At 44.3% G+C, this 57,671-nt stretch carries 46 protein-coding genes (2 of these 46 cut by a window edge); 28 read left to right on the top strand and 18 right to left on the bottom strand.

Annotation, left to right across the window (positions count from 1 at the left end; all coding sequences use genetic code 11):
- Together rpsB and tsf are read left to right on the top strand one after the other, a co-directional pair.
- On the top strand, window positions 1-527 hold the 3' portion of the coding sequence (gene rpsB / locus NQ546_RS00715) for a 30S ribosomal protein S2 (protein ID WP_004288305.1). The gene continues 310 nt to the left of window position 1, outside the view; 527 of the gene's 837 nt are visible here — the last part of the coding sequence; the start codon falls outside the window, past its left edge; its stop codon occupies window positions 525-527.
- Between the two features lie 128 nt (window positions 528-655).
- Complete coding sequence (gene tsf / locus NQ546_RS00710) at window positions 656-1,648, top strand: translation elongation factor Ts (RefSeq protein WP_004288306.1); 993 nt, start codon at window positions 656-658, stop codon at window positions 1,646-1,648.
- Window positions 1,649-1,739: 91 nt separating this feature from the next.
- Here tsf and NQ546_RS00705 read toward each other — a convergent pair whose 3' ends face one another.
- Entirely contained in the window at window positions 1,740-2,099 is a 360-nt protein-coding gene (locus tag NQ546_RS00705) for a translation initiation factor (RefSeq protein WP_004288307.1), read from the bottom strand.
- A 169-nt stretch (window positions 2,100-2,268) separates the two neighbouring features.
- Between NQ546_RS00705 and NQ546_RS00700 the strand changes: the two genes are divergently transcribed.
- The 3 genes from NQ546_RS00700 to ispF all read left to right on the top strand — a co-directional run bounded on the left by NQ546_RS00700 (window position 2,269) and on the right by ispF (window position 4,136).
- Window positions 2,269-2,925 (top strand): redox-sensing transcriptional repressor Rex, encoded by a 657-nt coding sequence (locus NQ546_RS00700; RefSeq protein ID WP_004288308.1) that lies wholly within the window; start codon window positions 2,269-2,271, stop codon window positions 2,923-2,925.
- Window positions 2,925-3,542 (top strand): fumarylacetoacetate hydrolase family protein, encoded by a 618-nt coding sequence (locus NQ546_RS00695; RefSeq protein ID WP_004288309.1) that lies wholly within the window; start codon window positions 2,925-2,927, stop codon window positions 3,540-3,542. The genes NQ546_RS00700 and NQ546_RS00695 overlap by 1 nt, the downstream gene beginning before the upstream one ends.
- Before the next feature lie 105 nt (window positions 3,543-3,647).
- Window positions 3,648-4,136, top strand: a complete 489-nt coding sequence (gene ispF / locus NQ546_RS00690) for a 2-C-methyl-D-erythritol 2,4-cyclodiphosphate synthase (protein WP_004288310.1) — start codon at window positions 3,648-3,650, stop codon at window positions 4,134-4,136.
- 1 nt (window position 4,137) lies between these two features.
- Here ispF and NQ546_RS00685 read toward each other — a convergent pair whose 3' ends face one another.
- Both NQ546_RS00685 and NQ546_RS00680 read right to left on the bottom strand, forming a co-directional pair.
- Entirely contained in the window at window positions 4,138-4,995 is an 858-nt protein-coding gene (locus NQ546_RS00685) for an exodeoxyribonuclease X C-terminal domain-containing protein (protein WP_004288311.1), read from the bottom strand.
- A gap of 64 nt (window positions 4,996-5,059) precedes the next feature.
- Window positions 5,060-6,115 carry a porin gene (locus tag NQ546_RS00680; RefSeq protein ID WP_004288312.1) on the bottom strand — a complete coding sequence of 352 codons (1,056 nt, stop codon included), beginning with the start codon at window positions 6,113-6,115 and terminating at the stop codon, window positions 5,060-5,062.
- 368 nt (window positions 6,116-6,483) lie between these two features.
- Between NQ546_RS00680 and mnmA the strand changes: the two genes are divergently transcribed.
- From mnmA to NQ546_RS00635, 9 genes are read left to right on the top strand one after another with little or no spacing between them, the layout of a single operon-like run.
- Window positions 6,484-7,572 (top strand): tRNA 2-thiouridine(34) synthase MnmA, encoded by a 1,089-nt coding sequence (gene mnmA / locus NQ546_RS00675; protein WP_004288313.1) that lies wholly within the window; start codon window positions 6,484-6,486, stop codon window positions 7,570-7,572.
- Window positions 7,573-7,588: 16 nt separating this feature from the next.
- The gene (locus NQ546_RS00670; RefSeq protein ID WP_004288314.1) at window positions 7,589-8,977 is read left to right on the top strand and encodes a S8 family peptidase; all 1,389 of its coding nucleotides are present in this window, start codon (window positions 7,589-7,591) and stop codon (window positions 8,975-8,977) included.
- Between the two features lie 14 nt (window positions 8,978-8,991).
- Window positions 8,992-10,233, top strand: a complete 1,242-nt coding sequence (gene xseA, locus NQ546_RS00665; protein ID WP_039952980.1) for an exodeoxyribonuclease VII large subunit — start codon at window positions 8,992-8,994, stop codon at window positions 10,231-10,233.
- A gap of 4 nt (window positions 10,234-10,237) precedes the next feature.
- Window positions 10,238-10,453 carry an exodeoxyribonuclease VII small subunit gene (gene xseB, locus NQ546_RS00660; protein WP_004288316.1) on the top strand — a complete coding sequence of 72 codons (216 nt, stop codon included), beginning with the start codon at window positions 10,238-10,240 and terminating at the stop codon, window positions 10,451-10,453.
- 52 nt (window positions 10,454-10,505) lie between these two features.
- Window positions 10,506-11,525, top strand: coding sequence for a branched-chain amino acid aminotransferase (locus NQ546_RS00655; protein ID WP_004288317.1), 1,020 nt, complete (start codon window positions 10,506-10,508; stop codon window positions 11,523-11,525).
- A gap of 3 nt (window positions 11,526-11,528) precedes the next feature.
- A complete protein-coding gene (locus tag NQ546_RS00650) occupies window positions 11,529-12,335 on the top strand; it encodes an MBL fold metallo-hydrolase (protein WP_004288318.1) in 807 nt (268 codons plus the stop codon).
- Between the two features lie 9 nt (window positions 12,336-12,344).
- A complete protein-coding gene (gene trmB / locus NQ546_RS00645; protein ID WP_004288319.1) occupies window positions 12,345-13,103 on the top strand; it encodes a tRNA (guanosine(46)-N7)-methyltransferase TrmB in 759 nt (252 codons plus the stop codon).
- A gap of 59 nt (window positions 13,104-13,162) precedes the next feature.
- Complete coding sequence (locus NQ546_RS00640) at window positions 13,163-14,263, top strand: Mrp/NBP35 family ATP-binding protein (protein WP_004288320.1); 1,101 nt, start codon at window positions 13,163-13,165, stop codon at window positions 14,261-14,263.
- Window positions 14,264-14,299: 36 nt separating this feature from the next.
- On the top strand, window positions 14,300-15,835 hold the full coding sequence (locus tag NQ546_RS00635; protein WP_004288321.1) for a Gfo/Idh/MocA family protein: 1,536 nt from the start codon (window positions 14,300-14,302) through the stop codon (window positions 15,833-15,835).
- An 86-nt stretch (window positions 15,836-15,921) separates the two neighbouring features.
- Here the strand turns inward: NQ546_RS00635 and NQ546_RS00630 are convergent, their stop codons facing one another.
- The 10 genes from NQ546_RS00630 to NQ546_RS00585 all read right to left on the bottom strand — a co-directional run bounded on the left by NQ546_RS00630 (window position 15,922) and on the right by NQ546_RS00585 (window position 36,447).
- Complete coding sequence (locus NQ546_RS00630) at window positions 15,922-17,193, bottom strand: sugar MFS transporter (RefSeq protein ID WP_004288322.1); 1,272 nt, start codon at window positions 17,191-17,193, stop codon at window positions 15,922-15,924.
- 1 nt (window position 17,194) lies between these two features.
- Window positions 17,195-18,148 carry an ROK family protein gene (locus NQ546_RS00625; RefSeq protein ID WP_004288323.1) on the bottom strand — a complete coding sequence of 318 codons (954 nt, stop codon included), beginning with the start codon at window positions 18,146-18,148 and terminating at the stop codon, window positions 17,195-17,197.
- A gap of 108 nt (window positions 18,149-18,256) precedes the next feature.
- Window positions 18,257-19,885: a CehA/McbA family metallohydrolase domain-containing protein gene (locus tag NQ546_RS00620; RefSeq protein WP_004288324.1), complete on the bottom strand. Its 1,629-nt coding sequence runs from the start codon at window positions 19,883-19,885 to the stop codon at window positions 18,257-18,259.
- Between the two features lie 46 nt (window positions 19,886-19,931).
- Window positions 19,932-21,542, bottom strand: coding sequence for a sulfatase family protein (locus NQ546_RS00615; RefSeq protein WP_004288325.1), 1,611 nt, complete (start codon window positions 21,540-21,542; stop codon window positions 19,932-19,934).
- 97 nt (window positions 21,543-21,639) lie between these two features.
- Window positions 21,640-23,640 carry a heparin-sulfate lyase HepC gene (gene hepC, locus NQ546_RS00610; RefSeq protein WP_004288326.1) on the bottom strand — a complete coding sequence of 667 codons (2,001 nt, stop codon included), beginning with the start codon at window positions 23,638-23,640 and terminating at the stop codon, window positions 21,640-21,642.
- A 29-nt stretch (window positions 23,641-23,669) separates the two neighbouring features.
- Window positions 23,670-24,947: a DUF4995 domain-containing protein gene (locus NQ546_RS00605; RefSeq protein WP_004288327.1), complete on the bottom strand. Its 1,278-nt coding sequence runs from the start codon at window positions 24,945-24,947 to the stop codon at window positions 23,670-23,672.
- 213 nt (window positions 24,948-25,160) lie between these two features.
- The gene (locus NQ546_RS00600; RefSeq protein ID WP_004288329.1) at window positions 25,161-26,831 is read right to left on the bottom strand and encodes a RagB/SusD family nutrient uptake outer membrane protein; all 1,671 of its coding nucleotides are present in this window, start codon (window positions 26,829-26,831) and stop codon (window positions 25,161-25,163) included.
- 18 nt (window positions 26,832-26,849) lie between these two features.
- Window positions 26,850-29,990, bottom strand: a complete 3,141-nt coding sequence (locus tag NQ546_RS00595) for a SusC/RagA family TonB-linked outer membrane protein (protein ID WP_004288330.1) — start codon at window positions 29,988-29,990, stop codon at window positions 26,850-26,852.
- A gap of 23 nt (window positions 29,991-30,013) precedes the next feature.
- The gene (locus NQ546_RS00590) at window positions 30,014-32,212 is read right to left on the bottom strand and encodes a surface glycan-binding family protein (protein ID WP_004288331.1); all 2,199 of its coding nucleotides are present in this window, start codon (window positions 32,210-32,212) and stop codon (window positions 30,014-30,016) included.
- Window positions 32,213-32,382: 170 nt separating this feature from the next.
- On the bottom strand, window positions 32,383-36,447 hold the full coding sequence (locus NQ546_RS00585) for a hybrid sensor histidine kinase/response regulator transcription factor (RefSeq protein WP_004288333.1): 4,065 nt from the start codon (window positions 36,445-36,447) through the stop codon (window positions 32,383-32,385).
- Between the two features lie 171 nt (window positions 36,448-36,618).
- Here NQ546_RS00585 and NQ546_RS00580 point away from each other — a divergent pair, with 171 nt between their 5' ends.
- On the top strand, window positions 36,619-37,803 hold the full coding sequence (locus NQ546_RS00580) for a heparin lyase I family protein (protein WP_004288335.1): 1,185 nt from the start codon (window positions 36,619-36,621) through the stop codon (window positions 37,801-37,803).
- On the opposite strand, the gene NQ546_RS00575 is transcribed toward NQ546_RS00580, so the two are convergent.
- The 5 genes from NQ546_RS00575 to NQ546_RS00555 all read right to left on the bottom strand — a co-directional run bounded on the left by NQ546_RS00575 (window position 37,773) and on the right by NQ546_RS00555 (window position 43,885).
- Window positions 37,773-38,999: an ABC transporter permease gene (locus tag NQ546_RS00575; RefSeq protein WP_004288336.1), complete on the bottom strand. Its 1,227-nt coding sequence runs from the start codon at window positions 38,997-38,999 to the stop codon at window positions 37,773-37,775. The two genes, NQ546_RS00580 and NQ546_RS00575, sit on opposite strands and share 31 nt — an antisense overlap.
- The gene (locus NQ546_RS00570; protein WP_004294076.1) at window positions 38,999-40,177 is read right to left on the bottom strand and encodes an ABC transporter permease; all 1,179 of its coding nucleotides are present in this window, start codon (window positions 40,175-40,177) and stop codon (window positions 38,999-39,001) included. The genes NQ546_RS00575 and NQ546_RS00570 overlap by 1 nt, the downstream gene beginning before the upstream one ends.
- Before the next feature lie 44 nt (window positions 40,178-40,221).
- Window positions 40,222-41,208: an HlyD family secretion protein gene (locus NQ546_RS00565; RefSeq protein ID WP_004288338.1), complete on the bottom strand. Its 987-nt coding sequence runs from the start codon at window positions 41,206-41,208 to the stop codon at window positions 40,222-40,224.
- Between the two features lie 138 nt (window positions 41,209-41,346).
- On the bottom strand, window positions 41,347-42,834 hold the full coding sequence (locus NQ546_RS00560; protein WP_004288339.1) for a TolC family protein: 1,488 nt from the start codon (window positions 42,832-42,834) through the stop codon (window positions 41,347-41,349).
- 172 nt (window positions 42,835-43,006) lie between these two features.
- Window positions 43,007-43,885 (bottom strand): hypothetical protein, encoded by an 879-nt coding sequence (locus tag NQ546_RS00555; RefSeq protein WP_004288340.1) that lies wholly within the window; start codon window positions 43,883-43,885, stop codon window positions 43,007-43,009.
- 230 nt (window positions 43,886-44,115) lie between these two features.
- Here NQ546_RS00555 and mdh point away from each other — a divergent pair, with 230 nt between their 5' ends.
- The 13 genes from mdh to NQ546_RS00490 all read left to right on the top strand — a co-directional run.
- On the top strand, window positions 44,116-45,057 hold the full coding sequence (gene mdh / locus NQ546_RS00550) for a malate dehydrogenase (RefSeq protein WP_004288341.1): 942 nt from the start codon (window positions 44,116-44,118) through the stop codon (window positions 45,055-45,057).
- A gap of 120 nt (window positions 45,058-45,177) precedes the next feature.
- Window positions 45,178-48,438, top strand: coding sequence for a S41 family peptidase (locus tag NQ546_RS00545; protein ID WP_004288342.1), 3,261 nt, complete (start codon window positions 45,178-45,180; stop codon window positions 48,436-48,438).
- A gap of 564 nt (window positions 48,439-49,002) precedes the next feature.
- A complete protein-coding gene (locus tag NQ546_RS00540; protein WP_004292395.1) occupies window positions 49,003-49,536 on the top strand; it encodes a UpxY family transcription antiterminator in 534 nt (177 codons plus the stop codon).
- A gap of 55 nt (window positions 49,537-49,591) precedes the next feature.
- On the top strand, window positions 49,592-50,074 hold the full coding sequence (locus NQ546_RS00535) for a UpxZ family transcription anti-terminator antagonist (protein ID WP_004295516.1): 483 nt from the start codon (window positions 49,592-49,594) through the stop codon (window positions 50,072-50,074).
- 37 nt (window positions 50,075-50,111) lie between these two features.
- Window positions 50,112-50,747 (top strand): sugar transferase, encoded by a 636-nt coding sequence (locus NQ546_RS00530; RefSeq protein ID WP_115615955.1) that lies wholly within the window; start codon window positions 50,112-50,114, stop codon window positions 50,745-50,747.
- A 200-nt stretch (window positions 50,748-50,947) separates the two neighbouring features.
- Window positions 50,948-52,066 carry a polysaccharide pyruvyl transferase family protein gene (locus NQ546_RS00525; protein WP_004288345.1) on the top strand — a complete coding sequence of 373 codons (1,119 nt, stop codon included), beginning with the start codon at window positions 50,948-50,950 and terminating at the stop codon, window positions 52,064-52,066.
- Between the two features lie 46 nt (window positions 52,067-52,112).
- The gene (locus tag NQ546_RS00520) at window positions 52,113-53,516 is read left to right on the top strand and encodes a lipopolysaccharide biosynthesis protein (RefSeq protein ID WP_004288346.1); all 1,404 of its coding nucleotides are present in this window, start codon (window positions 52,113-52,115) and stop codon (window positions 53,514-53,516) included.
- Between the two features lie 7 nt (window positions 53,517-53,523).
- Window positions 53,524-54,528, top strand: coding sequence for a glycosyltransferase family 2 protein (locus NQ546_RS00515; RefSeq protein ID WP_004288347.1), 1,005 nt, complete (start codon window positions 53,524-53,526; stop codon window positions 54,526-54,528).
- Window positions 54,529-54,589: 61 nt separating this feature from the next.
- Window positions 54,590-55,420: an SDR family NAD(P)-dependent oxidoreductase gene (locus NQ546_RS00510; protein WP_004288348.1), complete on the top strand. Its 831-nt coding sequence runs from the start codon at window positions 54,590-54,592 to the stop codon at window positions 55,418-55,420.
- A gap of 83 nt (window positions 55,421-55,503) precedes the next feature.
- The gene (locus NQ546_RS00505) at window positions 55,504-56,208 is read left to right on the top strand and encodes a glycosyltransferase family 2 protein (RefSeq protein WP_244264465.1); all 705 of its coding nucleotides are present in this window, start codon (window positions 55,504-55,506) and stop codon (window positions 56,206-56,208) included.
- Window positions 56,205-56,771 carry an HAD family hydrolase gene (locus NQ546_RS00500; RefSeq protein WP_004288350.1) on the top strand — a complete coding sequence of 189 codons (567 nt, stop codon included), beginning with the start codon at window positions 56,205-56,207 and terminating at the stop codon, window positions 56,769-56,771. The genes NQ546_RS00505 and NQ546_RS00500 overlap by 4 nt, the downstream gene beginning before the upstream one ends.
- Window positions 56,772-56,778: 7 nt before the next feature.
- A complete protein-coding gene (locus tag NQ546_RS00495; RefSeq protein ID WP_004288351.1) occupies window positions 56,779-57,636 on the top strand; it encodes a phosphotransferase in 858 nt (285 codons plus the stop codon).
- Window positions 57,633-57,671, top strand: the 5' portion of a protein-coding gene (locus NQ546_RS00490; protein ID WP_004288352.1) for a glycosyltransferase family protein. Its footprint extends 663 nt past the window's final position; the window shows 39 of its 702 coding nt (coding positions 1-39); the start codon lies at window positions 57,633-57,635; its stop codon lies off the right edge, out of view. The genes NQ546_RS00495 and NQ546_RS00490 overlap by 4 nt, the downstream gene beginning before the upstream one ends.

Below are 57,671 nucleotides of genomic sequence, written 5' to 3'. Positions count from 1 at the left end.
TCCCGACTATCCGTAAGGCTGTGAAGAAGATGGCTACTATCGACAAGTTGACTAACGATGGTACTTATTCTAACCTCTCTAAGAGAGAAATTCTGCAAATCTCCCGTCAACGTGCTAAGTTGGACAAGACTTTGGGCTCTATCGCTGACCTGACTCGTCTGCCGTCTGCTTTGTTCGTTGTCGACGTAATGAAAGAGAATATTGCTGTTCGCGAAGCTAACCGTTTGGGTATTCCTGTTTTTGGTATCGTTGATACTAACTCCGATCCTACAAACATCGACTTCGTTATTCCGGCAAATGATGACGCTACTAAGTCAGTAGAAGTTATCTTGGATGCTTGCTGCGCTGCTATGCAGGAAGGTCTGGAAGAGCGTAAGGCTGAAAAGGTGGATATGGAAGCTGCCGGTGAAGCTCCTGCCAACAAAGGCAAGAAAAAAGCTGCAAAAGCAAGACTCGACAAGTCTGACGAGGAAGCAATCAACGCTGCAAAAGCTGCTGCTTTCATCAAGGAAGACGAAGAGGCTTAATTCATAGTGGAGAGTTGAGAATTGAAAGTTGAGAGTTACTTTACAGCAATTCTCAATTCTCTATTCTCAGCTCTTTTTCGCTTTATTAGAATGATATTTATTAACTAAAAATATAAAGGAAAGATATTATGGCTGTAAGTATGGCTGATATTACCAAGCTCCGTAAAATGACCGGTGCTGGTATGATGGATTGCAAGAATGCATTGAATGATGCTGAAGGCGATTTCGACAAGGCAATGGAAATTATCCGTAAGAAAGGACAGGCTGTTGCTGCCAAGCGTTCAGACCGCGAGGCTTCTGAAGGTTGCGTTTTGGCTAAGACTACCGGTGACTTTGCCGTTATCATCGCTTTGAAATGCGAAACCGACTTCGTTGCTCAGAATGCTGACTTCGTGAAACTGACTCAGGATATCCTTGATCTTGCTGTTGCCAACAAGTGCAAGACTTTGGATGAAGTGAAGGCATTGCCGATGGGCAATGGCACTGTGCAGGATGCGGTAACCGACCGTAGCGGTATCACAGGTGAAAAAATGGAACTCGACGGTTATATGACCGTAGAGGGTACAACTACCGTTGTTTACAATCACATGAACAGAAACGGCCTTTGCACAATCGTTGCTTTCAACAAGAACGTTGACGAACAGCTGGCTAAGCAAGTGGCTATGCAGATTGCTGCCATGAACCCGTTGGCTATCGATGAGGACGGCGTTTCTGAAGAAGTTAAGCAGAAAGAAATCGAAGTTGCCATTGAAAAGACGAAAGCTGAACAAGTGCAGAAAGCCGTAGAGGCTGCTTTGAAGAAAGCAGGTATCAACCCGGCTCACGTAGACAGTGAAGATCACATGGAAAGCAACATGTCTAAGGGCTGGATTACAGCTGAAGATGTGGCTAAGGCAAAAGAAATCATCGCTACTGTTTCTGCCGAAAAGGCTGCACATCTGCCTGAACAGATGATTCAGAACATCGCCAAGGGCCGTCTGGGTAAATTCCTGAAAGAAGTTTGCTTGCTGAACCAGGAAGATATCATGGATGCCAAGAAGACAGTGAGAGAAGTATTGAAGGACGCTGATCCCGAATTGAAGATCGTTGACTTCAAGCGTTTCACTTTACGCGCTGAATAATTCTATACGAATAGAAATATACGAAAGCGGTCGCATGGAAATGTCCATGGCGACCGCTTTTTTTTGTAATCTTCCCCGGAGGGAGAGGAGCTTAGCCCACAGGCTTTGTCTGTGTATATCCCTCCTTTTTCAGTAGCTCCAGCACTTTTTGTTTGAAATCTCCCTGTACGATGATTTCTCCGTCTTTGGCACTTCCGCCCACGCCGCATTTGCTTTTGAGGAATTTGCCCAGCTCTTTCAGGTCATCCTCCGTACCGGCAAATCCGGTGATGAGGGTCACGACTTTGCCGCCCCGGTTCTTGCGGTCCAATTGCACGCGAAGGCGCTGCTGGGAGGGTGGGAGAGTGGTTTGTTCTTCGTCGTCATCCACTTCGTAGTTGAAGTCGGGATTGGTGGAGTACACTACGTTCAGTCTGTCTTTCCAGTCGTTGTCTTTGGGTTTCTTAGCCATATATGCATGTTTTAATTTTCTGTGAAAAGGAGTTCAAAAGTACGTTTTTACGGGGAACTTTGCAATCATAGGTAGAAATAATGTTAACCTTTTGTCATAGATATGTTAGAGATTAGAAAAAAAGCACTACTTTTGTCAGTCATAATATTGAGAACTTAAAGGGAAGATCATGAATAATCAGCTACAAAAGAAAGACTCCATGAAGGTGCCGGAACCTACCCTGCGCCGGCTTCCTTGGTATCTTTCCAATGTAAAGTTGCTTAGAAAGAGAGGTGAACGCTTTGTTTCCTCCACTCAAATCTCCAAAGAAATCAATATTGATGCTTCTCAGATAGCAAAGGATTTGTCGTATGTCAATATTTCCGGCCGCACGCGTGTGGGGTATGATATAGATACGTTGATTGCTGTGCTGGAGGACTTCTTGGGGTTTACCAATATACACAAGGCTTTTCTTTTCGGTGTCGGAAGTCTGGGCGGTGCGTTGCTGCGCGATTCCGGTTTGAGCCATTTCGGCTTGGAGATTGTGGCGGCATTCGATGTTAATCCGGATCTGGTGGGTACGACATTGAACGGTATTCCTATTTTCCATTCCGATGATTTTGAAAAGAAGATGCGTGAGTACGATGTTAATATCGGTGTGCTGACGGTTCCCATTGAGATAGCCCAGAAGATTACGGATACTATGGTTGCGGGCGGCATCAAGGCTGTGTGGAACTTCACCCCGTTCCGTATTCGTGTGCCGGAGGATATAGTGGTTCAGAACACTTCGTTGTATGCACATCTGGCAGTTATGTTTAACCGTTTGAACTTTAACGAAATCAAGTAATGAAGATTATTGCAGTAGGGATGAACTATGCGCAGCACAACAAAGAGCTGGGGCATACTCAGGTAAATCGGGAGCCTGTTATCTTCATGAAGCCGGACTCGGCTATTCTTAAAGACGGCAAGCCGTTCTTTGTTCCCGATTTTTCTGCCGAGGTGCACTATGAAACGGAAGTTGTTGTACGCATTTGCAGGCTGGGTAAGAATATTGCTCCGAGATTTGCGCACCGTTACTATGATGCGGTGACAGTGGGGATTGACTTCACAGCGCGCGACCTGCAACGAAAGTTTCGTGAGGCGGGTAACCCTTGGGAACTGTGCAAAGGGTTTGACAACTCGGCGGCTATCGGCACGTTCATTCCTTTGGAACAGGCCGGTGGTGACTTGCAGCAACTGAATTTCCATCTCGATATAGACGGTAAAGAAGTGCAGCGTGGGAATACGTCGGATATGCTTTTCAAAGTGGATGACATCATTGCTTATGTCAGCCGTTTCATGACCTTGAAGATTGGCGACCTGTTGTTTACCGGCACTCCGGCGGGTGTAGGGCCTGTCAGCATTGGGCAACATCTGCAGGGTTATTTAGGAGAAGAGAAGTTGCTGGACTTCTATATCCGTTGATTCTTTTTTACACTCTCTCTCTTTCACAAAGGAAAAATAGCGGAATATCTTTGAGGTGATAGGAATAATACCTATTTTAGCACGTTCATTGTATAATCGAGAAATATGAAGATACGTGTAGGTTTTGGCTTTGATGTCCACCGGTTGGTGGCAGGTAGAGAACTTTGGTTGGGTGGCGTGCGTTTAGAGCATGAAAAGGGCCTGTTGGGACATTCGGATGCCGACGTACTTATACATGCTGTTTGCGATGCGTTGCTGGGTGCGGCAAATATGCGGGATATAGGCTATCATTTTCCTGATACGGCGGGAGAGTTCAAAAATATAGACAGTAAGATACTGTTGAAGAAAACGGTGGAACTGATAGCTGCCAAAGGTTATTCCATCGGTAATATTGATGCGACAATCTGTGCCGAACGTCCTAAGTTAAAGGTTCATATACCCGCCATGCAACAGACTCTCTCCACTGTGATGGGGATTGACGAGGATGATATCTCCATAAAGGCCACTACTACGGAGAAGTTGGGCTTTACCGGACGTGAGGAGGGAATATCGGCTTATGCAACCGTATTGATAGTGAAAGATAATCAGGACTGAATTATCCGGGCTGCCGGAACTTTATGTAATAGAGCCGCGTCCACTTGTTTCTGCCAATGGTATATGTGGCAGCAATGCGTGCCGAGGCTATATATACGGTTTCGTCCACCCGGTAGGCGTGTTCCATGGCAGGCAGCTGGCACGAGTACCGGCTCGCTGTGCGGGAGTTGACGCGGAAGGTCACGAGATTGCCGGAAGCGTCTTTCAGCCTTAATACCTGGCGGACATAAAAATACGGGGTGGTACCCTTGACCTGCGTCTTATAAGGATCGTCCTCCAGACGGACATTGAGAACGGTCAATGTGAGATTCTCCACTTTCTCCCCTTCCTTGCCCAGAAAACGTCCGGCAGAGGGCTGTCTGGCTTTTCGTTGCAGGATGTCGATGTATACGGAATGGTATATTCCGGCGATTTGTACGAAACGCTCCTGCTTAGGTATCCGGGGAGTGAACTTAAAAGCTATCCAAGTGAGATAACCGGGATCTATCTGGAGAATCTCGTGCAGATAATGCCCATGATATTTGCCGAAAGAGATAATGTCGTCGCCCCTGTTCTGCATCCGCTTGGCGTTGTATTCCACTAAGAGTAAGGGACGTAGGGAGTAATAGCATAGCGTACTTGCTATCCGCAAGGCTTCGTGTACATCCTCGTTCAAATCGAAGATATAAAAGATGGATTGCCTTTCGGGCAGGGGAGAGTACACCCAAAGGGAATACCGGGGATAATCCGTTCTCGGCAATACCACAAGATAAGCGCCGGCTTCTTTGAAAGAAGCTTTCTTCTGGTTGTATATACTTAGCTTTTTATACAACAAGTCTTGCTCTGCGGCACTGATGCCCGGAATAAGCGGATTGGCCATACATCGTTGCTTTGCTTATTCCAAATATACGGATTTTGCGGTAGATATGCAACTCTTCCGGCAGTTAAAATCTCACCATTAGCTCCAGTACGATTTTGTCTTGTTCGGATTCTTTGGCAATGCTGTTTTTGGCATAGAAATACTTTTCGTAGTTCAGGCGCAGGTCGGTGCGGAATGCTTTGCTGAGGCTGAAAGTGATGCCGCCCGTCAGTCGCTGGCGTTTGTAGTCGGTGGTTGCCAGTGCACCGGTTTCTTCATCGGTGGTTTTGGCATCGCTTTGGTCTGTCATCATGTCGTAGCGCAGCAGAAAAGACATTTTGTTGAACACTTTCCGCAGGGGCAGGTCGTAGTTGATGAAGGTGTTTACTGCCTGTACGTCTTTGAAAGCATTGTCGGAATATTGCTTATACAGGTATTCGCCTTCGATGTGGAAACGGTTGAACTCGTAGTAGGCGCCGATGTCGTACGATTGCACTCTCACTTCTTCCGGCTGGATGCTCTGTACGCTTAGTGTCAGGTTCAGGCCTTCGGTGAAAAGGAACCGGGCTTTGGCGGAGTAATTAACCTCTTTGTGCCATTCTTTTTGGTTGGTGAGTCCCGAACCGTTGTAAAGTCCGCCTTCCACCGTAATGGGCAGGTCGGTAGGCAGGGTGTATCCTAGCGTGACGCCTACATCGCGCACGTTGCCCACCTGTTTGGCGATGAAGGAACGGTTGGCGAAATATTGCTGGTGTGGCGAGCGGTGGGCGTCAATGGTGAACGGTACGCGCATTTGCCCGGCAGTCACCGTCAGTCCCTTTGCAGGGAATAGGCGGGCATAAGCATCCAGCATTTTGATACTTCCCTCGTCCGACAGGTCTATTTCGGCTTTGTAGGCAACAATCGGCAGGATGTTGCCGGTGAGGCTGATACGTGCATTGCGCACTTCGAAACGTCCGGCTCCCATAGTGGTCTGATGTTCGTATTTGGCGCGGATTGTTCCATGCACTTCGGGTAGGTAGTCTTTTGTCTCCAGTTTGTCTTTGTCTATCTTCTTTCCGTCTTCGTTGTTATAGGAACTTTGGGCATTTGCTGTAAGTGGCAGCAGGGTGATGAGCAGTATCAATGCGCTTTTTCTCATGATTTGTTGTTGTCGATTTGTTTACGGCGCAAAGATACGGTCATACGTGTTATGTTTTTATGTCATACATGTTTCGTTTTTGTTACAAAGAACGCGGTTCCCGTCACGCTTAGGGGGTATAGTACAAAGTCTTGCATTTGTAAGAAAAGATATATATGTTTGTAACATCTTTAAAAAGACAACTTATTCAGGAATTAAAAAGGGATAAGTAAATTTATTTAGGGTTTAAAATATATTGAGTTAACTAACTTAGGTATAACAAACGAAGTTGTCAACTTATTTAGTACACTACAATGTGAACTCATGCTAAAAAGGTATGCCTTTTCTCTGTCTTCTACTTAAAAACCTGTATTTTTGTAAACTAAACAATGGATATCCGGGATATGAACAAGGCAGAGAAGCGAGTGTTGGTTGGAATGAGCGGTGGTATTGACAGTACCGCTACATGTTTGATGCTGCGGGAGCAGGGGTACGAAATTGTCGGCCTTACGATGTGGGTGTGGGGCGACGAGCCGTCGGAGGCCCGTCAGCTTGCCCAAAGCATGGGCATTGAGCATTATGTGGCAGATGAGCGCAAGGCTTTCCGCGAAGTGATTGTCCGGAACTTTATTGACGAATACCGGCAGGGGCGGACGCCCAATCCTTGTGTGATGTGCAACCCGTTGTTTAAGTTCCGCATCCTTACGGAATGGGCGGACAGGCTGGATTGCCGGTACATCGCTACCGGACATTATACCCGTTTGGAAGAACGGAACGGGAAAATATATATAGTTGCCGGAGATGATGAAAAGAAAGACCAGTCTTATTTTCTTTGGAGACTGGGGCAGGATGTCTTGAGACGTTGCCTTTTTCCGCTGGGTACATATACAAAATTGCAGGTGCGCGATTATCTGCGTGGCAAAGGCTATGCGCTGAAGGCGGAAGAGGGCGAGAGTATGGAAGTGTGTTTCATAAAAGGGGATTACCGGGACTTTCTGCGCGAATATTCTCCTGAAATAGACAAGGAAGTCGGTCCGGGCTGGTTTGTGAATTCGGAAGGAGTGAAGCTGGGAGAGCATAAAGGTTTTCCTTACTACACCGTCGGACAGCGGAAGGGGCTGGAGATAGCATTGGGCAAGCCGGCTTATGTGTTGAAAATCAATCCGCAGAAGAATACGGTGATGCTGGGCGATGCCGAACAGCTCAAGACGGAATATATGTTGGCGGAGCAAGACAACCTGATCGACGAGGCGGAGGTATTTGGAAATGAGGAGCTGACGGTCCGCATCCGTTATCGCAGCAAGCCCATTGCCTGTTCGGTGAAACGTTTGGAGGACGGGCGGCTGCTGGTGCACTTTCAGACGGAAGCGTCTGCCATTGCTCCCGGACAGTCTGCTGTGTTCTACGTCGGAAAGAGGGTGGTAGGCGGTTCGTTCATTGCCTCGCAACGTGGAATCGGTATGTATTTGGATAATTGAAAATTAAGAGAGACCAATGGGGAAAAGATTTATTATTCTTTCGGCTTTAGCACTGCTTGCGGCAGGTGCATCGGCACAGCCACAGGATACGCTGAAGTATCGTATAAGTTTGAGGGACAAGGCTGCCACCATTTATTCGCTGGAACATCCGGAACAGTTCCTTTCACAGAAAGCCATTGACAGGCGTCGGAAGCAGAATCTGGCGGTCGATTCTACCGACCTTCCGGTCTGTCGTAAATATATTGATGAGATACGCAGGCAGGGAGTGAATGTTGTTGTCACCGGAAAATGGGAGAACTTTGTTACGGTCTCCTGCAACGACTCCGCCTTGATAGGCCGTATTGCCGCGTTGCCCTTTGTACGCGCTACGGAGAAAGTGTGGACTGCCCCTGAAATGGATGGAGAGATAGTAGCGGGCATGCGCGATTCCGTAATTAATGCACCTAAGATATATACCGACAGCATTTATGGCCCTGCCATTACTCAAATCCAACTGAGCAACGGGGACAAACTGCACGATGCCGGATTCAAGGGGCAGGGAATGACCATTGCCGTTATTGATGCCGGATTCCATAATCTGGATAAGATAACAGCGATGCAGAATATTCGTGTATTGGGGACAAAGGACTTTGTCGACCCTCAGGCGGATTTGTTTGCCGGGAGCAGTCATGGACTGAGTGTGCTTTCCTGCATCGGAATGAACCGGCCGGGCATTATGACGGGAACTGCACCCGAAGCCTCTTTCTGGTTGCTTCGCAGTGAGGATGAGGTTTCCGAACATCTGGTGGAGCAGGACTATTGGGCTGCTGCCGTAGAGTTTGCCGACAGTGTGGGGGTGGATGTGCTTAATACTTCGTTGGGATACTACTCTTTCGATGACAAATCGAAGAATTACAGATATCGCGATTTGGACGGACATCACTCCCTGATGTCCCGTCAGGCATCGCGTATAGCCGATAAGGGTATGGTGCTGGTGTGCAGTGCCGGTAATTCGGGAATGGGTTCCTGGAAGAAAATAACCCCGCCGGGAGATGCCGAGAATGTGCTGACGGTGGGAGCTGTGAACAAGCAGGCGTTGCTGGCTCCGTTCTCTTCCATCGGCAATACGGCCGATAACCGGATTAAGCCGGATGTAGTGGCCGTAGGCGAAGGAGCGAACGTGATTCGTACGGACGGAAACCAGGGCAAGGCCAACGGGACTTCTTTTTCTTCGCCGGTCATGTGTGGCATGGTGGCTTGCTTATGGCAGGCGTGCCCCGGACTGACAGCGAAAGAGCTGCTCGAATTAGTCCGCGCTTCCGGTGATCGTGCCGGATATCCGGATAATATCTATGGTTATGGCGTGCCCGATATGTGGAAAGCATATACTGATTATAAAAAAAAGGCGGGTAACCAAGGCCTTTAAGCTGAATGAAGGAAATGGATGCATTGTCGCTATATGACTTGAATGTCCTGGTGCGTCGCAGCTTGGAGCAGTGCCTGCCCGACACTTATTGGATACAGGCGGAGCTAAGCGATGTGCGCACCAACAGTACGGGGCACTGCTACTTGGAATTTGTGCAGAAAGACGCCCGCAGCAACAGCCTGATAGCTAAAGCAAGAGGGACAATCTGGTCGAATGTGTTCCGTTTGTTGAAACCCTATTTTGAGGAAGCCACCGGACAGGCATTTGTGTCGGGCATCAAAGTGCTGGTGCAGGTCACAGTCAGCTTTCACGAACTCTATGGATATAGCCTTACGGTGCAGGACATTGATCCTACCTATACGTTGGGCGACATGGCCCGCCGTCGTAAGGAGATTCTGAAGCAACTGGAAGAAGAAGGGGTGCTTCTGCTCAATAAGGAACTCGACATTCCCCGCCTGCCGCAGCGCGTTGCCGTTATTTCTTCTTCAACGGCTGCCGGGTATGGGGACTTCTGCCACCAGTTGAAGAACAATCCGGGAGGTTTCTACTTCTATACGGAGCTTTTTCCGGCATTGATGCAGGGCGATCGTGTGGAGGAGTCCGTTTTGGTAGCTTTAGACAAGATAAATTCACGTTTGGAGAGTTTTGATGTAGTGGTCATTATCCGGGGCGGCGGGGCGACTTCCGACCTTTCAGGGTTTGACACTTATCTGCTTGCGGCTGCCTGTGCGCAGTTTCCTTTGCCTGTTATAACGGGTATCGGGCATGAACGCGATGATACGGTGCTTGATTCTGTGGCCCATACCCGCGTCAAGACTCCTACTGCTGCCGCGGAATTCCTGATAGGCTGCATGAATGATGCTGCCGAAGAACTGGAGATGCTTGCCGGACGCTTATACGGAGGTGTCCGGGAGTTGTTGGCACAGGAGCACCGGAAGTTGGTGTCGTACAGGAACCGTATCCCTTCGGCCGCTTACAGGTATATATCGGATGCGAAGTTTGCTTTGCTCACAGTCAGCAAGGACATTGTGCAGGCGGCAACGTCTTCCTTGTCCCGTCATCATCACCGGCTCGAACTGCTTCAGCAACGCTTGACGGATGTGTCGCCGGAGAAGCAGCTGGCCCGCGGTTACAGCATAACGCTGAAGAACGGGAGGATTGTAAAGAACGTTTCCTCTCTGAACGAGGGAGATGAAATCACTACCCGTTTGTATCAGGGGGAGCTCATTTCAACAGTAACTAATAAAAATACATAGCCCTATGCCTACACCCAAGAAAAAGGAAACTTATTCCCAAGCAATGGAACGTCTGGAGAAGATTGTCGGCCAGATAGACAATAATGAGTTGGAAATAGACATGCTTGCCGAAAAAATTAAGGAAGCCAATGAAATAATAGCGTTTTGCAGCGACAAACTGACTAAAGCTGATAAGGAAATTGAAAAATTACTGGCAGAGAAGCGGGAATGTGAAGAATAAAAACTATTTTTGTTGCTGATTGTACATAATAGCAACTAATATTTTAAGAGATATGAAAGAACTGGATTGGGCTAATCTGCCGTTCGGCTATATGAAGACAGATTACAATGTGAGAATTTACTATCGTAATGAACAGTGGGGCGCATTGGAAGTATGCAGCGAGGAGACCATTCCTATGCACATGGCTGCCACTTGTCTGCACTATGGTCAGGAAGCTTTTGAGGGATTGAAGGCGTTTCGTGGCAAGGACGGTAAGGTTCGTATTTTCCGTCTGGAGGAGAATGCGGCTCGCTTGCAGTCCACCTGTCGCGGCATCCTGATGCCGGAGTTGCCGACGGAACGTTTTAAAGAGGCTATCCTTAAGGTGGTGAAGCTGAATGAACGTTTTATTCCGCCTTACGAATCGGGAGCTTCCCTCTATATCCGTCCCTTGCTGATAGGCACCGGGGCGCAGGTTGGGGTACACCCGGCCAAAGAATACTTGTTTGTTGTATTCGTAACGCCGGTAGGTCCTTACTTCAAGGGAGGATTCTCAACCAATCCGTACGTTATTATCCGCGAGTTCGACCGCGCCGCGCCTTTGGGCACAGGTATCTATAAGGTAGGCGGTAATTATGCCGCCAGTCTGCGTGCAAATAAGAAAGCGCACGACTTGGGCTATGCCTGCGAGTTCTATCTGGATGCCAAAGAAAAGAAATACATCGACGAGTGCGGTGCTGCCAATTTCTTCGGTATCAAAGACAATACTTACATCACTCCGAAGTCCACTTCCATCCTTCCGTCCATTACGAACAAGAGCCTGATGCAATTGGCCGAAGATATGGGTATGAAGGTAGAGCGCCGTCCGGTGCCGGAAGAAGAACTGCTGACTTTCGAGGAAGCGGGGGCTTGCGGTACGGCTGCCGTTATCAGTCCGATTGAACGCATCGACGATGTAGAGAACGGTAAGTCGTATGTAATTGCCAAAGACGGTAAGCCGGGCCCTGTCTGCACGAAGTTATACAATAAGTTGCGTGGCATTCAATACGGTGACGAGCCCGATACGCATGGTTGGGTAACAATCGTAGAATGACGCATGAGTATAAAGATTACAACCCTTGTTGAAAATTCGGTTTACGGCAAGGGATTACAGGGAGAGCATGGGCTTTCCCTGCTTGTTGATACGGGTGAACATCGCCTGCTGTTCGACACCGGGGCCTCCGACCTTTTTATACGGAATGCCGGAGCACTTGGAATTGACTTGGATGATGTGGACTTTCTGGTACTGTCGCATGGACATCGCGACCATACGGGCGGCTTGCATCACTTTCTTGCAATGAATCACAAGGCGAAGGTGATCTGCAAGAAAGAGCTCTTCTTTCCGAAGTTCAAAGAAGAGCGTGAAAACGGGGTGATGCGTCCGGATGCTTTGGATAGAACCCGTTTCCGCTTTGTGGAAGAAGTCACAGGGCTGTGTCCCGGCGTATTTGTCTTTCCGCAGTGGCCCATTGCCGATGAGGAGGACACGCATTTTGAACATTTCTTCACATTGGTGGAAGGGAAAAAGCAGGCTGACACTTTTACGGACGAATTGGCGTTAGTGCTGAAGCAAGGTGATGAGGTGTCTGTTTTGAGCGCCTGTTCGCATCGGGGAATTACAAATATAGTCCGCAGGGTACAAGAGTATTTTCCGCAGGCCTCACTGAAGCTGGTATTGGGCGGATTTCATATCCGTAATGCTGCAAAAGAGAAGTTTGAAGTGATTGCCCGTTTCTTTGAAGAACGTTTGCCGCAACGGCTGGGTGTGTGTCATTGTACGGGCACCGATAAATATGCATTGTTTCATCAATGCTTTGGCGACCGGACCTTTTATAATTATACCGGTCGGATAGAAATACTTTAAAACATACGAATGGGAAAGAATAAATTAGAGAAGTTTGCCGATATGGCGAGGTATCCGCATGTTTTTGAATATCCGTATTCGGCGGTGGATAATGTTCCGTTTGACATGAAGGGAAACTGGCATCAGCAGTTTTTCAAGAACGATAATCCGATTGTATTGGAACTGGGTTGTGGTCGTGGAGAGTATACAGTGGGGCTGGGACGTATGTTTCCCGATAAGAACTTCATCGGTGTGGATATAAAGGGCGCCCGCATGTGGACGGGGGCTACCGAGTCTTTGGAGGCGGGCATGAAGAATGTCGCTTTCTTGCGCACCAATATTGAAATCATAGACCGTTTCTTTGCGCCGGGTGAGGTGAGCGAGATATGGCTTACTTTCTCCGATCCGCAGATGAAGAAGGCCACCAAACGACTGACGTCCACTTTCTTTATGGAGCGCTACCGCAGGTTCCTGAAAGACGGAGGTACAATTCATGTAAAGACTGACAGTAACTTTATGTTTACCTATACCAAATATATGGTTGAGAAGAACGGGCTGCCGGTAGAGTTTATCACCGACGACCTCTATCACTCCGGTTGGGTGGACGACATTTTGGGTATCCGTACTTATTATGAACAACAGTGGCTGGATCGCGGGCTGACCATTAAGTACATCAAATTCTTGCTTCCGCAGTGTGGGGAATTGCAGGAGCCCGATGTGGAAATAGAGCTGGATGAGTACCGCAGTTACAACCGTAGCAAGCGCAGCGGGCTTCAAACCAGTAAATAGCAAGTAGGAGCTGTAAGTAAGATAGTAATTAGTAAATCGTAAAAAAAACAGTAAATAAAATGACTCTTTATCCTAAATTGATTCTGGATGCACTGGCAACGGTGCGCTATCCTGGCAATAAAAAGAACCTCGTTGAGGCGGAAATGGTTGCCGATAATTTGCGTATTGACGGGATGAAAGTGAGCTTTTCGCTGATTTTCGAGAAGCCGACCGATCCTTTCATGAAGTCGATGGTAAAGGCTGCCGAGACAGCGATACATACTTATGTCTCACCGGAAGTGGAAGTGACGATTACTACGGAAAGCCGTCAGGCTGCACGACCGGAAGTGGGCAAACTGTTACCGCAGGTGAAAAATATAATTGGAGTGTCTTCCGGCAAAGGCGGTGTAGGTAAATCCACTGTTTCGGCTAATCTGGCGGTCTCTTTGGCCAAGCTGGGCTATAAAGTAGGCTTGCTGGATGCCGATATCTTCGGACCTTCCATGCCTAAGATGTTCCAAGTGGAGGATGCGCGGCCGTATGCGGAGAATATTGGCGGGCGGGATTTGATTATCCCTATTGAAAAGTACGGCATCAAACTCTTGTCTATCGGTTTCTTTGTAGACCCCGATCAGGCTACTCTGTGGCGTGGCGGTATGGCAAGCAATGCCCTGAAACAACTGATTGCCGATGCCGACTGGGGTGAGCTGGACTATTTCCTGATAGACCTTCCTCCCGGCACCAGTGATATTCACCTCACCGTAGTGCAGACGCTTGCCATGACAGGGGCCATTGTTGTCAGCACACCGCAGGCGGTGGCATTGGCAGATGCCCGTAAAGGTATCAACATGTTCACAAATGATAAGGTGAATGTGCCCATTCTCGGTCTGGTAGAGAATATGGCTTGGTTCACACCTGCCGAACTTCCGGAGAATAAGTATTATATTTTTGGAAAAGAAGGTGCCAAGCAACTGGCAGAGGAAATGGATGTTCCTCTATTAGGACAGATACCTATTGTGCAAAGCATCTGCGAGAGTGGAGATAAGGGTACTCCCGTAGCTTTGGATGAAAATACGGTGACAGGACGCGCTTTCTTGCAATTGGCAGCCGCCGTTGTCCGTCAGGTAGACCGCCGGAATATGGAAATGGCGCCTACCAAGATTGTAGAAACGCATAAATAAAAAGATTCCGTATTATAAATTTAAAAATAAAGAAGCATGAAGGGCCTAAAAGTATTATTATTTGGCATGTGCATGGCATTGTGTGCATGTTCGTCACAGACATCTACGGTGCAGACAAGCGACAAGGGAACCCGGTGGCAATGGGAAAATGGAACGATTGTTGTTGAAACGCCCGAGCGTCCTGCCGGTCAGAAGAGTGTGATAGGATTGGCACTGCCGAAAATGGAAGCGGTACGTGTGGGATTTGTTGGGTTGGGCATGCGTGGACCCGGAGCGGTGGAGCGTTTTACCCATATCCCCGGCACGCAAGTTGTGGCGCTTTGCGATTATGAACAAGAGCGTGCGGAGCAATGTCAGAAATATCTCGAACAGGCATCCATGCCTAAGGCTGCTGTATATTCCGGCGAAAAGGGGTATGAGGAATTGTGCAAGCGCGATGATATAGACTTGGTTTATATCGCCACAGACTGGTTGCACCATTTCCCCGTAGCCATGTGCGCCATGGAGAATGGAAAGAATGTGGCTATTGAGGTTCCTTCTGCCATGAACCTGAAAGAGTGCTGGGATTTGATCAACATGAGCGAGAAGACCCGTAAGCACTGTATGATTTTGGAAAATTGCTGCTACGACTGGTTTGAGATGAATACGCTGAACATGGCGCAGCATGGGGTATTCGGTGAAGTGATTCGTGCACAAGGCGCCTATATCCATAACTTGAGTCCGTTCTGGAACCATTATTGGAAGAATGGCGAGAGTGACAAGTTGGGCTGGCGGTTGGACTACAACATGAGGCATCGCGGTGACGTGTACGCCACTCATGGCCTTGGCCCTGTGGCACAGGCTCTTGATATTCACCGAGGTGACCGCATGCAGACTTTAGTCGCTATGGACACTAAGTCGGTAGTGGGAAAATCTTTGGTTGAGGCGAGAACCGATTCCGCTTGTGGCAATTTCCGTAACGGTGACCATACTACCACCCTGATTCGCACTGCCAATGGCAAAGTGATTGAGATACAGCATAATGTGATGACTCCCCAACCATATAACCGTCTGTACCAGTTGACCGGTTCAAAAGGATTTGCCAATAAATATCCCGTAGAGGGTTATGCACTTGATGCCGACCAACTGACTGCATCGGGCGTAGAACCTAAAGTGGACGACTTGAACTCACATGGTTTCTTGCCGGAAGTGGAAATGGAAGCGCTTGTTGCAAAGTACCAGCATCCTATATTGAAGAAATACGGTGATATGGCAAAGGAAGTTGGTGGTCATGGCGGTATGGACTTCATCATGGATAGCCGTTTGGTTTATTGCCTGCAAAACGGCTTGCCTTTGGATATGGATGTATATGATTTGGCGGAGTGGTGTTGCCTGGCAGAATTGGGCGAGCTTTCTATGGATAACAATTGTGCTCCGGTTGCATTCCCCGATTTTACTCGTGGCGAGTGGAATGTGGTGAAAGGGTATAAACATGCTTATGCAAGTTCCGAAGATGAAGCTGCCGCAATGGAAAAGGCGAAAACGTTTACTGCCAAATTGAAAGAGCAAGGAGCCAAGGAGTGGGTGAAATAAATCCGAAAGTGTAATATTGTATAAATAGCAAGGACAATAAAAGAGGCGTAATGAATATAAATAGCCATTCATTACGCCCTTTCTTTCTACTCTTTCTTCTTAAAAAGCTCTTTCAGGCAAACTGTCTTGTTGTTGATTAACGGATGCGCCCAAAAACCGATGAAAGTGATATAACCTACAAATATAAGTATAATCAGCATACCGGTGCGCAAGGAGGTGGCATCTGCCAGCATACTGATAATCATCGGGCCACCGGCTCCGCCTACAATAGCCGAACACAGAATACCTGCGAACGAACCATGATGTTGAGATGCTGAGTTCAGTGCCAGCGAGAACACGATGGAGTACATCATGGAAATGCTGAAACCGATGGCGGGGAAAGCGATAATAGATGCTTCCTTGTTTCCAAAAAGGGCGGTTATCAATAAGACGATGGTTAATACGCCTGATATTTGGAGAAGGCGTTTACTGTCGATTAGCTTTAACAATATCATGCCTACCAAACACCCCGCCGTCATTAATCCCCAAAAGTAACTTACTGCCTGTGCACCTTCTACTTGAGGGTTTACGTCGTGATACTGCTCAAGGAATGTGCTCATAAAGATTGAAGTTCCCTGTTCCGTACTTACATAACAGAAGATGCCGAGGAAAAACAACCATACGTATTTTTGCTTGAATAGTGCCATGTAGGAGTCTTTAGAACCGCTTTTCTCATCTTCTTTCAATTCGATTTTAGGGAAACGGGAAAGGCCTACGGCAATCAGCATAACCAGCAGAAGAAGAGTGAACACCCAATAGAGAGACACCCAAGGCATATCAGCAGGCGTCATGCCGGCTAAGAGGTCGATGAAGAAATTCTTGCCTTCTTTGTATATGTCCGGATTGAGTTCGTGAATCAGATAAGTGTACACGAGCGGGCTCAGGAAGGAGGCGATACCGAACATGAACTGCGCCAATTCGGCGATAAAAGCATAATTTTCTTCACCGCCTACTGTACGCTGAAGCGGGTTCAACACCGTTTGCAACATGGCCATGCCTAAACCGATAATGAAGGAAGAAGCAAGCAGAATTGGATACGTATGTATGCAGGCAAACAGTGTGGTTCCTATGAATGGCATCAGGAAACCCAGGAATAATACCGGTTTCTCGCCAAAGCGGTCAATCATCAGTCCGGCAGGAATAGACATGATGGCATAGGCAATGAAGAATGATGTCGGGATAAATCCTGCCATCGCCAAGTCGCTCAGATTGAAGTTGTGAATAATGTCCGGAATGAGAGGTCCCAGGATATTCGTAATAAATGATATGGTAAACCAAAACGCCATGATTAGCGCCAACATTCCTAATTTCTTTTTCATATTATTTCGTGTTTAATGAGAAGACCAGTGACGCAGCGCCGATACTTCCAGCTTTATTACCTAATGATGCAGCCATGATCCGGGTGTTTACAGCACAATCGGCCATGACGTAACGATGCGCTCTCTCGCTGACTTTTTGAATATAGAAATCACCGGCCTCAGACAGACCGCCGCCTATTACGATGCGCTGCGGACTGAATATATTGATGAATCCGGCTATGCCATGTCCCAAAAAGTCGCAATGCTCGTCCAGACACTCTGTTGCCAGTTTGTCTCCTTCTTTATAAAGGCGTACGATAAGCTCTCCGTTGATTTCTTCACCTGAAAATGAACGGCCTGCTTCAGCAGCCCGTTTGCTGAAACGGCGTACCAATGCAGAAGTTGATGCGTAGTGCTCCAGACAACCTATGGAACCGCATGCACAAGGCTCACCGTTGGCAATGAGGGGTACATGTCCCAATTCGGTTCCGCGGTTGGCAAAACCGTTGAACAGTTTGCCGTCGATAACTACTGCACCGCCGATGCCTGTCCCTACGGTCAGAAATACTACATTCCTTGCACCTTGTCCGGCGCCGTACATCGTTTCTCCTAATCCCATTAGGTTGGCGTCATTACCCATTTGCACAGGCAGGTGGGTTTCCGCTTCGATACGGTCGGCAAGATTCAGATTCTCCCAACCTTTGATATTCTCAGCTCCTCCCAATACAATGCGGTTGGTTTCGTCCACAATACCGGGAGTGCCTATGCCTATGCCTTCTATTGTCACTCCAAGTTGTTGGGCTGAGGCCATTGTCTCTTTACAGGCAGTCACTAATTGGCCGATTACCGCTTCTGCGGATATATCGGCTTTTGACGGCAACTTCCCCTGAAAATGAAATACGCCTTCATTGTCAATAAGGGCGTATTTCACAGAAGTACCGCCAAGGTCAATTCCTATAGCGTATTTTTTCGTCATTATATTCTGTTTTAGTTATAAGTTAAGAGTTATGAGTGACTTGTTTATATTATCCTTACGGTATGCAAGTACAAACAAATCACTCACCACTTATCCTTATCACTGTTTTTACACTCTTTCAGCCCAAATCGGAGAGCTCCACGCCCATTGTCCGTCACGCTGACGCACACGTACATAATAATAGTCTGTATCACGTTGAGGCTCTTTGTCTTCCATATAATGCTCTACGGTGAAACAGCTTTCAGGCATAGCGCGGTTGAATAGGATAGCTTCACTCAACCAGCCAATCATGAAGTGGGAACGGGAACCTTCAAGAAGTTCACCCAATGAGTGCTCGAACTTCTTACCGTTGAAGTCGGCTGTAAGTATTCCGTCCTTCGGCATTTCCAAATCCAAAATTACAGCTTGCATAGCCGGAGTAGTAGTGTTAGGGTTCTTGCTGCTGTACAAATCCAGCTCTGTCTCTTTTTCACTGGCGGAGAGGATACGATTGACGTGTGTCTTGAATTCGTGTTCACCCTCCTGAGGAGAAGTGAAAGCCGCACCGCGGAAACAAGGAGTGACACTTACGATGCGTCCTTTGTTTACAGATAGCTTACCCTGCCAATGTACATATTTCTCTTCACGATTCCAGCCGAAGTCTACTTTTACCTTGCAATGGATTGTATCGCCTTCCGGTGCAACAGGGGTCAACGGACCGTTCATGCGCGCCAATATCTGGCCGTTTTTAACGATGTCTACGTAGTCAATACAACTTTCACCGGTTACATTTAAGTAGATGCGGCGACTGTTGCCGCGGATAACATCACCCATGAAGGCATCGTTGAGACGGAAGTCTATTGATATTTTGTCACCGGTAGCAGCGCATACATGGCGGGTGCGCATGGCTTCCCAAATGGCATCACGAGTCAGTGACGGCGCCAGAACACCGATGCGTCCATCACCGTAGCTGCCCGGATAACCGGAGTGTTGGTCGGTGGAAGCCATGATACCGAATTTGTGACCTTGCTCCAAACCATATTGTATAGTACCTTCCCACTGGCGAGGCCCCATATCATGCAAATACGGATAATCGCCCTGATCGCTTTCAGCCAGACCATGGCGGGAATACATTTCTACGAACGGGGTAATGTCTCCTTCTGTGAAACATTTCCAGTTGTAGCCGCGATAGCCGCCCTGATATCCCATATGATGCGGAGTAACGAATACTTTATGTCCTTTGGCTTTTGCTTTCCAGTCTTCGATAGAAGTACATTCCACAAGCGGGGCATCCAAGTCATAGTTCAATGCTACGTGATCGCCATGCTCCATGCTATGAGCTTCATATCCAACAAAAGTGAGGAACTCACCTTCCTTGTTGTATTCGTTGGTCATTTTTACGTATTTCTCGTAACCACCTTCGCGCAATCGTTTAAAAGCTCCTGTATGGTAGTCGATCACCCATTTCAGACGTGGATCGTTTGCGCCCGGAATATCCGGCCACATAGCATGGGGAGTTACACTGACAAAGTCAAGTTGGCCTTTGGCGGCTTCAAAAGCATCGCGCATGTCGCCATGTCCGTAGGTGATGTTGCAGTGGTTGTGCAAGTCACCCCAGAACATCTTGAGATTGCTTGCTGACGGCATAATTTTTTTTGCTTCTTTGCTTCCTGCTACACAAGAACCGAGCAGGCTTCCTGAAGCTGCCAATCCAAGAAAAGACCAGCCGGTGTTCTTTAGAAAACTTCTTCTATCCATGGTATAATAGTTAATATGTTAATATATGAATATGCTTAAATAATTGTCATCTGTTTTTCATTAATCTTCTGTCACCTTTGAAAAGTACGTTTATTTTTTCGTCAGGATCGTCATCTTTATATTGTTTTTGAGTTTCTCGCAATAATTGCATTAGTTCTTTCTGCTTCTCGGCATATTCCGGCTTACCGAATACGTTGTTCATTTCACGCGGGTCAGCTTTCATGTCATACATTTCCCATTCATCAATGTCATTATAGAAATGAATCAGTTTGAAGTTCTGGGTGCGAATACCATAGTGGCGTTTTACCGAATGCTCTGCGGGGTATTCATAATAATGATAGTAAGCGGCCTTGCGCCAATCGGCGGGAGTCTTGCCTTCGTTTTCCAATATAGGCTTCATGGAAGCTCCCTGGATATCCGACGGGATCTCTACTCCGGCAAAGTCGAGGAAAGTAGGGGCAAAGTCTACGTTCATACAGATTGCATTACTTGTACTGCCGGCTTTAATGGCTTGGGGATAACGGATGATGAGCGGCATGCGCTGGCATTCTTCATACATAAAGCGCTTGTCGAACCAGCCATGTTCGCCGAGGAAGAAACCTTGGTCGGAGGTGTAGACAATGATTGTATTGTCCAGTTCACCAATCTCTTCAAGATAATTCAGCAAACGGCCGATGTTTTCGTCTACGGATAACACAGTGGCCAGATAGTCGCGCATATACTGCTGGTATTTCCAGCTGATCAATGATTTTCCTTTCAAGTTGCCTTTGCGGTATTCGGTAATGCGTTGAGCATACACTGAATCCCATTTGTCCTGTACGTCGGCAGGCATACGTTTGTACACGCTGTAAAGCCTGTTGGTTGTATCTTTCAGCATCTCTTCGCGAGTCAGTAGTTTTAAGTCCCAGTCATTGGTCAGGGTGTGCTCAATAGACATATCTTGTTCGCGGGCAGCTTTTCCGCGTCCTTCGTAATCGTCGAATAAATTGGCTGGTTCCGGGAATGTGGTGTTGTTGAATATGCCCAAATGGCGTGGAGCCGGCATCCAGTTGCGGTGCGGAGCTTTCTGATGGTACATCATGCAGAATGGTTTGTTTTTATCTCTGTTTTCCAGAAATTTGATAGCCTTGTCTGTTATGATGTCCGTAGCGTAGCCTTTCTCTACGATATGCTTGCCATCCTCCCAAAAATCAGGATCATAGTAGTCTCCTTGCTCATGCTGACCGCTGAGAATACTCCAGTGATCGAAACCTTGCGGTTCACTGATGAGGTGCCATTTACCAATTATGGCTGTTTGGTAGCCGGCTTGTTGGAGCAATTTTGGGAAGGTCTGTTGATCGCCATTGAATGTGCTTGCATTATCCGTAAAGCCGTTTTCATGGCTGAACTTGCCGGTAAGGATACATGCACGTGAAGGACCGGAAAGAGCGTTGACGGCATAACAGTTGTCCATGCGGATGCCTTCGTTGGCTATACGGTCCATGTTGGGAGTTTGCAAGAGGCTGCCACCGTAGCAGGACATGGCTTGCGTGGTGTGATCGTCCGTCATCATAAAGATGATATTAGGACGCTTGGGCTCTTCTTTTTTCTGACTGGCACAAGAAGCCAGACTCAATGTCGCTAACGGGAGAAGGAGGTTAGAGAGATTGTTTTTCATAACTAGATTGATACGCTTTTTGTGAAGAATGAGGAAAGTGTGCTAAAATGAAGTATGTATAACTGCTTTAGCACACTCTCGTCATAATCTTCGTATATTATAATTTATAATTTAAAGACTGTTTCTTGCCATTGACTTTCACTTCGACTTCCAATCCGTTTTCGTTGAAAGTTTTATTTTTGAATTTGGCAGATAATTCGGGGGCATCTGCACTGTTTTTTATCGGACAGATGACGGTAATGTAACGTATGGCATCTTCACCATCTTTTTTTACATTGAATGAAACGTTCATGCGTTTGTACCGTTTACGGTAGGCAGTTGAACACCAGCCCGGCTCTTTCTTCATTGTCATGCCTTCCGGACCGAAGCATTGCAATTTCATGTTGCTTCCTTCTTCAAACTGAGTGACGAACGTCATGTCTTCGCGGCTATTGGCAATTTCGCCTTTCGGCATCTGATAATGCAGATTGACAGTGCCCTTCTGGCTTCCCACCATTTCGTCTACGATTACGAAGTAGCTATTGTCTACAAAGAATACGGACCGACGGTGTTTCAGATTTTTGTAGCTGGGATTTTCAGTAACCAGTATTTGTACATTACCTTCCGGTTTCCATAATTTGGTTACAGACTCAGTCTGATCCAAATTTTTGTCATTCAGAGTTACAGTGTTATGTACGCAGGTTTGGCGATGCCAGTTACGTTGTTCCATAACTTCTCCTTCGCCGGCATATACATAGGAGCCGGAGTCCGGGAATAAGTTCTTGCCGTTGAACCAAAGTTCGAAAGTTCCGTTGTCCGGTTGACAATGCCAGAAAGCTTTCGGACCGGCTTTTACGACCATTTGTGTCGCATCCATGCCCCAAGAGTTACGGAATACGAAGAAACCGGATTTCAAGAAACCTTTAGAAAGGTAATCGGGCAATGCACCTTCTTTGCCGTCAGTAGCCAGATACTTGATGAACTGGTTTTTCGGAAACATTTTGCTCCAATTACGGTAGTCTTTCAGCATCGCGGATTTAGAAGTCAGCTTCGCGTCGCTGAAGCATGGATTTGTGTAATCGGGGAAAGACACATTTGCATAGAATACAATCATCTTCTCGATTGTATCAAGGTAGGATTGAGGGAATTCATCACGGAATCCGTTCAAATCTGCTATATTCAATGCCTTGCAGAAGATGTTGATAGCGGCGAGGTGATAGTGAGGGTCAAGCTCAAACTGGCCGCCGTCATTGTATACTTGTACATTAATCTCACGATTCATGATGTCTATGCCGCTCTTTCTCCAAGCTGCCGCTTCTTTGAACTCCGGAAAGAACGCACCGGCATAAATCATGCGTTGCGCTTCAAACAACAGGTGATTGCCTTGTGCAGAGTAATTACCCAATATGTGTATGGCATGCTTGTGATAATTCACTAAAAATTCCGTAAGAAACTCCGGAGTGAAAGAAGGCGACGGAAGGAATAACTGGAATTGTGAAGTTTGGTCTTGCAGACGGTTACTTACCTCCAAGGGGCGCCATGCAAAGCGTGCATTCTCTACATCGTCCTGCAATTGATTGTTACCGGTCATTTCATATTCTTTCTTGTCAACTTTTACCAGTGGGTTTTTCTTAATCCAGTCAATGTATTGTTTTGTCCATTCAACTGCATATTTTTCGTCGCCGCTTAGACGGTAAGCCTTGCCCATAGGAGTGAACCATTTGTGGCGGTGCAACTGCCAACGCAATTCATTGTCTTTTACCGGCCAATACTTCCAGTCAATGTCTTCACCGTAGTTGAATGACGGCTGATATCCTTTATGGGAGAAGAAAGTGTGTGATAAAGCATCATCCGCCCACTGTTGCTCTTCTTTGCTGATTGTAATCTTCTTCAAATTGATATCGGGAGTTTTCACATTGGTGCGTGCACGATAGTAGTCGAGCAATGCTTTGGCCGCATCTGCATCCTTTTCTTCTTGGTGCAAAGCCTTTACCTTTTCCAAACCGGGATAATCCAGGTTAAGAAGTGAGAAAACTTCATTTTTTAATTCTTGGGCATTTACTTTTCCTATGAAACACGCAAGTGTCAGCAGGAGTATATATTTAAAATTTTTATTCATAATACTTAATGTATGTCTTATTCGGATTATTAGAGATTGTTATAACTGATGCCTTTCAGGTCCATAAAACGCTTTAAAGCCTCCAGATAATAATAATCTGCATAGTTCAGGGGAGTGTCTATTTCCGAACCGTTGGGCAGGGAACCGGTGGAGTGCATCAGGATGAATCCCTGGTTCTCACCTATTTTGGCCAGATAAGCATCGCTTGATAAACTCTTTAGAATTTGTTCTGCATAATCCAAGTATTTATTTCCGTCGGGTACCATTGTACTCAGCTCTATCAATGCAGAAGCGGTTACGGAAGCGGCAGATGCATCACGCGGAGTTTCGTCAGTGACGGGAGCGTCATAGTCCCAGTAGGGAATTGCATCGTCTGTTTTAACACGTTCCATAATCATATCAGCCACTTTTACAGCGAAATTCAGGAAAGTGGTATCTTTTGTTTCACGATAACAGGCAGTGTAGCCGTATACAGCCCATGCTTGACCGCGTGCCCATGAAGAATCATCATTCTTTCCCTGAAATGTTTGTTTCTTTTCTACCGTACCGTCGTTGTTGTAGCTTACTACATGCCAGCAAGTATAATCCGGACGGAAATGGTTGTGCATAGTAGTCATTGCATGTTTAACGGCAATATCTTTATAAATATTGTTTCCTGTTTCTTTGGCAACATTAAACAAGAGATCCAGGTTCATCATATTATCGATGATAACAGGGAAATTCCAAGTTCCGAAGTCCCAGGAGCGGATAGCTGCAATGGAATCGTTGAAGCGCCCGCATAAGTTGTCAGCTGTTTCTTTCATTACTGCTGCAATAGTGTCGTTGGGAGACAGGCGCTCTGCATTTCCGTAGCTGCAGTTGACCATGAATCCTAAGTCGTGAGTACCAGTATAATAACGTACAGGATTCAGTAAGTTAGTATATTGGATAGCCCATGTTTTAAGGGTGTCATTGCCTGTCAGTTCGTAAGCATACCATAAAGAACCCGGATAGAAACCGCTGGTCCAATCGTAAACGCTGCACAAACGGCGTTTTCCCATTTGGTCGGCTGTCGGGTAGGCGCGAAGAGAGTCTTTAAAGGTCAGTGAGTCTCTTTCTAACTGTCTGCACAGAAAATTCATATCATAACCTGTACGAATGGAACGCGGCAACATATTAGTGGATGAAATTTCTTCTGCAGTTAATTCTAATTGGGCAGAAGCTACATCCAGTCCTTTCTTAATCCAACTGTAGTCTTCTTTAGGTTGTGTCTGGCACGATGCTAAAGTCAGTGTCCCCAAAGCTAAGAGAACAAGTTTCTTTTTCATGTTATTTGTTGTTTAAATGTGATTGATATTAGTTGGTTCCGTAACGGAAACAAAATTAAGAGTTCCTTTGTAAACCCCGTAGTAAGAATGTTGAAAAGGAAGTCAATCTATATCTTCGGAATGTCACTTTTGTTGAAAAGTGTTTAGATAATCTCCAATATGCTTCTGTAAGAGGCATATTGGAGATTTATTAGGAAATAATCAGTAGGCTGATTACCATTTAGGGTTTTGCTTGAATTGGGGGCATAAGTCCATCTCGCGTTGCGGAATAGGCATCAATTCATGCTTGCCTTCTTCGGTATATTGGGCAACGACATAGTTGGCTGATGAATACCAGTTCGACAGTTTGTTGGAGGTTTCTTGAATTGTTTTGTAGTAGATTCCCCAGCGTACCAAGTCTAAACGGCGGTGTCCTTCAAAAGCTAATTCGTATGCGCGCTCTTTTCGAACAGCTTCGCGGAAAGCGGCTTCATCCAGCCCTGCAGGCAGATCACAGATAGAAGTATCGTCCGGATTACCGAAACCGCGACGGCGAACTTTGTTGATTGCATCATAAGCCTCGGTAGTCGGGCCATGCTTCCATTCATTCAATGCTTCTGCATAAAGCAGTAATACATCTGCATAACGCAACACATACCAGTTCACATTGGACTTGTCATTGTTGATAAAGCTGACAGTCTTAACATATTTATCTATATCCCATTTTGCCGGGGTATAATTTTGTTTTTCTTTTTGTGACTTTTCCGGATCTTGGTCTTTATCCAATGCGGTGGCTTCGTCATCGGTTACTTTGGCTGCCCAATAGAAACGGCCTATGGTTTCCTTATCTCCATATCTGTAGTTGGCAACGGACAAATCACGACGTAAATCACCGGCATTTTTACTTTCTCTCCAATCCAATACGAAAGTGTGGACTACTTTTACATTTCCGGCACAGCTACCGCTTTTACCCATCTTTACGGTGGTTTTTACACCGTTCCATTTACCGATACGGCCCACAGGATCACTGTTGTTTGAGTAGGTAGGCGAGTAGAAAGAGATCTCAATTAAACTTTCGGCCGGGTCCCAAACACTGTTGCATGTATTTTCCCATAACTTCTCATAGTCCGGCAATAAATCATGTTTTCCTGATTCTACGAGGACTTGTGCAGTTTTGGCGGCATACTCCCATTTGCTTGCATCTTTCGAGGCCCAAGTGGCATACACTTTAGTCAGCAAACCCAATGCAGCACCTTTGGAAAAGCGAAAACTATTATCTTCCCGTTCGGTATCATCCGTTGCGTAAGGCAATACTTCGCTGGCATAAATCAAATCATCTTCAATAAATTTATATACATCTGCCGGGTCTGCCTGTACAAATGTGCTTGGGCTCTGATTGGACATCTGGGTACTGGTCATCAGCGGTATGTTTTCATAACGGCGCACCAATTCAAAGTAGTACATGGCTCTTAATGCCCTGGCTTCTCCCATATAGATAGTCGCTAATGCTTTATCTTTTTCCGAATAGGTATTTATCTTGGCAGAGATACCTTCCAAAAAGTCATTGGCCCTGTATATACCTGTGTAGAGTGCTTCCCAAGTCTGTTGTACTTCGGCTTGTGTAGTAGGATATGCATTGGTGGGCAGGATGCGGAAATTCTCCGTTGTACTGCCTTCTACTTGCGAAATATCAGTTCCCATTGAGAAGTAAATGGACATATTATATCCATACATGGCATCTCTTACGTTAGTGAGATAAATACCGAGTAAAACGTTTTGCGCTTCACTCGCGTCGTTCAAGTAGTTTTCTTTTTCTACTTCAGTGCTGATTTCTTCTTCCAAAGAACAAGAAACAGGAAGCAGACACATCACTGAAAGCGCTATATAATATATTAATTTTTTCATATTATCTGTTTTTATGAATTAGAATTGAAGATCTATACCGAATGTAAACACTCTACTCTTAGGATAGGCACCCCAATCAAGTCCTGGTCTCATCGGATCGTTCAAACTGTTTACTTCAGGGTCATATCCGCTATAATTGTTCCAGCAGAACAGATTCTGACCGGTAGCATAAACACGCAGTTTGGATACATAGAACTTGCTTGTCCATTTCTGAGGCAATGTATAACCTAAGGTGATATTCTTGAGACGCAGGAATGAACCGTCTTCCACGAAGCGGGAATATACATCGTTGGTAATATAACCGTCGTATGAAGGCACGAGGTTGGAGGCATTGGTAGGACTCCAACGATCTGCTACTTCTGCAAGCATATTTCTACGTGAACTTCTGGATTGGGTGGCATAGAGACGCGTAGCGTTATAGATGTCATTACCGTAATTGAATTGGAACATGAAGCTGAAATCAATACCTTTGTATTCCAACGTATTGGTGATACCACCAAACCATTTGGGCATAGCATTGCCGATTACTGTACGGTCGGCAGTTGTAATTTTGCCGTCACCATCTTGGTCTTTGTATTTCACCACACCGGGTTTCACGCCGCCAGAGTAGCGCGTATTATCGGTAATTCCTTCTTTTAGCACCAATTGTCCGTTTGTATTGGTGTAGAAATCATCGGCTTGATAGATGCCGTCGAACTCATAACCATAAATCAGACCTAAAGATTCGCCTACTTTAGCAATATAGTCATCACCGGTAAAGTTTGAGTCGAAACCTGAGCGGGCAAGTCTATACTGCTCACCGGAAGAGAGTGCTTCCAGAGTATTCTTGATGAATGAGATATTGAAATTTGTCTGCCAATTGAAGTCCTTGGTTTGGATGTTGGTGGAGCTTAAGCTGAGTTCAATACCCTTGTTCTGGATTTTTCCGATATTTTGCCATTGTGAACTGAATCCGGTGGCATGCGCCAATGACTGTGCCAATAATAAGTCTTTGGTGTTTTTGATAAAGAAGTCTGCTGTCAGATTCAGACGGTTATCAAAGAAGCCTAAGTCAAGACCTAAGTTTACTGTGCTTGAGCCTTCCCATTTCAAATCAGAGTTCTTGAGTTGTTTGGGAGTCAATACAGTTACCGTATTGTTTCCTATGCCATATTTGTTGTCTGTGTACAAATCCATAGACAGATAGTTGGTGATGCGGTCGTTACCTACAACACCCCAACCGAAGCGCACTTTGAAGTTGGACATCCAGTCGAGATCTTTCATGAATTCTTCTTCGGACACACGCCAAGCTGCGGAGAAAGAGGGGAAAAAGCCCCATTTGTTTTTTTGTGAGAACACAGTGGAACCGTCGGCACGTACAGTGGCAGTCAGTAAGTATCGGTTGTTGTAGCTATAGTTGGCGCGGGCAAAGAATGAAAGTAGCATTTTTTCGCTGTAACCGCTTTCCACTTTGCTTGGAACAGCTCCTAATCCAAGATTATTATTACCCAGATTGTCAAACGGGAAATCCATGGCTTCACCCAATAAGTGTTCGCTGTTTCTATAAGATACCTCATGACCCAACATGATGTCGTAATTGTGCTTCTGGATTTTTTGCTTCCAGGTCAAAGTATTATTGTTGCTCCAGCGTACATCACGTCCCATTTGGGTACGGCCGTACGGTTTCTGACCGTTACGGTAGGCTTCTTTTGAACCGTCTTTATAGAATATGTCTATGCGGTTATTGGTAGTGTTGTAAGTTCCTGCTGTTTTGAAGGTCAGACCTTTGATGATTTCCCAAGTGAGGGCACCATTGGCCGACCACATCTCAGCGCGTTTATTGTTGGTGACAGATTCTGTCTGCTTCACAGGGTTTACCTGTGCCAAGCTTTCACCGGTTTCCAGCATTTCAGGGTCGATGGCTGATTCCAGCAATGCTTCATCGGTAAGTTTTAAACCGCCGGTAGGACGGGCACTCAATATTTGTGCTAACATATTGAAACGTCCGGAATCACCGGAAGTACCTGTACCTTTACGATTGGTCTGTGCATAGTTTACTGTTACGTTGAATGAAACCTTTTTGTTGATTTTCTGGTCGAGACGGAATTTTGCTGTTGTCTTGTCGAAACCACTGTTCTTGAAAATACCGTTTTCAATGTAACGTGAGAATGAAGCATTATACTTGGTGTTGTCACTACCTCCCATCAGTGAGAAGTTGTGATCTTGTGACCAAGTCGGATTGAATGTTTCACCTTGCCAGTCTACACCACTCAGACCGATATAATCGTCGAGTGACTGATAGCGATAAGGTGTACCGTCGGCATCATTTCCTTCTTGATAATATCCGGTGAGCAGTTCCGGCTTCACTTCTCCTTGTAGTTTTACAAATTCATAAGGAGAGAGCAGGTCTAAAGTCTTTGAAATTTTACGATAAGTAGCAGAACCGTTATAAGTAACGATAGGCTTACCGGATTTACCGGATTTAGTCGTAATCAACACTACGCCATTAGCTGCACGTGCACCGTAAATGGCCGAAGAAGAAGCATCTTTCAATACTTGGATAGATTCGATATCAGAGTTGGACAGATAATCGATGTCCGATACTTCGAAACCGTCTACGATATAGAGGGGAGAGGCGTCTCCTGTCAATGTACCCACACCGCGGATACTGATGTTGAAGCCTGCACCCGGAGTTCCGTCGGTAGAGGTGATTTGTACACCGGCAATCTGGCCGCCTAATGCTCCGGCAATAGAACTGGTCTGAAAGCCTTCTACATCTTTGGCTGATACGGAAGATACGGAGCCGGTAAGGTCACTTTTCTTCATTGTGCCATAACCTACTACTACAACCTCATCCAATGTCTTACTGTCGGGAACGAGTTTAATCGTAAGCTGATTCTTGCCTTGTACTTTTACTTCTTGTGTCAAATAGCCGATATAACTGACAACCAAGGTTGCGTTCTTATTTACTGTCAGAGTAAAATTTCCGTCTAAGTCGGTAGCTGCGCCGGCTTGTCCGCCTTTTACCTGAACGGTTGCACCGATAAGGGGAATGTCAGTTTCGTCAATAACAACTCCTTTCACTGTTATACCTTGTGCAAAGGTGATAATGGAGACAAGGAGAGCTAAGAGGGTAATATACCCTCTTTTACTCAATGTATGATATGTTGGTTTATACATAATTATATTATTGTTTTGTTAGATTAAAAGTTTTCGTCGAACCAAATAGCTATAGGGTTCAGCTTAGACCCACTATTAAGATTGCTGTCTTCTCTTCCATTAGGATGACATGTCATACTTCCTATAAGTACACCATTTGCAAATACGCCATCAGCCGATTTCCATTTATTTGGATTGATGATGACTGTTTTATGTTCTGGCTTTACGTATCCTAGTAAGACATCAAGATGATCCTTGTTAATATATTTAGAAGTATCATAATAAGACATCGGTTTCTTTGATCCGGTACCTATTGGTAGATTCATTTCTTTATAACAGGCATCCCATACATCATACATTATGCTGCCTTTATTTTCTGGGAGGTAACCTGTTTCTGCCATATTTATGTCAAAGAATCTAAAGGTTCTACGATAATCTACTCTTAATAAATCTTGATTCGGACAGGTGATAAGAGGCTGCACTGATTCGCCACCCGTTTTGGGATTAACTTTGAATACGAAAGGACGATAATCTAACATTATTCCATCTTCTGTCACTTTATTAGATCTGATAAAGATAGGTACCGTAACAGAGTAAGCTAAATCTCCTTCACCGCAAGTAGCTTTAACAACAATCATGCCTATGTTCATCATTGGTTTTTTATTATCTTGATCTAAGAAACTTGCATTTGAGAAGTCAATAACTCCTGTCGTTTCATTAATAGTGGCACCAACTCCTGTGGAATTTTTGTCTGTAGCCCCATTTTTTTTAGTTATAATTTCCCATTTTGCCTTTTTCTTGTTAAGAGTTGTTGTTGGTATCAATTGCGCTGCTTGAAAATCCTCTTTCGTATCATATGCATATTGGTTCGCATAGTTTTCCTCTGGAAGCAATCCTATATTGTTACCATAGTAGAATGTGAATTTATTCGGATTTTCCTTTATTGTTAATGTGAAAGAACTTGAAACTTCTCCTTTGGGATTGGCAGCTTTTACTTTCACCGTATAATCCTCAGGAGTTAATGTGTTATTTTCAGCAATGGTAATAGTGCCGTTAACCTTGTCTATGCTTATTCTATTCTTTTCAATCTGTTCTTTGATGATGTCAGAATTATCTTCGGCAAAGTCAAATATCACTTCATCTCCTTTGAATTCATTGATTAAGGGTATGGTGTATCCTTTTCCTTCGTAGGTTTCAGGAACTTCGTATTTGAATGTTTCCGGATCAATCGGATTAATAAAGTCTACCACTGTAACGATATAGGCTTTGGGGAAGTCTGAAGTTCCATATTCATTGGTAACTGTAACGTCTACTTCATATACGTTCCCAATCTGGGTCAGAGTATTCTCTGCAATAGAGATTTTACCGGTTGCAGCATCTATTGTAAATCCGGAGATTTCGGGAGTAATGGATTTAATGGTATAGGTTCTGCCTTCTGAAGAGCCTTGTATGGTAGGCAACTGTGATTCGTGTGCTATATTTTTTTCTACTCTAACTTCATTCGGGGCATACTGTAATTTCAGTGGCTTGAAAATAACGTTGAAAGTTACTGCATCAGCATAAAGATGTTCACCGGCTTTTGTTTTTAGTTTCAGACTTATCACATACTTTTCTCCCGGAATTATATTATCTTTCTTTTCAGGATTGAACGTGATAATGCCGTCATCAGAAATCGTGAAGTACTTTAAATACTCCTTGCTTTCATCTTCTGCAATGGCATATCCGGTGATGCTTACATGCTTCTCTGTATCAGTCGTTACTTGTGCACTGGCTTCCCACCAGTTTTTATCTTCCATTTTCACAACCACTTCAGCGGGAGTAACAGTAACACCTTCGGGAACTGCTAACAACATATTTATCTGAATCGCATCTTTAAACTCAAAGTATTTGCCGTTAGAGTAGCACCCCACGCTGATAGCATAAAGTCCGGTAGCCAGATTTGCTGTGTTCTGAATGTTGATAGCACCGGTTTCGGCATCTATTACGAAACTTTCGGTGGTGCAGGCTTCGTCATTAAGTGTAACGCCTGTAATGGTGAAATCATAGGGAGCGCTTCCTTTATAAGTCGGTGCTTCCAATGTGTACGTCATAGAAGGGCCTATGTCCGTCACGCCATAATAATGAAGAATGAACCCCGTAGAGTCTGTTGTCTCCGTTTCGTCACAAGAAGTGTGGACTAAAGCTAATGCTACTATGGCAAAGAGCTTTACCAATCTTGAGATGGTTAACAATTTGGTTTTCATGTTAAAAAACTGTTGTTGGTTTTTATTAATAAAAATTCATTTTCTCGTTGCAAATGTATGATATTTGCTTAGGGAGAGTGATATGCCTTGTTCCAGCTTTTTTTGAAAACCGATATATTTTATCAAAGTTGTTGAATGAAATATTAGATTTGTTTAAAAAGGGGTTATAACTACCCCTTTGCTTTCTTTATATACTCAGTAGGCAGACAACCTACATACTTCTTAAAGCAGGTTGCAAAATAGGATGATGAGTTGAACCCTACCATGCTGCTAACTTCGGCCACTGTATAGCGTCCGCTTTTTAGCAGTTCGGTTGCCCTCTTAAACCTGACTTTTCGGATGAAGTCGATGGCAGATTCTCCTGTTATTGCTTTCAGCTTTAAATGTAAATTGGAACGGCTCATATTCATTTTTTGTGCAAACTCATCAGTGGAGAACTCAATATTGTCTATGTTCTCTTCCACAATATTTACGGCGCGTTTCAATAGTTCCTCATCCATGGCGTTGAAAGTGATCTTTTCGGGTTCCACTTCCAGCGATTTGGCATATCGCTCCAGCATATGCCGACGGGTGCGCATCATATTCTGTATCTTGGAGGTGATGACGGCAATGGCAAAAGGCTTGGGGATATAATCGTCTGCTCCTACTTGCAACCCTTCCAGTTGATCTTTTATGTCGGTCTTGGCAGATAGGATGATAACAGGAATATGACAGGTACGTATATTCTGTTTTACATTCTTACACAATTTGATGCCGTCCATTACGGGCATCATAACGTCGGTGATAATGATATCGACTTCATTGTCTTTCAGCTTTTCCAATGCTTCTTCACCGTTACCGGCTTCCAGTGTGTTGAATAAGTCAGCCAGCCCGCTACACAGATAGTGACGGATTTCCTGATTATCTTCTACTATGAGAATCGTGCCTCGTTTTTTGTCTCCGGTTTCTATAGAAACATTCTCCATCTTTTCCGTATCAATGAAGTACATCTCTTTAGAATTGGTAGAGTAGGCCTGTTCTTCTTCATTCGGGATATTGGAGTCGGCCTGTTCGGAAGATTTATAAGCAGAGGGATCTTGCGGCAGGTAGACAAAGAAAGTGCTGCCTTTGCCTTCCTCGCTTTCCAGCTCGATGTGTCCATGATGTAATTCGACAAGGCGCTGTACCAGTGAAAGTCCTATTCCGCTTCCTATATGCTGGCTTTCTACCTGATAAAAGCGCTCGAATATTTTTCCCTGTTTGTTCATCGGGATTCCTATGCCGGTGTCGCTGACTTGTAACACCAGCCAATTGTTTTCTTCCTTCAGAGTTACGGTAATGCTTTTCCCGTTATCGGTATACTTAAATGCATTAGACAAGAGATTATTGATAATCAGTTCCAGGTAATGGGGATCGAAGATTTCCTCTTTGTCTTCCAGCTCCGAATGGAATGTATAACTAATTTCCTTGTGGCGTGCCAGCTTGTCGTAATATAAGAAGTTTTCACGAATGAGGCGGTCGGCATTGGCTTTCTTCACCTTCAATTCAAAAACGCCGAGTTCCGCACGTCGGTAGTCCATTAATTGGTTGACAAGATGCAGCAGGCGATTTGCATTCCGCTGGATGTATTCCAGTTGGTTACGGGCCCAGCGGTCGTTGATTTTACTGATAACCTCTTGCAGCGGTGCCAGGATCAAAGTGAGCGGGGTGCGTAGTTCGTGTGAAATGTTGATGAAGAAACGCATCTTCATTTGATTGATTTCTTCACGATGCTCCTTGTCGCGGCGTTCCATCTCAAGTTTGGCTTCCATGCTTTTACGCAACCAGAAAAAGCGGAATACAAAAGTGATGAAACCAATGAAAGTGGCAAAGAAGAGGAGGACGGCCCACCATGTTTTATACCAGACAGGCAGTACCACAATCTCCAATATGGTTGGTGTGCTGTTCCACTTGCCGTCATTGTTGGCAGCTTTCACCATAAAGCGATAAGTGCCTTGAGGCAGGTTGGAATAGGAGACGGTACGCTTATTGGTGAGATAGTACCATTCTTTGTCATAACCATCCAATTTATAAGCAAAAGTGTTGTGTTTGCCGGATATGTAGTTCGATACGACAAATTCCAGAGAGAAAGCCGTTTGCCAGGATTTCAGCGTGATGCTTTCCGTATTGCTGATGTTTTTGGTAAGAATACCGGTTTCGTCATCCGGACGTACGACTTTATTGAAAAGCTCCAGTTTGGTGATTACAACCGGAGGAGTATAGGGATTGTCTTGTAGTAGTTCCGGGCGGAAAGTGGTGAGACCGTTTATGCCGCCGAAGAACATTTGACCGTTGGAAGTACGATAGCAGGAAGAGGTGTTGAACTGATTGCTTTGCAGTCCGTCTGCTTCGGTGAAATTGCGGAATTTCTCAGTAGACGGATTGAAGCATGAAACCCCCTGGTTGGTACTCATCCATAAGCGTCCGTAAGAATCTTCGAGTATACCGTAAACTACATTATTAGGTAGGCCGTTGGCTATGGTATATCGTTTTATCTGCTTGTCTTTTTCGTTGAAGCAATAGGCTCCTTCGCGCGTACCTACCCAAATCAGGCCGTTAGCGGCTTCATAAATGTAGTTGGTGAATGATTTCGTTATGGTGGACGCCGGTAGAAGTGGTATTCTTTCTATTTCTGTTCCATGTTGCCTGAATACGGATATGCCTTCCTCGCTACCTACCCAAAGACGCTTTTGGGAATCCCGGAACAGAGTGGTGATTTTCTGGAAAGTAACCGGTGTGCCATTGCTTTCCCGGCTTATCGTAGTGAAGCTCCGTTTCTCCGGGTTGAAGTGAACTAAGGCGCTTAATGTGCCCAACAGGAAAGTATTGTCTTTGTCGGGAAGGATGGAATATACATTTTCATTGACCAGCCGGCTGTTGCGCTGGTTGAAGTTCTCTATGCGTCCGCTGTTGCGATGCAAAATGCTTAAGCCTCCGGCATGTGCGCCTATGTATACCAATCCTCTTGTGTCATCCACATATACGGATTTGATGTTGTTGGACCCGAACCCCTCTTCACGCTGGTTCTCCTGTAATGCATAATGGATGAAGTGCCGGTTTTCCGGGTTGTACAGGTTCAGTCCGCCGTCATTGGTGCCTATCCACAGATTTTTCTGACGGTCTTCAACAATACAGCTCACCACATTATCACTGAGTGAGTTCTTAAAGGGAATACGTTCTATGTTCTTGAATCGGTTACGGATAGGATGATAGTAATTCAGTCCGCCGAAATAGGTTCCTAACCACATGCCTCCTTGCGAGTCCATGAAGATACTGCGCACCGAACGCTGCGACAGGCTTCCTTTTTCTACGGGATCGCTGCTGTAAGACATGAAAGAGTCATTGCCTTCATGGTAGATGTTAAGGTCACTGAAAGTGCCTATCCATAAGCGGTTCTGCGCATCCAGCGCCAATGAACGGATGTAGTTGGAACTGATGCTTTTCGGATTGGACGGTGAGTGTTTGTAGACCTTGACCTCTTGGGTTTTAGGGTTGATAAGGAAAAGTCCGGAACCTTCTGTTGCTACCCATATGCGGGTAGGCGACTGCTGCAGTATGCTTTGAATCTGCCTGCTGTTTGGTATATAAGTGAGTTTTTCGAGCCTTTTCTGTGGAATGGAATAGCAGTACAGTCCGTCTCCGCGTGTACCTATATAGATTTGCTCTCCATGCCTGTAAAGGGAGGATGCGATTATCCGGCGCATTGTTGTGCTGCAAGCATCATCCACAAATTGGGAGGCAGGGATGTCAAACATGGTCAGTCCCTCTGATGTGCTGACAAGCAACAGGTCGACAGATACTTCTACAATGCCGTTGACTTGCAGGCGCTTGCCGTTCTTCTCATAGGAAAAGTTTTGGAATTTATCCTTGTTCTCATCGTAGTAAGACAGTCCGTCACGAGTACCGATCCACACGCGTCCCTTGCTGTCGGTCATGACAATGCGGGCTATGTCGTTGGCAATGCTGTTCGGGTCGTTCTCATCGTGCTGGTAGACTGTGAACGCGTATCCATCGTATTTATTGACACCGTCATAAGTGGCAAACCACATATTCCCGAGCTTGTCCTGTGCTATGGAGAATACGGTGCTTTGCGACAAGCCGTCGTTAATGGAAATATAAGAGAAGTTTATCTGTCTCCAAGCCTCTGAATAGGCATAGGAAACTCCTGTTGTACATAAAAGTAACAGGAGTGCCGTTATCTTTTTAAGATTACTCATTATAAAACCGTAAAAATTATGATGCACCAAAGATAGTGATATCTTTCAAAATTTCTGTTAGGATAGTGACGAATTGCACAAATATAGGGTTTTCTGAAACAAATAGGATAGGGGCTGAACAATAGCTTTCGTATTTTTGTGACATAAATTTAAGCTTAATATCAAAATAGGATGAAGAAAAACATTTTTATTATCTGCATGGCAATGGCAGCGGGTTGCATCACAACACTGACTGCACAAGTCAAGAACGCTGAAACACTGGTTCCTTTGACTAAACGGGTAAACGTTCAAGCTGATACAGCACGTCTCGATCAGATTATAGATGGCTGTTGGGTGGCTGTGGGCACAAATAAGAAACATGCAATTCGACGGGATTTCACACGTTTGTTTGCCGGCAAACCTTCTTACCGCTTCGAATTGCGCAAAGAGGATAACACGCTGGAAGGATACGGAAAGGGAGAAACCAAAGGGCGTGCCGAGTTTTCTTATTGTTACGCCACCTCGGCCGATTTTAAGGGGTTGCCGGCAGATGCTTATCGTAAAGCGCAAATCACTAAAACCGTATATCATCATGGCAAAGGTATTTGTCCGCAAGGAGTTTCACGCGATTATGAGTTTTCTGTGTATATTCCATCTGCTTTGGATAGTAATGTCTCCACGATTTTTGCCCAGTGGCATGGTATGCCCGACCGCACGCTTGTGCAGACTCCCGAAGGTGAAGTAAAGAAACTGACTGTCGATGAGTTCTTGGAATTGGATAAGACCACTATATTCAAAAAGAATACAGGGCATGAGAAGGTTGCAAAACTGGACAAGCAGGGAAATCCGGTGAAGGATAAAAAGGGAAATCCCGTATATAAGGCCGGAAAGAAGAACGGCTGGTTGGTAGAGCAGGGTGGTTATCCGCCGTTGGCTTTCGGTTTCTCCGGCGGTTGGTTCTATATCAAGGCAAATTCGGATCGCCGTTGGCTGACAGACAAAACAGACCGTTGCAACGCAAGTCCTGAGAAAACGCCGGTAATGAACCCCGTAACTTCCAAGTACAAGTCGTCTACAATTGCCTATAAGATGCCTTTTGCCGATTTCCCTAAAGATTGTTGGGTTACTTTTCGTGTTCATATCGACTGGACTACATACGGCAAAGAAGCTGAAAACATAGTGAAGCCCGGTAAGCTGGATGTGCAAATGGAATACACCGACAAGAAGAAAACCGTTAAGGAGCACATCGTGAATAATGAAGTAATCCAGATAGGGCGTAATGATGATGACGGTTACTATTTTAAGTTCGGCATATATCGTGTTGGCAACAGCACAGTGCCGGTATGCTACAACCTGGCAGGGTACAAGGAAGAGTGATTCTTTCTGCTTTGTATGATTTGCCGGCGGTAGACGAAGCAGGTGGTGAGGAAGTAAATTCCGGTTTGCATCCACAGGGCGCGGTATTCAAAAGCTACTTCGTTGAGTGTGGCTCCCATACTATTAATCCGTACATAGCCGTTGATCCCGAATGTGGAAGGGAAGAGATAGGAAAAATATCTCCAGAATGAAGGCATTGCACTTCCCGGCCAGGAGATGCCGGACAGAAACAATAATGGTACGGAAGTGAACACAAACAACAACATGCAAGTTTCCCGGTTGCGTATGGCAATGGATGCCGTCATTGCAAAAAAGATGCAAGCTGTCAGATAGGGTAGGGTAAACAGTGTCAGCACGCCGGGAATTGCGATTTGGTTGAGGCTGAAAAGACGGGGCACTACGCATAGTATATATACGGCTACCAACGAATAAACCATAAAATAGCTCAGTCCTTTTCCCATTACAATGCGTAGCGTGCCGTTATAATGGCGGTTGATAGGGACTAAATCTTTGAACTGGTTGTGTTCGCGGGCTGTTCCGGCAGACAAGCCGATGCCCAAGAGCAACGTCTGTTGTATGATCAGTATGAGTACGGCGGGAATTAGGAAAGCGGCAAATCCGTTTGTCGGGTTGAAAATGGCTACGTCTTCATATTCAATGGGGTAGGCTGTTATTTCGTCCTGGCGGGCGGTGGTATTGCCGGCACGCTCCATTTTGATAGCCGCGTTCATGGCGAGTGATACGTTTGTGTTGGCTGTCAGCAATGCTTTATAGTAAAGCAGTCCGCTCATATCGCAGAAGATGCTGACTTGTGTTTGTTTGCCTTGCACTATATCATCACTGAAATGAGCCGGTATGTAGATGATGCCGTATGCTTTGCGGTCTTTCAGCATGAGTTTGGCTTCTTCCATGTCGGCGCAATATGCCACGATGCTTGTTTCGGGACTGGCATCCACTTTCCGCAGATACTCCCGGCTTAAGGAGCTGCGCGAGTTGTCCACAACTACGGTGGGCACTTCGCGAATTGTTTCGTTGGTGTAGATGAAAGAGTATATCAGTGGATAAACCAACGGAACAAGCACAAAGAAGATCAGCACGCCCTGATCGCGAAAGGTCGTGCGGAATTCCTGTTTCCATATATAGAACAGATCGTATATGCCTTGTACAACTTTCTGTTTGAATGTCAACTGTTTCATCAGGGTACGTATTTATAGTATATCAATGCTTCTTTCAGCCTGTGGGCAACGAGGAAAGGAAGCATCATAAAAATAAGCAGCGCCACATAATTCGTCCATGAGTAAATCATCGGATAGCCATTCAAGGCTTGGTCTACATAGATGAGGAAGTAATGGCGCAAGGGAAATAAGTTTGCTAAACCTTGCAGTACGGGGTGCATAGCCATTGCGGGGAATGACAGTCCGCACATGGAAAACGACAAGACACCCCATAAAGAGGCGAAACTAAGTCCCAGACGCAGTGTGGGGAGCGTGCCTATCATAAGTATGCCCATACCTTGCGATGCCAGCACCAGGCAGAGGGTGGCGAGCAGCATCGGCAGAATTCCGCTGTTGCAGGGAAAGTGCAGGAAACCGTACAGATAAACATTGTACAGTATTCCCATAAGGAAGAATATGGCAGTGTGTGGCAGCAGCTTTCCTGCAAGGGAAATCCAGATGGAGTTGTTTCCCATGTGCAGCCATTCGTGGGCAGTGCGGTCTTTGATTTCCACGCCTATGGAATAGACGGTTACCATAAAGATAAGCAGCATCAGCACGCCTGGGGCAAAAGTATTGCACAGGTATACGGAGTAGTTCAGCCAGGGATTGTTCAGCGGGTGAGTGTCGATGACAATCGGTTGCAGAAATGCCATGGCCTGCTTTTCCGTAGCTCCCTTGGCATATAATGCAGCACGTGCGGCAGCACCCGATGCCAGTTCGCTCATCATCTTCATATCCTTGAAAAGTAATGAGCCGGCTATGAGCAGTGTGTTGTTGGTGTAAAAAGACACTTTGGGCTGCCGCTGGGCTTGTGCTTTGGCTGATGTTCCTTCGGGGATGTAGTAGAAACCGTAAATTTCTCCTTTTTGCATGGCGATACGCGCATCGGCAATGTTAGGATAATGGGCCACGACTGCCGTTTGTTCAAAAGCGTCCAGGTTGCGTACCAATTGGCGTGAGGTAGCGGTCATGTCCTGGTCTACTACACCGACCGGCATGTCGGTAGGCAGGCCGGAATCCATTAATGTCGTGAAGAATATATAGCAGAATAAAGGCGCTATTACCATGCAAAACAGGTATAGCGGGCGTGAAACGAGACGGCGAAATTCACGTTTCATTACGTTCCACAGGACTATATATTTATTGTTTCTTCCCATTGGCGCTTTATCGTCTTATCATTTTACCACCCTGTTGCCTTATCTCACTTCTTCAATATCACACTCATTCCCGGACGCAAACCCTCTGCTCTCTCTTGCGGGGATGCTTTTACTTCAAATGTCTTTAAGTCGAATTGCCCGGTAGTCTTGGTTGCTTTCCAGGCGGCGTATGTGCCGAGGTCTTTCATATAGTACACTTTCAGGCGGATATTCCTGTCGAGAGCGGGAATAAAGGCTTCAAACTCTGTTCCCATGCCCAATCCTTGCAGTAAGTCCTCTCGTACATTGAAAGTAATCCACATGTCATCCATAATGGCGATATTCATGATTGGAGCGCCTGTGCCCACCAGTTCGCCCGCTTTGGGGAATATTTCGGAAACTTCTCCGGCGGTCTGGGCTATCAGGTAGGTTTCTTTGATGTACGATTCCACCTCGGCAACGGCTCCTTTGGCCCGTTCCACCAAGGCTGCTGCGGCGGCTTTGTCTTCACGTTCGGCTCCGTTCTTTGCCATAGTATATTGGGCTTTGGCTGCTTTTTCGGTGGCCTGTGCCGCATCACGCTGGGCGGTGACTTCATCCAGCTTTTGGGCGGACATCACTCCTTGGTCGTGCAGGTTTTTTACGCGCTTGTACGATTTTTCGGCTATGGCAAGTCCTGCCTGAGCTTTCTGCCACATCTCATAGGCTGCCTGTATTTGTTCTTGACGGGCGCCTTTCAGTGCTTTCTCGTTTTGGGCTTGTGCGGCAGCCTCGGCGGCACGTGCCTGTTCCAGTTTCGCTTGTACATCCGGGGCTTCGATAATGGCAAGTGTATCTCCGGCTTGCACGCTCTGTCCCTCTTTTACCCGGAATTCCAGGATACGCCCCGGCACTTTGCTTGATACGCGGTACTCTGTTACTTCTGCTTGGCCTTGTATGATTTCCGGTCCCTTGCGCAGCATGAAGAAACCTACCAGGGCAACAATGGCAATCACTCCCGTCAGCGTGAGGAATGCCAGCAACATGTTACTGTTTTGTGATTTTGTATCCATTTTATAATTTAAGTAGATGTTATATCAAGATTATATGAGTTGATTATACGTATTTGTTTACGGTTGCAGGTTTATAATTTGCAGGCTTGCAAATGCTATTTCCTAAAGGTCAACATTAGCTATGCCGGTCCTCAATCTTTAATTTCCAACGTTTAAACTGCCTGTTGCCTTCTTCAGATAGATTTCCGTCAGTTTCACGTCTATTTGCGCATCTATCTTTTCCGATTGGGCTGACAGCCAGGCGGTATGCGCTTCCAGCACGTTGCTTGCGGGGATAACTCCTTCCTCAAATCCGAGAGTGGCGTAACGCAGGTTCTCATCAGCCTTTTCCAAATTCTTTTCGGCCATGATAAGTTTCTTGGCAGCTTCGTTCACTTTGAAAACCGATTGGCTGACTTGCAGTTCTATCTTTTCTTTGGCATCGTCCAGTTGGTATTGGGTGATACGGGCTTCGGCTTTGGCGGCTTTCACTTTATAAATTCCTTCTCCCCAATGCCAAATGGGCATACTGACCATGACACCTACGTTCCACATGCCTTTGAATTTGTTTTCAAAGCTGTTGAATACGGAAGGGTTTGTTGCCATGTAGTTCCCTATAAGGGCTACGGATGGCAGGTATTCCGAACGGGTGACATTCACTTTCTGCTTATAGATTTGTGTGGCAAGTTCCAGACTGCGCACTTCCGGTCGCATGGCATATACATTATTTATATTGATGCTGCTGTTGTCTGCGGGAGTGGGAGATAAGTCATCTTCCTTTTCGTCTGCCAAAGTGATGGGAGTGCTGAGGTCCAATCCGCATAGCTGGCATAGCAACATTCTGGAAAGGCTCAGACCGTCATTTACCTTTGTCAGTGTCATTTCGGCTTCGTTCACTTTTACCTTCACTGACAGCCCGTCCGCTTTTGTGGCTACTCCTTCGGCAATCATCTTGTCCACATCGCTTTCCAGTTTCTGCAGGAGCTCAAGATACCCCTCTGCCAGTTTCTTTTTGTTGGCGAGAGATACTACCTGCCAATATGCCTGATCGGTGCTTAGGATGACTTCCTGCATTCCGCTGTTGTGTTGCTGGCGGGCCAACTCTTCGGCGTATTTGGTAATCTTGTTGTAGGCGCGTATTTTGCCGCCCATATAGAGTGGTTGGGTCAGGGTCAAAGCTCCGGCGTACATGTTGCGCGTGTCGGTGCGGAATGCGTCGACAAGTGATTGTCCCAATCCGTTCAAGGGAGTGGCAATGTCTATGTTGCCTAAGGACTGTACAAGCGCCATGAATTGTGGGTTCTGAGCCAGTTGCGGGTTTTGGGTTATCATTCCCTGAATGCCGTTTTGCAACGCACCGCTCATCTGTGTCCCTACGGAGCCGAGCGCTCCTTTTTGTGCATCATTCAGCAGGGAGAACTCTTTCTGGTTGCGCATGTATCCGCCGGTGGCGGAAATGCTGGGCAGATAGTTGGTGAATGCCGCTTTTCTCTGGTAATGTGCCGCTTCGATTTTTGTCCGGCCAATCAGAAGTTCTTTGTTGTTGGCAATAGCCAATGTACGGCAACTATCCAGACTCAAAACATCCTGTGCGGCCAAGGGCAGCACCAAACAGGCCAAGTAGATGAAACAGAAGAACTTTTTCATTGTATCTATACATTAAAACACTTGTGGAAACTTTACCTAATAAAGCAACAATAATTGCATAGGCAACGATGCAAATGTATAGGGTTTTGATGATATTGCAAAATAAATTGCAACTTTTTTGATTTAAGATGGGGGAAGATACTGAAAACAGTCTTTTGTTCTTCGGTCTGAATCAATCCAGATTGAATGACTGGGAACCGATAAGCGTTCCGTCCGAGAATATGTCTACGCGGTAGCTTCCTGCATACAGGAACTCTTCGACATCCCAATACACCGTAACGCTCTGTTCTTCGCCGTTGTACTCTATATATTTCTTGATGGAGTATGCCAGTTCACGATTCTCATAGGGGAACGTGTTGGATGCGTTTTTGCTCAGCACATCATTGTCGGGCTTGGTGATGCGGACGTAGAGGGTGCGTTCTCCGGTTTCGGCAGTGATATTTTTGACGATTGTGAAATTGATTTTCAGTTTAACGACGTCTTTTACCTTTTTGGCTTTTTTGCCCCGTTTGTTGGTGGCCTGAATATTGATGTTCGTTGCATCCAACTGGGCTGCAAGCGTCACTTTTTTATTCAGGTTTTTCTTTTCTTCGGAAAGGTTGCTGATTTGTTGTGAAGCAACATTGTATTTACGGGTGACGTCGGCTATCACTTCCTTTTGGTGGTTGGTGAGACGGCTCAGCGAGTCTATCTGGTTGATATAGCCTATCATTACTTTACGAAGGGTTGCCAGTTCTTTTTTCAGACGGCGTATTTCGGTGGCATTGGTGCTTTTTACGGTGCGGAGCTCTTCCAGCAGCCGTTGCGTCTTTAGCTGTTCCTGTTCCAATAGGACGGAGAGGGAGTCGTTGGAGACAGTCAGTTTCAACTCATCGTATTGTTTGGCGAAATCGGTGTATTGGTTTTCCAGGTCTTCTTTTTCCAGATTGAATTCCTGCACCAATTCATTATTGGTTCGTTTCTCTGAAATCAGCAATACGGTAACACCTATTAATAATAGTACCAAAAGACTTCCGACAACAATTTGGAGTGTATTTTTTTTATTGTTCATTTTTTATAGTGATTAATGTTTGATGATGAATGATTAGTGGCGGATCATCTCTGCCCATAATCGTAAATCACCGCAAAAATAAGCATTTATCACTAATCACTAATCACTATCCCCTATCAAATTCTTCATTTAACTAAAATTATTATGGAAATATTTCTTTAATTAGGAATGTCGTTGTACTTTTGTGGCAACTTTATAGAACACTATATAAACAAAAAACTTTAGAAATTATGTCAAAAGTAACCGTAGTAGGTGCAGGTAACGTAGGTGCTACATGCGCTAATGTGTTAGCCTTTAATGAAGTGGCTGACGAAGTGGTAATGCTGGATGTGAAAGAAGGCGTTTCAGAGGGTAAAGCAATGGATATGATGCAGACTGCTCAACTGTTGGGCTTCGACACCACGATTGTAGGTTGTACCAACGATTATGAGAAGACTGCTAACTCTGATGTTGTCGTAATCACTTCAGGTATTCCCCGTAAGCCGGGTATGACTCGTGAAGAGTTGATTGGTGTGAATGCAGGCATCGTTAAGTCGGTTGCACAGAACATTCTGAAATATTCTCCTAATGCTATTCTCGTGGTTATCTCTAACCCGATGGATACCATGACTTATTTGTCTCTGAAATCTTTGGGTATTCCTAAGAACCGCATCATCGGTATGGGCGGTGCTTTGGATAGCTCTCGTTTCAAATATTTCTTGTCTCAGGCTTTGGGCTGCAATGCCAACGAAGTAGAAGGCATGGTTATCGGCGGTCATGGTGATACCACTATGATTCCTTTGGCTCGTCTGGCCACTTACAAGGGCATTCCCGTAAGCACTTTGTTGAGCGCAGAGAAGCTGGACGAAGTGGTTGCTTCTACTATGGTGGGCGGTGCTACGCTGACCAAGTTGCTGGGTACTTCTGCATGGTATGCTCCGGGTGCGGCTGGTGCTTATGTGGTTGAATCTATTATCCATGACCAGAAGAAGATGATCCCTTGCTCGGTAGCATTGGAAGGCGAGTACGGTGAATCGGACATCTGTATCGGTGTTCCCGTAATCCTCGGCAAGAACGGTGTTGAAAAGATTGTAGAACTGGAACTGAACGCTGACGAAAAAGCTAAGTTTGCTGCCAGCGCTGCTGCTGTTCACAAAACTAATGCTGCTCTGAAAGAAGTAGGCGCTCTCTAATTGAGAGATAACTTAAAAGCATAAGCAAAGCCTCACGAACTTTTACCGGAAAGGAAAAGGCGTGAGGCTTTTTGCTTTTTTATCATTTTTATGTCGTTCGTCCTTTTTTATTACCCGTATATGAAAAAACTATTATTCTCTTTGGCCGCAGTCTGTTTGGCGGCTTTTACTTCTGCACAGGATGCTCCGCTTTGGTTGCGTCATTGTGCCATTTCTCCCGACGGAACTACGATTGCTTTTACTTATAAAGGCGATATCTATACGGTTCCGGTTGACGGTGGGCGTGCCATGCAGCTCACCACCAATCCCGCCCATGATACGGAGCCGGTGTGGAGTCCTGACGGCAAGCGGATTGCTTTTGCTTCCGACCGTATGGGAAGCATGGATGTTTACATTGTTTCCAAAGAGGGAGGCGAGCCGCGCCGATTGACTACCCATTCGGGAAGTGAGACGCCTGTGGCCTTTAGTGATGCCGGACATATCCTGTTCTCCGCAGACATAATGCCTTCTGCCGAAACGGTTCTTTTTCCTTCCAATGGACAATTCAGGCAGGTGTATAAAGTATCGGTAGAGGGTGGGCGTCCTGTCCTTTATTCACCGATGCCAATGGAATGCATCTCTATCAATAAGGAAGGAACAGTGCTCTATCAGGATAAAAAGGGGTATGAGGATTATTGGCGTAAGCATCAGGTTTCTCCTATTGCTCGCGATATATGGATGTATGCTCCGGGTGAAAAGCCGGCTTATCGGCAATTGACAACGTTTGGTGGTGAAGACCGCGAGCCGGTTTGGGCCCCCGACGGTAAGTCTTTCTACTATTTGAGCGAGGAAAACGGAACTTTCAATGTGTATCGGCGTACTCCCGGTGCGGCTTCTGCCACACAGGTCACTCACCACACAAAGCAACCGGTTCGCTTTCTCAGTATAGCCGCAGACGGCAGGCTTTGTTATGGCTTTGACGGTGAAATCTATACTTTGGTTCCGGGCGGAGAGCCTCGGAAAGTGAACATCAGCATTGTTTCCGACAAGAGTGACAAAGATTTGATTCGCCAGATTAAGAGTAGTGGAGCTACGGAGATGGCTTTGTCTCCCAACGGCAAGGAAGTGGCTTTTGTGCTTCGCGGAGATGTGTATGTTACTTCAGTAGATTACAAAACCACTAAGCAGGTCACAAATACTCCTTGTCAGGAACGTGGTGTTGATTTTGCTCCTGACGGGCGTTCTTTGGTATATGCTTCCGAGCGTGGCGGTCTTTGGCAGCTTTACACTTCGGCTATTGTCCGTAAGGATGAAAAACTGTTTACGTACGCTACGGAGCTGAAAGAGGAGCGTCTGACCAATTCGGAAGCAGCCTCTTTCCAGCCGCAATATAGTCCTGATGGCAAAGAAGTGGCATTCCTTGAAAATCGTGCGGCCATCCGCGTTATCAATCTGAAGACGAAAGCTGTGCGTACTGTAATGGATGCCAAATACCAGTACTCCTATTCCGATGGCGACCAATGGTTCCGGTGGAGTCCGGACAGTAAATGGATACTTTCCGATTTTATAGGTATCGGTGGTTGGAATAACAAGGATGTAGTGTTGCTGAATGCCGACGGAAAGGGCGAAATGGTGAATCTGACCGAAAGCGGCTATACGGACGGCAATGCCAAATGGGTATTGGGCGGAAAAGCGATGATTTGGACAAGCGACCGCGCCGGATATCGCAGTCATGGCAGTTGGGGATCTGAGGATGACACCTATATCATGTTCTTCGATGCCGAGGCTTACGACCGTTTCCTTATGAGCAAGGAAGAGACGGCTTTAGTGGAAGAGGCTGAAAAAGCGGAGAAAGAAGCAAAGGAGAAGGCTGAAAAGAAGAAAGAAACTAAAAAGAAAACCGATAAGGAAGACGGTGCGGAGAAAGAAAAGAAGGTGGAACCGTTGAAATTCGATTTGGAGAACCGGTTCGATCGTATTGTACGCCTGACGGTTAATTCCTCGCATCTGGCGGATGCTGTGCTCACTCCGAAAGGGGATGCGCTTTATTACCTGTCTACTTTTGAGGACGGCTACGACCTGTGGAAGCATGATTTGAAGGAAAATTCAACCAAAGTCCTTTTGAAAGACGTAGGTGCAGGTGCTTTGCTGCCCGATAAAGAGGGAAAGAATATCTTCCTTTGCAGCAGCGAAGGCATGAAGAAAATAGAGGTAGCGGGCAGCAAGGTTACTCCGGTGGAGTTTGAGGCTTTCTTTGACTATCGTCCTTATGGAGAGCGTGAATATATCTTCGATCATGTGTGGCAACAAGTGGACGATAAGTTTTATGTAGAAGATCTGCAAGGAACAGACTGGACCGGCTATAAAGCAAGTTATAAACGGTTCTTGCCTTACATCAACAACAACTACGACTTTACGGAGATGCTGAGTGAAATGTTGGGCGAACTGAATGCTTCGCATACGGGAGCGCGTTATTATGCTTCCGGTGCAACGTTACCTACGGCCGCTTTGGGTGTGTTCTATGATGAATCGTACACCGGAGATGGATTGAAAATTAAGGAAATCATAGCCCAAAGCCCTCTTACCAAGAAGAAAACGGATGTTAGGCCCGGTTGCATCATCGAGAAGATAGACGGTGTGGCTGTCAAGGCCGGTGCCGACTATTTCCCGCTGCTTGAAGGCAAGTCAAATCGTAAAACAATTCTTTCGGTCTATGATCCGAATACGAAGAAACGTTTCGAGGAAACTATCAAACCAATTACCTATGCGATGCAAAGTGAACTTCTCTATAAAAGATGGGTGGAGAATTGCCGTAGGACAGTAGAGAAACTGTCCGGCGGGCGTATCGGTTATGTTCATATAAAAGGTATGGATAGTCCGAGCTTCCGTAAGATCTACTCCGAACTGCTGGGACGTAATCGCAATAAGGAAGCGGTAGTGGTGGATGTACGCCATAATGGTGGCGGGTGGCTGCATGATGATGTAGTGACGCTGCTTAGCGGAAAAGAATACGAACGCTTTGTTCCACGCGGGCAGTATATCGGAAGTGATCCGTTCAATAAATGGCTGAAACCGTCCTGCATGTTGGTGTGTGAGGATAATTACAGCAATGCCCATGGCACTCCTTTTGTTTACAAGACTTTAGGCATCGGCAAGTTGGTAGGTACGCCTGTTGCCGGAACAATGACGGCTGTGTGGTGGGAACGTCAGATCGATCCCAGCATTGTATTTGGAATTCCTCAGGTGGGTTGCATGGATATGCAAGGCAATTATCTGGAGAATCATACTTTGCAACCGGATATTTTGATATACAATACGCCGGAAGAGATGATAAGCGGAGATGATGCGCAATTGAAAGTTGCAGTGGAACACCTGCTAAAACAGTTGCCCCGGAAAAAATAATTAGTACTGATTACAGTTGAGAAAGAGAACCCTGTCAGGTATGCAAAAATACCTCCGATAGGGTTCTCTTTTTATATTCCGAGTTCGCTGAAATCGTTTCAGGTTCTGCTTGATACAGAAGAAATATACTTGGAAAGGGAATATTATTGTAGCAACGAAGAGGCTGATTTTATGCTTTGTAGCTATGTGGAAAGTGTTTTTTGAACGTTCGTTTGATAAACGCAAAGATACGAGTGTTTTTATTATTGGCAAAATATTTGATGTAAATAAATGGATGATTTATTTTTATTTAGATACATTGCTTTGATTATTAATGCATTGCTTCCGTAGCGCTCTGAAATAAATGCGTTTATATTTTAACAATTTCACGTGTTGGAGAAATCTGTAAAAGAGGTGTTTTTTAAACGAACGTTTAAAAAACACTTTTTGCTTTTAACTCATTCGTTTGCAATACTTTATAGACGCTAAACTAACATCGTACGGTTTGAATGGTCAGAAATGTCCCGTTCAAACCGCGAAGCGCACCCTAACCCGAAGGATTCCTTTAAATTATATTACTTTTAAGTGTCTGAAACACAGAAATATTGGTTTGCTGCCCGCACTCGTGACAAGCAGGAGTTTGCCATATGCAAATCCCTTTCCCGGTTGAAGTCTGAGGAGCATTTGGATGTCGATTATTACCTTCCCACCCGTATTGTGGTTTCCCAGTTGAAGTACCGCCGCAAGCGCAGTGAAGTCCCTGTCATCCGCAATCTGGTCTTTATCCGTACCACCAAGCAGACGGCCTGCGACCTTTCCAATGTCTATGGCGTGCGTCTTTTCTATATGAAAGACCTCTTCACCCGTTCCATGCTTGTGGTTCCGGACAAACAGATGTCCGATTTCATGTTCGTGATGGACCTGAATCCCGACGGTGTCAGCTTCGACAATGGCTCCCTTGTTGTAGGCGACAGGGTGCGTGTTGTCAAGGGCGATCTCACCGGTGTTGAAGGCGAGGTTGCCACAAATGCCAACAGGACGTATGTCGTTATCCGTATCAAGGACATCCTGACCGCAAGTGTCAAGGTTCCCAAATCTTATTTGAAGATAATCAAGTAATAATTCAAACATTGTTTTCAAGAAACAATAATATTCCATCAAAATCCCTTTCTCAATGAATAATTTGACTTCTCGTGCTCTTGAGCTCCAGCGTTTGGCTCACGAGCTGATTTATCTTGGTGTAGACGGTGAGCCTATCTATTCAGACACCTTTTGCCGTTTGAATAAGGATGTCCTTCTGGAGTGCGATTCTCTTTTCTTGCTCCGGGGTAGCACCTCCGATGAAGAGGCCAATCTCTGTCTGGCTCTCCTTTTAGGTTATAATGCCACGATTTATGACTACGGTAATAAGGAGCGTAATAAGCAGTCTGTGCTTGATCGTGCTTTTGAGGTGCTCGAACAGCTTCCCGCCTCCTTGCTGAAAGTGCGCTTGCTCACTTATTGCTATGGTGAGGTCTATGAAGAGGCCTTGCTTCGTGAAGCCCACGAGATAATAGGGAGCTGGGACAATACCTCATTGTCCTCCGGACAGGCCGAGATCATTGAAGAGCTTCGTAACATTGAGGAGAACCCTTATCCTTACGAAGTGATAGAATAGGAAGAAAATAGAACTAAACTAAGACTTTTATATTTTTATGGAACCAATTGAGAAGGATGATCATTTCATTCCCGACGGAATGAATGCCTTTGAGCGTAACGTAAAGCGTATCGGCGACTGTATTCTGGCCCTTGGCGCGCTCATTGTTTTTTCTCCTTTATTTTTACTCTGTTATATAGCAGTGAAGCGTGAAGACGGTGGTCCCGCTATCTTCAAGCAGGAGCGTATCGGGCGTTTCGGTCGTCCTTTCAACATCTATAAGTTTCGCAGTATGAAGCTGGATGCTGAGAAGCATGGCCCGGCCCTGTATGCCGGTGAGGGAGACTCCCGTATGACTAAAGTAGGCCGTTTTCTTCGCGACCACCACTTGGATGAGCTTCCCCAGCTTTGGAACGTGTTCTGTGGTGATATGGCCTTTATCGGTCCCCGTCCCGAACGTCAGTTCTTTATCGACCAAATAATGAAGGAGGATCCTCGCTATCGTTATTTGTTCCAGATCCGTCCGGGCGTCACATCATATGCCACTCTTTACAATGGTTATACCGATACTTTGGAGAAAATGCTCCGCCGCCTGCGTTACGATTTGTTCTATCTGGAACACCGTTCTTGGGGCTTTGACATCAAGATACTTTTTATGACGTTTATGAATATAGCGTTCGGGAAGAAATTCTAAGAAAAATAAAATAAATTTTGACATTCGCTGCTGTAACCAAAAAAGTAATAAGTGTATAGCGGTAACGATTTCGAACTATAGTGGAACCGTCTTTTGACGGCTTTCATTATCGGATATGTCATTTTTGGATACTAACTACTAAATTCCATTTTATAGAAATGATGGATGAACACTTTTTAATTAACGGTTAAGTTTTGTTGATGAGGAATAAACGTACGGCAACCATAACATGGGTAAAACATTATAATTTTGGTACAATATTGCAAGCTTATGCTTTGCAGCAATATATTTTGTATTTGGGATATGAAAATCATATCCTTAATGATACCTATATAATAGAACCGGATCAAAAGAAAAGTAATATATTTTTTATTCGAGTGATACAGTGGGTGAAATTATTGCTGAATCCTTCGTTTAAGCTTTATTACAAGAACAAAGTAAAATCGAAAAAATTATTTATTCGTTTTATCACTGATTATCTGCTAATAGACTATGATACCGATTGGAGACTATTTGATGATAAATATGATCAATACATAGTTGGTAGCGATCAGATATGGAATCCGGGTCCGATATGGTATAAAGAGTTAAATACTCCTTTTTATTATGCAGGTTTTACAAATAAAAAGAAAATATCATATGCATCAAGTTTGGGCGTTTCTGCTTATCCGGATAAGCATCTGAAACAGTTTAGAGAGTACTTATCTGATTATAAATATTTATCGGCAAGGGAAGATATTGGATGTAAAATCATAGCTGATATAACAGGAAAAGAAGTAACTCATGTTGTTGATCCGACTTTGTTATTACCAAGTGATAATTGGAGAAAATTGATAGGTGAGAAACCGACTTCTCATGAAAAATATGTTTTAGCCTATTTCTTATCAGATAATAAATACTATTTAGATTATGTCAGGCAGTATGCCTCTAAGTATCATATTTCTTTAAAAATGTTTCATAATTTAAAAAAATATTCATGTTGTGCCGATGAACTGGTAGCTGCGGGACCACTGGAATTTCTTCAATATATAGATGGTGCATCCATTTTGTTTACAGATTCTTTTCATGGGACTTTGTTTGCAATTCAATTGGATACTCCCTTTGTCGCTTTTAAACGTTTCAATGGGCAAAATGAAGGACAAAACCAACGACTTATTTCGTTGTTAAGTACGTTGGACATATCTGATAGATTCATACGAGAAGATAACTGTGAAAAGATTGAAGATCTACTTCCTCTTAATTTTAAAAGTATAAAACAGAAATTATCTATGAATATAGAGTTATCAAGGATTTTTTTACAAAAAGCTTTAGAAAGCTAAAATTTTCCCAAACGGATACTTATCAAATAATCGGTTAGACTAATAGATGAAAGAACTAAAATCTCTTGCAAGAAATACAGGTTTTTTAGTTATAGGACAATTTGGAACGAAATTGTTAAGTTTCTTTTTGGTTCCTCTTTATACTAATGTGCTGACTACCGTCGAGTATGGGACATTCGATTTGATGAATACTAGTATATCTCTGTTAGTTCCTATTTTTACATTGAATATCTGTGATTCGGCACTCAGATTTCCTTTGGAACCACAAATTGATAGAACAGAAGTATTTTCTATTTGTATATATCATTTTTTTGCATGCGTTATTATAGGTACAATTCTCATCAGCATAAATTATATTTTCGATTTCATATCAATAATCAATGACTATCCGATTTTATTTTTGATGATGTTTGCAAGTACAGCAATCAATGGAATTCTGAATTGTTTTGCAAGAGGCATTGATTGCGTCAAAGATGTTGCCATATCAGGCGTCATTTGTTCACTCGTAATGATTTGTCTCAATCTCTTTTTTTTGCTAATCCTGCATATGGGACTTTGGGGCTTTTTCATGGCATATATACTTGGAATAATTAGTCAGTCTTTCTATTTATTTTTGGCAATTAAGGGTTGGAAATTTGTAAAATGGCAAAATCTTGATTCAAAGTTACATCAAGAAATGTTGAATTTTAGCAAGCCGATGATATTGACTAATATTTCATGGTGGATAAACGGTTTGTCTAATAGGTATATCATTACTTGGTTAAGTGGAATTGCTGCTAATGGAATTTACTCCGTAAGTTATAAAATTCCTTCTGTTCTTATGATGTTTCAAGGTATTTTCGGACAGGCATGGACGCTATCGGCAGTACATGAATTTGATAAAGATGACAAAAACGGTTTTTTCGCAAAGTTATATAGTTCCTACAATGTAAGCATGACCATTGTATGTTCGATTTTGATTATATTGTCACGAACAATAGCTGAATTGTTGTATAACAAGGATTTTTATAATGCTTGGAAGTATGCTCCTTTTCTGACAATAGCAGCAGTTTTTGGTGCATTGAGTGGATATATTGGCGGTATATATGCTGCAACGAAAGATACAAAGGCGTTTGCAAAAACAAGTATAGTTGGAGCAGTGGTAAATCTTGTTCTTACTTTTTTACTTGTTTGGCAGACAGGAATCCTTGGTGCTGCCGTAGCCTCTTTAGTATCCTATGGCCTTGTGTGGGCAATGAGGATCAGAACGATAAAGAAGTATATGAATTTGCGCATATCTTTATTGCGTGATTGTTTGGGGTATTCGATTTTGTTGGTACAAACCGGATTATTGTTTGTTTTAGACAACAGTCTGTTATTTTTTGGCTTGGAAATAGTATTACTACTAATAATAATTGCGATTAATCAATCTTTATTGAAAACTATAATGAATAAGGTTTGTAAAAAATAGTGGTGAAATGAAATATAAGTCTAACATAAAAGTTTCTATTATTGTTGCGATATACAACTCTGATAAATTCTTGGAGAAATTGATTTTATCAATAATTGGTCAAACGTATAAAAATATTGAAGTAATTCTTGTTGATGATGGTTCGCCGGATAACAGCGGAGCGATCTGTGACAAGTATGCTGTTATAGATTCACGAATAAAAGTGCTTCATAAACCTAATGGTGGATGTTGCGATGCTCGAAACAAAGGTCTGGAACTTGTAACAGGAGAATTTCTAACAATAATCGACGGAGACGATTGGCTGGAACCTGACTATATAGAATATTTGTTGAGAGTGGTTCTTCAGACAGATTCAGATATGGCTATGAGCCTTAATATATTTACAACGAGAGAACGTATTCAAGTGAAGTTTGATAAAATTGAAACATGGACATCAGAGGATGCTGCCATTGCCATTATATACCCTAAGGTGCCTATTGGACCATGGAATAAGATTTATAAGACGGACATGATTCGTCGAAATAAAGTGGATTTTTCAGTCCCATGGTCGGGGGAAGGACATTATTTCTCTGCTATGGCAGCTCAGTATTCCAATCATGTAGGAGTGGGGCGTCGTAAAATTTATAACTATCGTTTAAATAATGCAGGGAGTGGTCTTACACATTATAATGTAACTATGGGTACAAATGCTCTTTGGAACACGAAAAACATTGGTGACAAGCTGGTTATCAGGACAAATAGGCTTCAAAATGCCGTTAATTATCATATTTGGAGTAATTATCATTTTATACTTAAACTCATTATAGCTACCAATTCTAAAAATGAATATGCTAAGGAATACAAGGAATGTTTAACTAAGGTCAGGACTTTGCTGCCAAATGTAATCTGGAAAAGTGAAGTCAGTTTTAAACATAAAATCAAAATGCTGTTGATAAGCTTATTACCTATCCCTTATGCTATATATTGTATAAAACGAGAACAAGCGACATTACAAAAGGATAAATTGAAGTAAAGAGAAATCTTTTATAGAGACCTTTTGAAAAAGATTACGTATAAGTATAACCATTCACTACATGAAAAAGATTGAATTAATAATTCGGAAGTTGGTTTCAATAATGAAACGTGAACAATTGGTTCCTGTTATTCAAATAGAAACAGATGCAGAACAATTTAAGGGTAGAGTAGCATTGATAAGTGGGGGAACAGGAGGAATCGGATTATCCATAGCTAAAACTTTATTAAGTAGCGGGTGTAAAGTGATCTTGGCTGGAACTAATCTGGATAAGCTAAAAGACACTATTGATAATCTTAATACTTCAAATGCCGCTATTTTGGAACTGAATTATTTGAAGCTCGAATCATTCGATGCCAAAATAGAAGAAGCCGATAAAATTTTCGGAAATAGAGATATATTTGTTAGTTCAGCCGGAGTACATACTGAAGGAGTGGATTTTTGGAAAGTGACAGGAGAGGAATATGATAGGGTAATGAATATTAATCTAAAAGGGACTTTCTTTATGTGTAAAAGCATGGCTAGTTATATGAGAAGGAGAAAATTAAAAGGTAATATCCTTTTAGTTTCATCTACCCGAGGTTTTGAACCGGCATGGTCACCTTATGGCATTTCTAAATGGGCAATGAACGGTTTGACAAAAGGATTGGCTCAGATATTATTTGAAGATGGGATAACTGTAAATGCCATAGCTCCAGGCTCTACAGCAACAGCTTTAATTGGTATAAATGAGGGAGACAGTATTTATACTAATGAGAACAAAATAGGAAGATTTATTATGCCAACAGAAGTAGCGAGTCTTGCGAAGTTGCTGGTTAGTGGATCGGGCAAGATGATTTCAGGAGAAACAATTCGTATCTCAGCAGGTAGAGGTGTATGGGATATTAGATAGAATAGACATAATATTGGACTGAACAGTAAAAACATTCTTAAGTAAACTGTAATATCATGCGACCTTTACATATCATAATGCCAATGGCTGGCGAAGGTTCCCGTTTCTTGAAAGAAGGATGGGATATTCCTAAACCGCTGATAGAATTAAGGGGAATTCCCTTGTTTATCCGGGCGATAAATAGCGTCAAATCAGATGTTGTTCCCATGAAATATTCATTCATAGTGCGGCAGGAACACATTGATAAATATCAGATAGATGAAAAAATAAAATCTGTTCTACCTGAAGCTGCTGTCTTTTCCGTATCAAAAACAACGAGAGGGGCGGTAGAAACGTGCTTAATGGCAAAATCTGCTATTTCTGAAAAAGATGCTATAATCGTAATGGATTGTGATTTAGAGTTTTCCAGTAAAGCATTGATGGAAAATATTCAAACGATTGTATCTCAATCTACCAATGAAATGGACGGAGGATTATTAGTCTCTTTTGAGTCTGATCAACCTAAATACAGTTATGCCGAAATAGACGAAAATAATATTGTGAAGCGTACCGCCGAAAAAGAAGTGATTTCTTCTCATGCCCTGTGTGGCGCTTATTTTTTCTCTTTTGCCAAAGATTTTCTACGGGTGGCTCATGAGTTGCTGGCTGATGCTTCATTCAGCAAGTCGGAATTCTATGTGTCTTTGTTGTATAATTACCTGTTACGGGAAGGACATGTAGTGAAGCTTTGTCCGATGGAAAAATATTGTTCGTACGGGACTCCTGATGAATTGAAACAATATTTATGATACCGGGATGTGAAATAAAATTGCTGATTACGGATTTTGACGGAACCTTGGTCGATACTTTCAGGGCAAATTATATGGCATATCGTAAAGCATTTGAAGAGGTGGGGCTGGTACTTTGTGAAACAGATTATCGTTGCTGTTTTGGCTATCGTTTTGAGAAGTTCATGGAAGTATGCGGAGTGACAGACGAAAAGAAAGCAGCGGAAATTAAAGAACTGAAGTCGTTTTATTATCCGGATTATTTCAAGTATTTACAAGTAAATGATGTCCTACTCCGATTGCTACTGACATTCAAGAAAGGAGGAGGTAAAATAGCTGTTGCGTCTACTGCTCGACGAAAGAATCTTGATAATGTTTTGAGATATATAGGTGTAGTAGATAATTTTGATTACATACTGGCGGGAGAAGATGTAGAATGTGGTAAACCTTCTCCTGAAATATATGAAAAAGTATTATCATATTTTGGCATGCTTCCAAGTGAAGCGTTGATATTTGAAGACTCGGAAATAGGGATACAGTCAGCCCGTAATGCGGGGATTAATTATATGGTTATCACTCAATAATGTGACTATGGAGATAGAAATCAAAGGCCATTCTGGATGTCAGGTTGAAATTGTGAATAAAGGTGGAAATCTGTATATAAGTAAAAGTACACACAATAAAGATTACGTTCCGCGTCTCTATCGGCAAGCCGTCAAACAACAGATGGCATCAAGGGCTGTTTATCAGCATATACGAATACCAGAGATTTACGAAATAGAAAGAACGGAGGAATATGTCAACGTCAAGATGGAATATGTTTATAGTAAAAATTATATAGACTATTTTGAAGATGCAGGGTTTGATCAGATAAACTATTTCATTAAGGCCCTAAAGATTTTCATTGATTGGGAGATTGAACATTCATCATTGGAAATTATTGATCGGCAAGTGATTTTAGATAAATTCCGGGATGTATGTTGTAAAATTCAGCGGAATGATTTTATCAATAAAGACAAGGAAGTCATGGAAATCATGGAATGTTCCGCTTCTGTTTTCCAAGGTATAGATGAGGAAATTAAAATACCGGTAGGACATTGTCATGGTGACCTTACTTTCTCTAATATCCTGTTTAATGGTAACAACTATTATTTGATAGATTTTTTGGATTCGTTTATCGAGTCCCCATTACTCGATTTGGTTAAGATTAGGCAAGATTCGCATTATGGATGGTCTCGGCTTATGTATGAACATCGTTGGGACAATGTGCGGATGGATATAATCTCTCAGAAGATAGATATGGAGATTGCCAAGTATTATTCCCGGTACGATTGGTATGGGAAATATTATGCTCTGTTTCAATTGATGAATTTTCTCCGTATTATTCAGTATGCCAAAGAAGAAAAAGTAATATTGTTTTTGAAAAAAGAATTAAAGTCAATGTTATGAGTGTGAGTTTAATAGTACCATTATGTGCCGATAAA

It is taken from the genome of Bacteroides eggerthii (genome assembly GCF_025146565.1).
GTDB classification, from domain to species: domain Bacteria; phylum Bacteroidota; class Bacteroidia; order Bacteroidales; family Bacteroidaceae; genus Bacteroides; species Bacteroides eggerthii.
The sequence above is the reverse complement of the archived record's forward strand: the minus strand, read 5'-3'. Positions and strand labels throughout refer to the sequence as shown.

What these genes read in the sequence shown, in the direction of transcription:
- tsf (WP_004288306.1), top strand. Translation starts at nt 656, where the DNA reads ATGGCTGTAAGTATGGCTGATATTACCAAGCTCCGTAAAATGACCGGT.
- NQ546_RS00705 (WP_004288307.1), bottom strand. Translation starts at nt 2,099, where the DNA reads ATGGCTAAGAAACCCAAAGACAACGACTGGAAAGACAGACTGAACGTA.
- NQ546_RS00700 (WP_004288308.1), top strand. Translation starts at nt 2,269, where the DNA reads ATGAATAATCAGCTACAAAAGAAAGACTCCATGAAGGTGCCGGAACCT.
- NQ546_RS00695 (WP_004288309.1), top strand. Translation starts at nt 2,925, where the DNA reads ATGAAGATTATTGCAGTAGGGATGAACTATGCGCAGCACAACAAAGAG.
- ispF (WP_004288310.1), top strand. Translation starts at nt 3,648, where the DNA reads ATGAAGATACGTGTAGGTTTTGGCTTTGATGTCCACCGGTTGGTGGCA.
- NQ546_RS00685 (WP_004288311.1), bottom strand. Translation starts at nt 4,995, where the DNA reads ATGGCCAATCCGCTTATTCCGGGCATCAGTGCCGCAGAGCAAGACTTG.
- NQ546_RS00680 (WP_004288312.1), bottom strand. Translation starts at nt 6,115, where the DNA reads ATGAGAAAAAGCGCATTGATACTGCTCATCACCCTGCTGCCACTTACA.
- mnmA (WP_004288313.1), top strand. Translation starts at nt 6,484, where the DNA reads ATGGATATCCGGGATATGAACAAGGCAGAGAAGCGAGTGTTGGTTGGA.
- NQ546_RS00670 (WP_004288314.1), top strand. Translation starts at nt 7,589, where the DNA reads ATGGGGAAAAGATTTATTATTCTTTCGGCTTTAGCACTGCTTGCGGCA.
- xseA (WP_039952980.1), top strand. Translation starts at nt 8,992, where the DNA reads ATGGATGCATTGTCGCTATATGACTTGAATGTCCTGGTGCGTCGCAGC.
- xseB (WP_004288316.1), top strand. Translation starts at nt 10,238, where the DNA reads ATGCCTACACCCAAGAAAAAGGAAACTTATTCCCAAGCAATGGAACGT.
- NQ546_RS00655 (WP_004288317.1), top strand. Translation starts at nt 10,506, where the DNA reads ATGAAAGAACTGGATTGGGCTAATCTGCCGTTCGGCTATATGAAGACA.
- NQ546_RS00650 (WP_004288318.1), top strand. Translation starts at nt 11,529, where the DNA reads ATGAGTATAAAGATTACAACCCTTGTTGAAAATTCGGTTTACGGCAAG.
- trmB (WP_004288319.1), top strand. Translation starts at nt 12,345, where the DNA reads ATGGGAAAGAATAAATTAGAGAAGTTTGCCGATATGGCGAGGTATCCG.
- NQ546_RS00640 (WP_004288320.1), top strand. Translation starts at nt 13,163, where the DNA reads ATGACTCTTTATCCTAAATTGATTCTGGATGCACTGGCAACGGTGCGC.
- NQ546_RS00635 (WP_004288321.1), top strand. Translation starts at nt 14,300, where the DNA reads ATGAAGGGCCTAAAAGTATTATTATTTGGCATGTGCATGGCATTGTGT.
- NQ546_RS00630 (WP_004288322.1), bottom strand. Translation starts at nt 17,193, where the DNA reads ATGAAAAAGAAATTAGGAATGTTGGCGCTAATCATGGCGTTTTGGTTT.
- NQ546_RS00625 (WP_004288323.1), bottom strand. Translation starts at nt 18,148, where the DNA reads ATGACGAAAAAATACGCTATAGGAATTGACCTTGGCGGTACTTCTGTG.
- NQ546_RS00620 (WP_004288324.1), bottom strand. Translation starts at nt 19,885, where the DNA reads ATGGATAGAAGAAGTTTTCTAAAGAACACCGGCTGGTCTTTTCTTGGA.
- NQ546_RS00615 (WP_004288325.1), bottom strand. Translation starts at nt 21,542, where the DNA reads ATGAAAAACAATCTCTCTAACCTCCTTCTCCCGTTAGCGACATTGAGT.
- hepC (WP_004288326.1), bottom strand. Translation starts at nt 23,640, where the DNA reads ATGAATAAAAATTTTAAATATATACTCCTGCTGACACTTGCGTGTTTC.
- NQ546_RS00605 (WP_004288327.1), bottom strand. Translation starts at nt 24,947, where the DNA reads ATGAAAAAGAAACTTGTTCTCTTAGCTTTGGGGACACTGACTTTAGCA.
- NQ546_RS00600 (WP_004288329.1), bottom strand. Translation starts at nt 26,831, where the DNA reads ATGAAAAAATTAATATATTATATAGCGCTTTCAGTGATGTGTCTGCTT.
- NQ546_RS00595 (WP_004288330.1), bottom strand. Translation starts at nt 29,990, where the DNA reads ATGTATAAACCAACATATCATACATTGAGTAAAAGAGGGTATATTACC.
- NQ546_RS00590 (WP_004288331.1), bottom strand. Translation starts at nt 32,212, where the DNA reads ATGAAAACCAAATTGTTAACCATCTCAAGATTGGTAAAGCTCTTTGCC.
- NQ546_RS00585 (WP_004288333.1), bottom strand. Translation starts at nt 36,447, where the DNA reads ATGAGTAATCTTAAAAAGATAACGGCACTCCTGTTACTTTTATGTACA.
- NQ546_RS00580 (WP_004288335.1), top strand. Translation starts at nt 36,619, where the DNA reads ATGAAGAAAAACATTTTTATTATCTGCATGGCAATGGCAGCGGGTTGC.
- NQ546_RS00575 (WP_004288336.1), bottom strand. Translation starts at nt 38,999, where the DNA reads ATGAAACAGTTGACATTCAAACAGAAAGTTGTACAAGGCATATACGAT.
- NQ546_RS00570 (WP_004294076.1), bottom strand. Translation starts at nt 40,177, where the DNA reads ATGGGAAGAAACAATAAATATATAGTCCTGTGGAACGTAATGAAACGT.
- NQ546_RS00565 (WP_004288338.1), bottom strand. Translation starts at nt 41,208, where the DNA reads ATGGATACAAAATCACAAAACAGTAACATGTTGCTGGCATTCCTCACG.
- NQ546_RS00560 (WP_004288339.1), bottom strand. Translation starts at nt 42,834, where the DNA reads ATGAAAAAGTTCTTCTGTTTCATCTACTTGGCCTGTTTGGTGCTGCCC.
- NQ546_RS00555 (WP_004288340.1), bottom strand. Translation starts at nt 43,885, where the DNA reads ATGAACAATAAAAAAAATACACTCCAAATTGTTGTCGGAAGTCTTTTG.
- mdh (WP_004288341.1), top strand. Translation starts at nt 44,116, where the DNA reads ATGTCAAAAGTAACCGTAGTAGGTGCAGGTAACGTAGGTGCTACATGC.
- NQ546_RS00545 (WP_004288342.1), top strand. Translation starts at nt 45,178, where the DNA reads ATGAAAAAACTATTATTCTCTTTGGCCGCAGTCTGTTTGGCGGCTTTT.
- NQ546_RS00535 (WP_004295516.1), top strand. Translation starts at nt 49,592, where the DNA reads ATGAATAATTTGACTTCTCGTGCTCTTGAGCTCCAGCGTTTGGCTCAC.
- NQ546_RS00530 (WP_115615955.1), top strand. Translation starts at nt 50,112, where the DNA reads ATGGAACCAATTGAGAAGGATGATCATTTCATTCCCGACGGAATGAAT.
- NQ546_RS00525 (WP_004288345.1), top strand. Translation starts at nt 50,948, where the DNA reads ATGAGGAATAAACGTACGGCAACCATAACATGGGTAAAACATTATAAT.
- NQ546_RS00520 (WP_004288346.1), top strand. Translation starts at nt 52,113, where the DNA reads ATGAAAGAACTAAAATCTCTTGCAAGAAATACAGGTTTTTTAGTTATA.
- NQ546_RS00515 (WP_004288347.1), top strand. Translation starts at nt 53,524, where the DNA reads ATGAAATATAAGTCTAACATAAAAGTTTCTATTATTGTTGCGATATAC.
- NQ546_RS00510 (WP_004288348.1), top strand. Translation starts at nt 54,590, where the DNA reads ATGAAAAAGATTGAATTAATAATTCGGAAGTTGGTTTCAATAATGAAA.
- NQ546_RS00505 (WP_244264465.1), top strand. Translation starts at nt 55,504, where the DNA reads ATGGCTGGCGAAGGTTCCCGTTTCTTGAAAGAAGGATGGGATATTCCT.
- NQ546_RS00500 (WP_004288350.1), top strand. Translation starts at nt 56,205, where the DNA reads ATGATACCGGGATGTGAAATAAAATTGCTGATTACGGATTTTGACGGA.
- NQ546_RS00495 (WP_004288351.1), top strand. Translation starts at nt 56,779, where the DNA reads ATGGAGATAGAAATCAAAGGCCATTCTGGATGTCAGGTTGAAATTGTG.